A 54,526-nucleotide genomic window follows, 5' to 3' on the forward strand; every position below is an offset into this window, starting at 1 on the left:
CGGTTGATGCGGGTGACGATGTCGTTGCGTGTGGCGAGAGTGATGATCGGGGGCTCATCTGCCCCGCCCACTGGCGGGGTGCGAGCGCCGGTGTCGTTGAGAACCTGCGCGATGTCGGCGGTGACCCGCCCGTGGCGGACGGCTCCCAGCATCCGGCGAAACTCCGGGTCGGATTGCCGGTGGATCTCGGCGAGCTCGCGGATCTGCAGGGATGCGCCGTACCGGCCGAGATCCAGGAGCGAGGACCCCTCCGATCCGGGAAGCGCGGCATCCGATCCCGCCCACACGCGCGCATCGAAGAACCAGAACGATCGGTAGTGATCGCGGATGTATCGCTGCTCATCACCGTGCCGCGGCGGCACCGGCGCGAGCTGGTACGGGTCACCGAACATGACGATCTGCACCCCACCGAACGGCTCGGCGCGACGGCCGCGCGCCTGCCGCAGGGAGCGATCGATGGCATCCATCACGTCGGCGTTGACCATCGAGATCTCGTCGATCACGAGGGTGTCGATAGCGTTCAGCAGCTTGCGGGTGGCATCAGGATGGTCGAGGTCGGCATCCGCGATGAGGCCGATCGGCAGGCGCAGCAGAGAGTGGATCGTCTGGCCTTCGACGTTGAGCGCAGCGACACCGGTGGGAGCGCAGACGGCGATCTGTTTGCTCGTCCGGTAAGACAGGTGCTGCAGGAGCGTGGACTTGCCGGTTCCGGCGCGACCGGTGACGAAGACATGGTCGCGGGTGTCTTCGATGAGCCGGAACAGCGCCTCTTGTTCCGCGGAGAGTTCGGGCGCCTGCACCGGGCCATGCTACCCAGCGCGCGCCGCGGCAGGGCGTCCTCACAGCGGGTCGTTTCTAGACTGGTGCCGTGAGCACCACGGGGGAGAAGGCGTCGGGCGGTGCTGCCACCACGCCCGAGTCGCCGCGCGCGACTGACTCGTCGCCGCGCGCGTCGCGTCGCCGCCGCGGTGATGCACGTCGCTCCGTTGCCGGCGACCTCGTCATTCTCTCGGCGGTCGGCGCACTCCTGATCGCGGCCTTCATCGCAGCGGGCGCGACGCTCTACGCCCAGTTCTACGGCCCGTCGGCGTTCGTGGTCCGCTACGCCAACCTGCTCGCCGACGGCAATGCCACACAGGCGCTCGCCGTGCCCGGAGTAGCGGTCTCGTCAGCCGACCTGGAGGCTGCCGGCCTCCCCGCAGATGCCTCCGAGGACTTCCTGCGCTCGAGCGCACTCGGCGATCTCAGCGACATCCGCGTCGTCTCCGAGACGAACAACGGCAACACCTTCGCGGTGACCCTCGCCTACTCGGCGGGCGGGCACGAGGCGTCCACGACGTTCTCGGTGGTGCAGGACGGCATGGTCGGGATCTTCCCCCGGTGGGAGTTCGCGCAGAGCCCGATCGCGGTCATGGATCTCACCGTGAACGGGTCGTCGGAGTTCGCGGTGAACGGCTTCAGCGTCGACAAACGGCAGGTCTCACCGGACGGAGCCGCCGCAGACCTGTCAGCGCCGATCCCCCTGCTGGTGTTCTCGCCCGGCATCTACTCGGTGACCGTCGATACTCCCACGGCCACCTCGCCGGGCGTGGCAATGCTCTCGGACGTCCCGTTCACCAGTGTCCCGGTCACCGTCACGGCGACGGCATCCGACGAGTTCGTTGCACTCGTGCAAGACAAGGTGGATGCCTTCCTCGAGGAGTGCACGCACCAAGAGGTTCTGCAGCCCACCGCCTGCCCGTTCGGGTTCGATCTCACCGACCGCATCGTGACACTGCCGACGTGGTCGATCGTGCAGGATCCGACGGTCTCGCTCGTCGCCGAGGGCGCCGGGTGGCGTATCGCCGAGTCAGCCGCCATGGCCCACATCGAGCTTCGCTCCCGCTCCCTGTTCGACGGCACCGTGAGCGACGTGAGCGTGGATGTCCCGTTCGTCGTCACCGGAACGATCGACATCCTTCCCGACGGCACGGCATCGATCCTGCTCGGGTGAGGGAGGGCCGCGCTCAGCGGCCGACGCGTGCGTCCCGCTCGGCGAGCTGAGCCAGCCGCGCGTTGTACTCCTCGAGTTCGGCATCCGCTGTGCGATCGGCCTGTCGGTCCTCGCGCCGTTGCGCGCGCTCGTCGCTGCGGCTCCACTGGATGGCGACCGTGATCGCCAGGATGAGGGTGGGGATCTCCCCGATCGACCAAGCGATCCCCCCGCCGATGTACTGGTCCTCGAGCGGCGTCGCGCCCCACGTGCGGCCCATGGCCCCGAACCACTCGGCCACCATGAGACCGCTGTTCATCATGATCGCGATGCCGAAGAAGGCGTGCATCGCCATGACGCCGATCAGGATGAGCAGGCGGAAAGGGTACGGCAGGCGGTAGGGCACCGGATCGATACCGATCAGCGACAGCACGAACAGGTAACCCGTGATCAGGAAGTGGAAGATCATCCACTCATGCCCGAGGTGGTCGTACAGACTCCAGCGGAACAGGTCGGTGTAGTAAAAGAGCCACAGCGAGAGAACGAAGTTCGCCGCGGCGAAGAACGGGTTGGTGACGACTTTCGCGAACGGCGTGTGGATGGCCCACAGGATCCACTCTCGCCCGCCGCGCGTGCCGTCATCCCGCTTGCGAACGGCCCGCAGCGCAAGGGTCACCGGAGCACCGGCGACCAGCAGCAGGGGGATGCCCATCGTGAGCGCCATATGCCCGAACATGTGAACGCTGAAGAGGTACTCCTGGTAGACGTTGTGGGCACCGTTGGTGATCCACGCGAGCATGACGAGGCCTGACAGGAACAGCACCGTGCGGTACAGCGGCCACCGATCACCGCGCGCACGAAGGCGCCAGACGCCGGCGAGATAGAAGAACGCCGCGAAAGCGCACAACAGCGCCCACAGCAGGTCGATCTCCCACGCGGAAACCCACTGCCAGGGCGTTAGCTCCGGTGGCAATGAGGCGCCCGTGAGGAACTGCGCCGGCGTACGCAGCTCGGGCAGCGACGTGTCGACCGGGGGAGGCGTGCGGGCGAGTGCGACAGCTGCGCCGCTGGCCAGGCCCATGAAGCCGACCTCGACGAGGATCAGCCACCAGAAGAACCGGGACGCACGGCTCTCGCGCAGTCGATCGATCAGCCGAAGCCTGTACCACGCGCCGAGCAGCCCCATCGCAACGAGGGCAACGATCTTGACGGTCAGGATCGCGCCGTACGGCGAGAGCATCGCTTCCCACGTCACGACGCCGATGACACCGCGCACGTATCCGGATGCCGCGACGACGACGAAGGCGACGATCGCGATCGTCGAATAGCGGCGCAGCACCGTCGTCATCCGATCCGTCGGCAGCAACGGACGGATGACGATCAGCAGCATCAGACCGCCGAGCCAGAGCGCCGCACCCTCGATGTGGAGCACAGTCGCCATGACGGCAGCATTGTGGTTGGCTTCCTCACCGGAGTGGCCCTGCGTGCCCACCGGCACGAGGGCGGCGATCGCGAGGATGGCGACCAGGAAGGTGCCAGTCCATGAGCGGACCGCGAACGTGAGAACCGTCAGCACCGCTCCGAAGATCGTGGTGATCAGCCACGCACGGCCGAGATCGGTGTCTGTCAGGAACCTTCCGAACTGCGAACCGAACTCGGGGCCGAGCGCCACCTGGGCATTGAAGGCGTCGATGAACGTGAAGAACCCGGTGACACCGGCAGCAACGGTGAAAACTGCCGCCGAGACGGATGCCACATCCACGGCGGTATTGAAGGCTTTGTCGCCGGCCTTGAGGGCGAACAGAGCCAGGATGAGCGACCCCAGCATCCCGGCTGCGGCGAGGTTGAAGACCAGCGTCGCTGCCGGCAAACCCCAACGCACGACAGGACCCGCATCGGCGATCACCAGCGGAGCGGCGCCGCCGCCGTACGCAAGGGCGGCGACCATCACGACGACGGCGACCGTCACGAGCGTCGCCGGGCCGATCGCCCGCAGCAGGCGGGAATCCATCCCCTCAGCCTACGCGCGCGAAAGGGGAGCATCCGCGGACGGACGCTCCCCTTTCGAGGTGAAGACGAAGGGTCTTACTTGGCGGCAGCCTTGAGCTTGGCGCCAGCCGAAACCTTGACGCGCTTGCCGGCGGGGATCTTGATCTCTTCACCGGTCTGCGGGTTGCGGCCCGTGCGAGCGGAGGTGGCGACCTGCTCGAACGAGACCCAGCCCGGGATCGACACCTTGCTGCCCTTGGCGACGGCCTCGGCGACAGTGGTGAACAGCGCGTCGACGACGCCCGAAACGGTGGCCTGGCTCTGACCGGTCGCGCTTGCGATGCTCGCGACGAGCTCGGTCTTGGTGATGGACTTTTCAGCCATTGTGGTTGTCCTCCAAGGCGGTGAAGTCCCCGCCCTCGTGCATGGACCGAAAGCTGGTGGCTCTCGGCTGGTCTCTTGCCGACCGACCTCGAATATACCCACGAACCCCGGAATTCCGCGGATTTCCCCGCCATAGACATCCGATTCGCGGCGTGTCGCGTCACGGGAGTGACGCGTGTGACTGCCGTGACTTCTACCACCTCTCCCCCAGACTGCAACGTGCCCGCGAGACGGGTGCGCCGCGGCATGGTCTCGCGGGCACGTTGCAGTCTCGCGAAGGAGCGCAGGATGCGAAAGGCCCGGCATCCGTGAGGATGCCGGGCCTTGGCGTTCGCGGCTGGCTTACCAGCTCGACAGTGCTTTCTCGCGGGCTGGCTTACCAGCTCGACTTGGTCACACCGGGCAGCTCGCCACGGTGAGCCATGTCGCGGAAGCGCACACGCGAGATGCCGAACTTCGTCAGCACACCGCGGGGGCGACCGTCGATCGCGTCACGGCTGCGCAGACGCACGGGCGACGCGTTGCGGGGAAGCTTCTGCAGGCCGACGCGGGCGGCTTCACGCTGCTCGTCGGTCGCGTTCGGGTCCACGAGCTGCTTCTTGAGCTCGAGACGCTTGGCGGCGTAGCGGTCCACGACCGCCTGGCGCTGCTGGTTGCGCGCGATCTTGCTCTTCTTAGCCATGGATCAGCGCTCCTCTCGGAATTCGACGTGCTTGCGGATGACCGGGTCGTACTTCTTCAGCACGATGCGGTCAGGGTTGTTGCGGCGGTTCTTGCGGGTCACGTAGGTGTACCCCGTGCCGGCGGTCGAGCGCAGCTTGATGATCGGACGGACGTCCTGAGCCTTCTTCGCCATTAGAGCTTCACACCCTTCGCGATCAGGTCCTTCACGACCGACTCGATGCCGCGCGCGTCGATCACCTTGATGCCCTTGGCGGACACGTTCAGGGTGACCTTACGACCGAGCGAGGGCACGTAGTAGGTCTTCTTCTGCACGTTCGGGTCGAAGCGGCGCTTCGTCCGGCGGTGCGAGTGCGAGATGTTGTGACCGAAGCCGGGAACCGCTCCAGTCACCTGGCACACTGCAGCCATGGTGATGTCTCCTTCTGTACCGTGAGGCCGGACGGCCTCACCCAAGATCCCTTGTCTGCACCCCGCACTCGACAGACCATTTCTGGCCGGATGATGAGGGAAGGGCACGAACTGCGTGCTGGAGTGCGCGCAGACAAAGAGTCAGTCTAGCACGGCGGCCGCGCGCGCCCCTTCTGCACCCCGGCCCCAGCGGAACGCCGAGACCGTGGGGTCTCCCGGGATCCAGAACCGCCAGGGGTAGGCATCCGTGCCGGCGATACCCGCCACTCCGACCCGAGGTCCGGTTGCCACGTGGTCCAGCGGCTCCTCGCGCATGAGCAGCCGCGCGACGGCCCCGGCACGACCCGAGCCTGCGACGGCATCGATGCCGTCGTGGTCCGCATGACGCAGGCCGACAGCCTGACCGAGACGGCCGGGTCCGCGTGCAAGGTCCCGCGCGGGCCCCGGTCCCCGCGCCCCGAACCGGCGCCGCGTCGCGATCTCAGCGCCCTCGACGATCTCGCCGGCCCGCAGCAGCACCCCACCGGCGACGCCCGCCGGCGCGCACACGACGTTGACGCACGAATGGATGCCGTGACTGAGGTAGACGTAGAGGTGACCCGGTTCGCCCCACATCGTGGCATTACGCGGGCTTCGGCCCGACCGCGCGTGAGAGCCGGGGTCGGGAACATCGCCAGTCCCGGCACCGTGGTAGGCCTCGACCTCGGTGAGTCGGGCGACGACGCGCTCACCGCCGGCCTCGACGACCAGATGGGCTCCGAGGAGTGTCGGTGCGACTTCCACCGGTAAGGCGGAAAGGTCCGCGCGCGTCGCGAGACGCAGACCGTCGGGATTCCTCACCGCCACGACACCGACTGACGACACCACGAAATCGACGAGCCAGCCAGTGCGACAAGCTCGCGGGCTTCAGAACCATCGCCCCGCGGGAGCTCGACGATGTGGGTCTCTACCGTGGCGGGCAGGGGCAGCTGGTAGGTGTCGTACGGGTTCGATGCCAGGTCGGGCGCCACGAGCATCGCCGCGTACTGTCCGCTCGGCGACACGCACGTCTGCAGAACCGCGTCAGTCTCGGGTGCCGAGAACACCTCCGTGGACGTCCCTGCGTCATCGACGAGGACGACGGATGTCGCGCCAGTCGGCAGGCCGGTCTCGGCGATCGGGAACGTCGTGCGCAGCGTCCCACCGCGCGGGAGGGGCATGACGCTGCCGATCACCGCCGGGTCGGTGCCGACATCCAGCGGCGTCTCCTCGCCGGTCAGGAGGTCGAGTACAACGAGCCCATCGATGCGCTCGGCGATCGCCTGAGCGGTTCCCGGAGCTATGCCATCGATCGCGAGCGCCGTACCGAGAGCGGTCGGAGCCTCGCCCTCGGGGTCGGTCAGCAACAGGTTTCCGTCGAAGGCGACCAGCAACACACTGTCGGTGTCGGGCACGAACGACCATTGCGCGACGCGCTCGTCGGCGCCCGCGACGACGACCTTCGCGGGCTCGGCGGTCGGGGTGTCGAGCGATGCCGTGTACAGCGCCGATTCGTCACCCGAACCCGTCCCGACCGTCGACGAGGTGAACAGGTATCCAATCCGATCCCCCCGGTCAGCGATCTGCAGATCAGCGATATATCCGCTGCCCGGCAGTGTCAGTTCGACCGGGTTCTGCCCGTCGAGGTCGGTCATGATCAGCGCGCTTTCGCCGTCTTCATCGACGAGCACGACAAGGTGATCGCGGGTCGCACGGTAGTCCTCGATGTGCGGGTGGGCGAACACGGCGACGGCGGCTTCACCGGTGAGGTCGGTGCGGAAGATCGTGTCGCCATCGACAGTGCCGCGCTGCAGCAGGAACACCTCGCTCGGCGGGGTGGTGAACGTCTCGGTGATCGTGGATGACGGACCCCCCGACACTCCGGTCACCCCGTCGATCGTGACGGTGTACTCGGTGTCGGCATCGAGCGGAACCGTGAAGCGCACCCCGATGCTGCGACCCGAGGTGTCGATGTCGAACGGTGTTGCGGGGGTCACCGTGACAGAGGTGGGGTCGACGTCGGCGAGCGACTGCGAGGTCGTCACGATGAGCCGGGACCCGGATGCCGCGATGGCAGCTGACGGGTCGACCTGCACCGCGGTCACTCGCGGCCCCATGAGAACGGTGGCCGCGGCTCCGAGCGCGCCGACGAGCCCGATGGCCGCAGCGACCCCGACGAAGCCGAGGACGAATCCCCGCAGTCGTCGACGGGCAGCTCGCTGTCGGCGCGACGGCGCAGCCGAGTCGCGCCGACGGCCCGCGTCAGTACTCATACGGGTCCTCGGGCTCGGGTACGGTCTCGACCGAGTCGGCGGCGATGTGCAGCCGCCCGTCGGAGTCCGATCGCACCGTGCCCGTCACGGTAGCCCACTCGCCCTCGGGCGCTGCCGTGCCGCCCCACGCGATCGGCACCGCGGCCAGTTGCGCGTCGATGACGCAGTGGGTGATGACGAACCGCGACAGCAGGAAGCCGGCCCCGGCATCGCCCGGGGAGACGAAACCGGTCAGAGTGACGGCGTCGCCGTCGAAGGATGCCGGGTCTGTCGCCGTCGCGAACACCGTCGCCCACTCGCCCACCCCGAAGGTCGCCGTATCGCCCGTGGAAGCCAGGGTGACGACATCCCGGCCGCCGAACAGCACCGGCGTGGTCGAGGCGCTCGTCGAGGCGAACTGCGGCGACAGCGACGAGGGTGGCAGGGCGAGCGCGCCGACCACGACGGCACTGGCTATCACTCCTGCGACGACCGTGCCGGCGAGGGCAACCGGATGCCGGGTGTGGCCGCGCGCAGGGGCGGCGTCGTGGTCATGATCATCGGCCGCGCCGTGGCCGCTCTCGGCATCCGTGTGCCGCGCGGGAGCGGCGTCGCCATGGTCGTGTCCGTGGTCGTCTTCGGCGCCCAGCGGAAGCGCGAAGGACGCGATGGCGCCAATCAGAACGATGACCGACATACCCACCGCGAACCACGCCGACTCAGGGTTGATGTAGAGCGACAGTCGCCCCGTCACCGCAAGCCCGATGGTGAGGACGGCGAGGGCTGAGGCGAGCCCGACACCGAGCCAGCGTGTTCCGAGGGAGCTGAGCCTAGGCAAGAAGGTTCACCACCGTCCCCATCGCGAAGGCAGACAGCACGACGACCACGACGATCCCGACGAGGGTGCGGGTCGTGAAGGTCGTGCGCAGCAGGGCGAGCATCTTCACATCCACCAGCGGGCCGACAAGAAGGAACGCCACGATCGAGCCGGGGGTGAAGGTCGAGGCGAACGACAGCGCGAAGAACGAGTCGACGTTGGAGCAGATCGAGACGACCATTGCGAGCGCGATCATGGCGACGATCGACAGTGCCGGATTCGATCCGATCGCCAACAGCACGTCCCGCGGGATCAGCACTTGAACGGCTCCGGCGATGGCGGATCCGATGATAAGCGCGGGCATGACGGCGCGCAGCTCGACGACCAATTGGGCAAGGCTCCGGCGCCCCTTGCCGCCGGGCTCATGAGTCACGAGCCCGCACGTGTCGCGGAACCGGTCGGTCAGCAGCGCGTCGGGGCTCGGATGCCGGCTGTACAGCCAGCCGAGGAGGTTTGCGATCAGGAAACCGCCCACCAGGCGCGCCACCAGGATGCCGTCGCTGAACCCGAACGCCTGGTGCGTCGTGATGATCACGATGGGGTTCACGATGGGTGCCGCGATGAGGAAGGTGAGGGTCTCGGGCACCGTGAACCCGCGCATCAGCAGGCCACGGGCGAACGGGACGTTGCCGCACTCGCACACGGGAATGAACATTCCGAGCAGGGACAGCACGCCGCGTCGCAGCCACGGGGTGCGTGGCATCCATCGCTCGAGCACTCCTGGCGGGATCCACACCTGCACGACAATCGACAGCACCACCCCGAGCACCACGAACGGGAGCGACTCGATGAGAACGCTGATCGCGAGGGTCAGCCCATCCTGGGCGCGAGTCGATAGCGGTGAGGCGAACAGTGAGGGCGCGAGGGCATCAATCGCGACAAGAAGCGCGATGAAGAGGATGCCGATTCCGACGCCGACTCCCGCCCGTACTCCCGGGCTCGCACCCTCGGAGCGGACGCGTTCGGTCGCCGGAGCGTCAGCGCGCACGGTTCCCGTCGCCGGATGCCGCGCGGGCGCGCGCCGTGCACTCGGGGCAGCGTCCGAAGATGTCGACGACATGCTCGGCATCCGTGTAGCCGTGCTGCTGCGCAACCGACCGGGCCCACTGCTCGACGGGGGTCGCTGCGATCTCCACGGTCGCGCCGCAGGACCGACAGATCAGGTGATGGTGGTGCCCCGAGGTCTCGCACGCACGGTAGAGGCTTTCGCCGTCGGGTCCGTGCAGCGTGTCGGCCGCGCCCTCATCGGCGAGACTTGCCAGGGCGCGGTAGACCGTCGCGAGGCCGATCCCCGTGTCTTCATCACGAAGAACGGCGTGAAGTGACTGGGCACTGATGAAGCCGGGGGCGTCGCCCAGCGCCGTGCGCACGCGTTCGCGCTGCCAGGTATTGCGTTGCGCCATGGCCGGGAGTCTATCGACCTACCTTCGGCGCCGGCTGGGAGCGCGTGCGAGCCCTCACGCGAACCGCGCCCGAGTCACCCGACCGCGCCGACCGCCGACGAGGCGGCAGACGAGATAGATCAAGAACGAGATCGTCGTGATGTAGGGACTCACCGGGAGGGTTCCGGCGATCGCCAGCAGGATGCCACCCACTGCCGACACGAAGCCGAAGCCGGCCGCCAGCAGCGGAACGCTCCAGGGCCCGGATGCGATGCGCATGGCAGCAGCAGCGGGGGTCACGAGCAGGGCCATGACCAGGAGCGCGCCGATGATGTGGATCGCCACGGCGACGATCAGCCCGAGCAGCAGCATGAATCCGAGCGAGACCGCCGTGACCGGTACGCCGCGCGCTGCAGCGGATTGCGGGTCAAGCGAGTCGAAGCGCAACGGCCGCCAGATGAAGAGCAGTCCGAGCAGAACCAGGATGCTGATCGCGATCAACCACCCGAGCTGCGCGTTCTGCACCGAGACGATCTGACCCGTCAGCAGGCTGAACCGGTTGGCGCTGCGACCGCTGTAGAGAGAGAGGAACAGGATGCCGAGGCCGAGGCCGAACGGCATCAGCACGCCGATGAACGAGTTACGGTCCCGCGCCCGCGCACCGAGCCATCCGATGAGCCCGGCGGCGATGAGCGAGCCCACGATCGACCCCGTCACGACATCCCAGCCGATGAGGAGCGCGAATGCGGCTCCCGCGAAGGAGAGTTCGCTGATGCCGTGGACGGCGAAAGCCATGTCGCGCTGCATCACGAAGACGCCGACGAGGCCGCCGACCAGGCCCAGCACTGCCCCCGCGATGACCGAGTTCGAGACCAGCGCGAGGATCGCGCCGTAGTCGGCCATCCCCCCGAACATCGCGTCGCCGATGTCAGACCAGTTCATGCGTGCACCCCACCGGGTTCGTCGCCGTCGTCGTGGTGATGGTGCGAGACCTCGGCATCCGGCGCCCCGACGACGACGAGCCTGTCGCCGGCCCGCAGCACGGCGACGGGAGCGCCGTAGAGGTCGCTAAGAACGCTCGTCTGCAAGACCTCATCGGGCTTTCCGAGCGTGAAGCGCCCCCCGGCGATGTAGAGGATGCGGTCAACGACGTCGAGGACAGGGTTGATGTCGTGCGTGACGAAGAGAACCCCGGTGCCGCGCTGGCGGCGATGCCGGTCGATGAGCGCCACGATCGCCTGCTGGTTGGCCAGGTCGAGACTCGTGAGCGGCTCGTCGCACAACAGCAGGCCGGGGTCGTCGGCGATCGCCTGCCCGATGCGCAGCCGCTGCTGCTCGCCGCCGGAGAGTTCGCCCACGGGCCGGTCGGCGAACCCCTCGGCGCCGACGTCTGCCACCAGCACATCGACGCGTTCGCGATCGCGCCGGTTTGGAAGGCTGAAGCCGAACTTGTGGCCGGTGACACCGAGGGTCACGAGGTCGCGACCGCGCAATGCGGTTTCGGGCGGAAGGGGGCGCTGCTGGGGTACGTAGCCGATGTGCCGGTTGCCCCGGCGCTCGACCCGGCGACCGCTCGTCTCGATCGCCCCAGCGCTCAGGTGCTCGAGGCCGAGGATGGCGCGCAGCAGCGTCGTCTTGCCGGAGCCGCTGGGTCCGAGAACCGCGATGAACTCGCCGGGTTCGACGTCGAGGTTGAGCCCGGCCCACAGTTCCCGCTCGCCACGGCGCAGCGCCGCTCCGCGGATGCGGAGCGGCGGCTGGGCGTCCGAGGTCGCGCTGGAGCTCACGCGTCGAACGCGTCCGCGAGCTCCGCGATGTTCTGCTGCATCCACGAGATGTAAGTCTGGCCCTCCGGGAGGGTCTCCGTGAACTCCAGCACCGGGATTGACTGCGCGGTCGCGGCATCGATGACCTGCGTGGTCTCGGCGCCGCCGGTCTGTGCGTTGGCGATGACGACCTTGACGGAGCCGTCTTCGACGATGCCCAGCGCCTCGAGCAGAGTTGCGGGGGGCACGTCCTGCCCCTCCTCGACTGCCTCGCTGAACGCTTCGGGCGTCAGGTTCTCGAGCCCGGCTGCCACGATCAGGTAGACGGGCACGGGCTCGGTGACGAAGACTCCGGTGCCGGCGTGAGCTGCCGAGATCTCGTCGAGGGATGCCTCCAGCCCGGCGATCTGGTCGATGAAGGCTGCAGCGTTGGTCTCGAAGAGGTCGGCGTTGTCGGGGTCGAGCGTCGAGAGCTCCTCAGCGATGGCTTCGGCGAGGTGCTCCATGGTGTGTGGGTCGTACCAGACGTGCTCGTTGAATCCCTCGATGTGCGCGTGGTCGTGACCGTCCTCATCGGCGTGGTCGTGACCTTCCTCCCCAACTTCGCCCTCAGCGGGGTAGTCGTGGTTGAAGGTGGCAGCGGTGATGACGGGCGCCGTCGTGCCGCTGGCCTCGATCATGGCATCCATGAAACCGTCGTATCCGCCGCCGTTCTCGATAATGAGATCGGCTTCCGAAACCGTGAGCTGGTCCTGGGCCGTCGGCTCGAACTCGTGCGGGTCCTGAGCCGACGACGTGATGATCGAGGTGACGGTGACGGCATCACCCCCGATCTCTTCGACGATCTGACCGTAGACGTTGGTCGACGCGACGACGCCGATGGTTGCTTCGGCCGGGGAGGATGTCGCCGGCGTTCCACCCGTGCCGGCGCAGGCCGTGAGCGTGAGGGCGGATGCCGCGCCGAGCGCGAGCAGGGTGGAAAGTCGTCGGGTTGTCATGTCGACAATGATAACGGCGGTGAGAATCATTATCAAAACGGGCGGCCGGTACATTCCGGCATTCCCGAGCGCGACGGGTCAGTCGAGCAGCAGCGCGGGTTCCTCGAGGATCGACGCGACGTCGGCGATGAAGCGACTCATCCCGTCGCCGTCGATGACGCGGTGATCGAACGAGCCCGAGACCGTGGTGACATAGCGAGGACGCACCTCACCGTCCACGACCCAGGGCTTTTGCCGGATGGTGCCCATCGCGACGATGCCCGACTCCCCGGGGTTGATGATCGGGGTTCCGGCATCCATTCCGAACACCCCGATGTTGGTGATCGTGATCGTGCCGCCCTGCTGGTCGGCAGGCGTGGTCTTGCCCTCGCGCGCCGTGAGGGTGAGCTTCTCGAGGGCCCGCGCAAGCTCACGCATGTTGAGGTCCTGGGCGTCCTTGACGTTCGGAACCAGAAGCCCGCGGGGGGTAGCTGCGGCGATGCCCAGGTTGACGTAGTGCCGCACGCTGATCTGGGCGCCGCCGTCACCGTCGACCCACGCCGCGTTCACCATCGGCGTGCGGCGTACCGCCCAGATGACGGCGCGCGCCATGATCAGCAGCGGCGAGACCTTGACGTCGGCGAAGTCGGGGGATGCCTTGAGTCGCTTGACGAGCTCCATGGTGCGGGTCGCGTCGACATCCGTCCACACCGACACGTGCGGTGCCGAGTACGCCGACTGCACCATCGCGGTCGAGGTGGCCTTGCGCACACCCTTGACCGGGATCGACTCGACCCGGCCCGCCGCCTGCGCGAACGGCGAGGCGACGCCGTTGGGGGCGGGAGGCGCTGGTGCCGCTGCCGGTGTCACGGTGATGGTCTCTTCGCGCACTTCGGGCCAGTCGGGAGTCTCGATATTGCGGAAGACGCTTGCCTGCGACGCGTGCTTCACGACGTCCTCGCGGGTGACTTCGCCGGCCTCACCCGAGGGGGTCACGGCGGCAAGGTCCACGCCGAGATCGCGCGCGAGCTTGCGGATCGGCGGCTTCGCGATGACCCCGACGGATGCCGTCACCGGCCGCTCAGCGGGCTTGCGGCGACGCGAGGTGACAGCTCCACCCGTCCCGTATCCGACCAGCACCGCGCCGCCGCCCTCAGCACCACCTTCCGCTGTCTCAGATTGCGCGTCGCCGCCCCCGGGAGCGTCGGTCTGTGACAGCGGAGCGGATGCGGCGGGAGCGGTCTCGATCGTCACGATCGGGGTTCCGACGGCGATGGTCACGCCCTCCTCGACGAGCGTCTCGCCGACCGTGCCGGTGAACGGCGAGGGCAGTTCGACCAGGGACTTGGCGGTCTCGATCTCGACGAGCACGTCGTTGACCTGCACGGCGTCGCCGGGCGCGACCTTCCAGGTGACGATCTCGGCCTCGGTCAGGCCCTCCCCCACATCGGGGAGAACAAAGGTCTGCGTGCTCATGTCGGTCCTTTCGCGGTGCACGAACTCCTGCACCTCGGTGGTCTGTGCCTCAGTATCGCCGTGTCCGTGCCGACATTGCAGGAGTTAGCGCCATCGGGTGTCAGTAGGCGAGGGCGCGGTCGACGGCTTCGAGGATGCGGTCGGCATCCGGGAGGTAGGTGCCCTCGAGCTTGGCGGGCGGGAACGGCGTGTCGAACGCCGACACCCGCAGCACCGGCGCCTCGAGCGAGAAGAACGCGCGCTCGGTCACGGTAGCGGCGATCTCGCTGCCCAGGCTCGTGAAGCCCGGGGCCTCCTGTGCATAGACCATGCGGCCGGTGCGGCGCACGGAGTCGAGGATCGGACCGTAGTCGACCGGTGAGAGCGAACGCAGGTCGACGACCTCACAGCTCGTGCCCTCGGACTCGGCGAGAGCCGCTGCCTGCAGCAGTGTACCGACCATCGCTCCGTGGCCGACAAGGGTGACATCGGTGCCGCGGCGAACGATGCGAGAGGCGTGCAGCGGCAGCGCCGGGGCAGTGGTGTCCACCTCACCCTTGTGCCAGTAGGCGCTCTTGGGTTCGAGGAAGATCACCGGATCGTTCGAGGCGATTGCCTCCTGGATCATCCAGTACGCATCTCCTGCGGTGGCCGGGCTCACGACCCGCAGTCCCGGAGTGTGCGTGAAGTAGGCCTCGGGGCTCTCCTGGTGGTGCTCGATCGCGCCAATGTGCCCGCCGTACGGGATACGAATGACAACGGGCATCGACGCCGCGCCCTCGAGGCGGTTGGTCATCTTCGCCAGCTGCGAGGTGATCTGATCGAACGCGGGGAACACGAAGCCGTCGAACTGGATCTCGCACACGGGACGGAATCCGGCAAGCGCCAGCCCGATGGCGGTGCCGACGATGCCGGACTCCGCGAGCGGCGTATCGAGCACGCGGCGTTCGCCGAACTCTGCCTGCAGACCCTCGGTCACCCGGAACACACCGCCGAGACGGCCGATGTCTTCACCCATGAGCAGGACGCGGTCGTTCGTGGCCAGAGCCTGTCGCATGCCGGCATTCAGCGCTCGCCCGAGCGGCATGGGTCCGGATGCCGGGGTCGGCGGCGCAGCCGTCGCCGTGTCAGTGGAGGTCGAGACGGTGGTCATCGGGCGCCTCCCTCGAAGGATGCCTCGTACTCGGCGAGCCAGCGGCGCTGCTCGTCCATCAGCGGATGTGGGTCGGTGTAGACGTGAGCGAACATCCCGTCGCGTTCCAGTCCGCCGAGCTCATTCGTGCGCACGCGCAGATCGTCGGCGGCGGCAGCGGCCTCGGCATCCACCTCGTCGAAGAGGGTGAACGGGGCACCCCGATTCTCGAGGAAGGCCCGCATTCGCGCGATCGGGTCCCGCTGTGCCCACGACTGCTCCTCCTCTGAGGTGCGGTACTTGGTGGGGTCGTCGCTTGTGGTGTGGGCCCCGACACGGTAGGTCATCGCCTCGATCGCTCGGGGTCCCTCGCCGCTGCGCGCCTCATCGAGTGCGCGCCGCGTGACGGCGTAGCTGGCGAGCACATCGTTGCCGTCGATGCGGATGCTCGGCATCCCGTAGCCCTCGCCGCGCCGCACGAGCGGCGTCCGCGACTGGGTTGCCACCGGCACGGAGATCGCCCACTGGTTGTTCTGCAGGAAGAAGACTTCGGGCGTGCGGTAGCTCGCGGCGAAGACCATGGCCTCGTGCACGTCGCCCTGGCTGGAGGCGCCGTCACCGTAGTAGACGATGACGGCTTCGTCGCGCTCGAGGTCTCCGGTGCCGCAGCGCCCATCGAAGACCAGGCCCATGCCGTACCCCGTCGCGTGCAGTGTCTGGGCGCCGAGAACGAGCGTATAGATGTGGGTGTTGCCGTTGGCGGGGTCTGTCGGGTCCCATCCGCCGTGCGAGAGTCCGCGCATCAGCTTGATGATGCCGATCGGATCGACGCCGCGGATGCGGGCGACGACGTGTTCGCGGTAGGAGGGGAAGAGGTGGTCCTGCGAACGGGCAGCGCGAGCCGAGCCGACCTGCGCCGCCTCCTGCCCGAGGCTCGGTGGCCACAGGGCAAGCTGCCCCTGGCGCTGGAGGTTCGTCGCCTGCCGGTCGATCGCGCGGATCACGACCATGTCGCGGTACAGCGTCTCGAGGTCGGAATCGGCGAGCCCGGTCACGAGATCGAGGTAGGGCTCCGCTGCCGGATTGGGCGCGAGGGAGCCGTCAGCGGCGAGGATGCGGACAAGCTCAGGTTCTTCTGGCTGGGTCACGGTCCCTACGCTACCCGCGTGCGGGGTGCCCTTCCGGGAGGTCCTCTACAACGGAACCCGCGATCCGTAGCACTCTGTCCACAGACTCATGCTCTCCGACGGATATGCGCACCCCCTCGCCCGCGAACGGCCGGACGACGATTCCGCCGTCGTGGAAGGCGTCAGCCACCGCCAGCGTGTCGGGTCCCGTGGCGAGCCACACGAAGTTTCCTTGGGCTTCAGGGACCCGCCAACCCTGCTCACGCAGGCCCGCCGCGAGCGCGTCGCGGCGTTCGGTGATGTCGGCGACGCGCTCGAGCAACTCGGCGCGCGCGTCAAGGCTCGCGAGGGCAGCCTCTTCGGCATGGGCGGTAACAGAGAGCGGGATGGCGGTGCTGCGCGCGGCATCCAGCACCCGCGGATGACCGATCCCGTAGCCCACGCGAAGTCCCGCGAGGCCGTACGCCTTGGAGAAGGTGCGAAGCACGACGACATTCGGATGCCCGGCCTGCAGCACCTGGACTCCATCGACGGCATCCGGGGCGGTTACGAACTCCGCGTACGCCCCGTCGAGCACGATGAGCACGTCGCCCGGCACTCGCGTGACGAAGTCGTCGAAGGCGGACTGCGTGACCACCGGACCGGTGGGGTTATTGGGGCTGCACACCAGGATCATGCGGGTGCGGTCGGTGACGGCATCCGCCATCGCTGCCAGATCGTGGCCCGCGTCCGGGGTGAGCGGAATGCGCACGGATGTCGCGCCCGCCACCTCCACGAGGGAGGGGTACGCCTCGAACGATCGCCACGCGTAGACCACCTCATCGCCGGGCCCGGCGGTCGCCGAGATGAGTTGCGCGATGAGCGAGACGCTGCCGGCACCGATGTGCACGGCGTCGGGGCTCACGCCGTAGTCGGCGGCGAGTCGGTCGCGCAGCCGCGCCGCGCTCGCGTCGGGGTAGCGGTTGACCCCGGTGACCGCACGCATCGCGTCGATGACGCCCGGAAGCGGATCGTAGGGATTCTCATTGCTCGAGAGCTTGAATGCGTCGGGGGCCGCCTGCCGACCCTGTTTGTAGGGCGGCAGGGCCGCGATCGCGGGGCGTACGCGAACGGGGATCGGGTCGGGGTCGGTCATTCTGCGATTTTAGGACCGGAAGGAGTGCACGACCGGTCTGTCACCTGTCTGCACCCACGTGAAAGACTGCCGCCATGAGCTTCCTCGTCCGCATCGTCGTGAACGCCTTCTCGATCTGGATCGTGACCCTGATTCCCACGCTCGGGGTTACCGTGATTCCATTCGCCCCGGGTGAGACGCTGCAGCTCGTGCTGACGCTGCTGCTTGTGGCGCTCATCTTCGCGCTCGTGAACACGATCATCGGCACGGTGATCAAGGTGCTCGCATTCCCCATCTACATCCTGACCCTGGGACTCATCTCGCTCGTGATCAACGGCTTCCTGCTGTGGCTGACCGCCTGGTTCACCCAGTGGTGGAACTGGGGCCTGCGGGTAGAGGACTTCTGGTGGGGTGTGGTCGCTGCCCTTCTGATCTCGATCATCAACTGGTTCATCGGGATCCTGCTTCGGCCCCGCCGCAACAACGACTGACGGCTGACGATTAGCCGCTGCCGCGATCGGCGGCATACTCGGTGACCTCGACGCGCTCGGCGGAACCGAGCGTGCCCCAGAGATCTCGCAGTGCCACCGCGCGCGGGTCGCTGGAGGCATCCACCATCGCGGCTGTCTCGGCATAGCGCTCGATGCCGTGCGCTGCCAGGGTGATGTCCTGCACGCCCGCGCCCGGGTCGGCGACCCGCTCGGCGACGAAACTCCCCGGCGCCCCCACCGTCTCGGCATGACCGCCGCCGGCCAGCGCCGCGACAGGATCGTCGGTGTGACGGATGCTGATACTGAGCACACTGTCGGGAACCGCCGCCTCGACCGGCGAGCCGTACGTGACCAGAGTCTGCACGTCGTAGGTGCCCTCGAGCGCAAGAGCCGAAGCGAGCATCGCTCCCTGCGAGTGCCCGAAGACGTGCACCGGCTCGCCCGGATCGACTCCCGCCTCACGGAGGGCGAGTTCGACGGACTCGAGGGATGCCGAACGCTCACCCCGGTACAGCTCGAGGTTCGAGCGCATGTCGAACGGATCGCCCGAACCTCCCGAGAGCGTCTGCGTACCGGCGACGTAGACCGCTGCCTGCGATCCGCCGCCGGGCATCGCGTAGCGCTCGACCCGCACCCGAGCCTCGGCGGCGCCGGGCACGCGCCGCGCGGCATCCGCCAATCCCGTCACCGGCCCGGATGTCGGCGCCGGGGTGACCTGCCGCACGGCTAGCGGCGCAGGAGACAGGGAGGTCGCCGGGGCACCAGCCAGAGGATGTCGCGTCCCACTGCGCTGCCCCGCGCCGAGGGTCGGTGTGGCGTTGGGCGCCGCATCCGCCACCGGAGCACCCGGAGATACGGGTGCCTGCGACATCCGGCCAAGCCCCGCGAGCGCGACCCCGCTCCAGAGCACGCCGGTTCCCAGCGCAAGCGGGATTGCCATGCCGGGAATCCACCACGTGGCAGCCGCCACCTGACGAGCCATCTCGATCGGCCCGCCGCCCCGCCAGGCGTTCACCGCGGTATCGGCGGCGCGCGCAGCATCCGGGTACTCCTGCTGCAGCACCGCCATCCGAGCCTCGATAGCTCTCGTCGCGTCGGCATCACCGGCCGCTATCGCAACTGCCTGCTGCACGCGCAGCTCGATGAGCTCGTACGCCGCAGCAAGTGCGTCGAGCGCCCCGGCGAGCGCGGCCGGCTGCTCGGCGACCCGCTCCGCACCGCTTGCCAGCCACCGTGCCTCGAGATCAACGCCGAACCCGGTCGCGGTAGCCGCGGCATCCGTCGCCACCCAGCCAGCCCGGTCGGCGAATTCGCCCAGACTGACGCCGAACTCACGCAGCCGCCAGGCCACCGCTCGCAGTTCCTCCGTGTCGACAGCGATCGCGCCTCCGCTGCGGATCTCGAGGTCGCTCACGACCCACCTCCGGCAAGACCGAATCCCGGGTACCCGCCGAGGGCAGGCCACGGATGCGGCGCCCCGACGTCAGCACGAAGATCGAGAGCGCGCCCCCGCAAACCGCGCAGCGCCGCCACAAGCTCCGCCATCTCGGACTGGAACGCGGCGACCGCCGGCGTCTCCCACCCGCCGACCCGCGCGATCGCCTCGGCCTCCATCGCGAGGTCGTCAGCCCACGATGCGAGAGCTGCGAGCTGCGCACGGACAGTACCAGCCGACGGCGATGCGCGGAGCTCATCCATTCGTCCACCGTTGCTGACCCGCGGAGCGCGGGAGGCGGCATACGTGACGTATTGTCGACGGTTCGGCTTCCCGGGAAACAGGGGAGGAGGCGACGAATTGATGCGCTCGCCGGGCAGGAGGGGTATGAATGAACGCATGACCGCGAACGCCGTCGAGCCGTTTCGCGTCGTCTTCGTCTGCACCGGCAATATCTGCCGGTCCCCGATGGCCGAGGTCGTGTTCCGCGCCCTCGCCGACAGCGCGGGCGTCGGCGACCGTGTGCTCTCCACCAGCGCCGGCACCGGAGACTGGCATGTCGGCGAGCGCGCCGACGAACGCACCATCGAGGCACTCGCGCGGCGCGGGTACGACGGCGCCCGCCATCGAGCCCGCCAGTTCGGCAGAGCCGACTTCGACCGCAGCGACCTCGTGCTTGCCCTCGATCGCAGCCACGAGCGGATCCTGCGGGGCTGGTCGCACTCTGACACGGATGCCGACAAGATCGCCCTGCTGATGTCGTTCGATGCCTCAGCCCAGACACTGGACGTGCCCGACCCGTACTACGCCGACGAGGCGATGTTCGACGAGGTGCTCGGTATGATCGAGAGCGCCAGCCGCGCACTCTTCCGCCAGCTGGAGCCGGCGCTTCGCCCCGCGCCCTGAGGCGATCATCGCCCGGCGTAACGGGAGCCCGGACCGCAGATCCGACAGGAGTACCGTGACCTCCCTGCCCCGTGAGCACGACGCCATCTCATTCGGCGAGCAGCCGCTGAGTCCGTTGGACGGCCGGTACCGCGTCGCGGTAGCGCCCCTAAGCGAGTACCTCTCGGAGGCTGGCCTCAACCGTGCCCGCGTCGAGGTCGAGGTCGAGTGGCTGATCGCCCTCACCGACCGGTCGCTCTTCGGGACGGCACCACTCGAGGAGGCCCAGAAGGAGCGCCTCCGCGCGCTGTACGGCGGCTTCGGCGCCGATGAAATCGCCTGGCTCGCCGAGAAAGAGGCAGTGACCCGCCACGACGTGAAGGCCGTCGAGTACCTGGTGCGCGACCGCCTTGCCGAACTCGGGCTCGAGCACATCGCTGAACTCACGCACTTCGCCTGCACGAGCGAAGACATCAACTCGGCCTCCTACGCCCTCACGGTGCAGCGCGCCGTCACCCAGGTCTGGCTGCCCCGGCTCCGCGTCGTGATCGACCGGCTCGCGGGCCTCGCCCACGACCACCGGGAGGCCCCGATGCTCTCCCGCACCCACGGGCAGCCGGCAACCCCCACCACGATGGGCAAGGAACTTGCCGTCTTCGTGTGGCGGCTCGAGCGCGTCGAGCGGCAGATCGCGGCATCCGAGTTCCTTGCGAAGTTCTCGGGCGCCACCGGAACCTGGTCAGCTCACCTCGCCGCAGAGCCCGACAGGGACTGGCCCGCGCTTTCGCGCGAGTTCATCGAGTCGCTCGGGATCGGATTCAACGTCCTGACGACCCAGATCGAGTCGCACGACTGGCAGGTCGAGCTCTACGACCGGCTCCGGCACGCGGGCGGCATCCTGCACAACCTCGCAACCGACGTGTGGACCTACATCTCGCTCGGCTACTTCTCGCAGATCCCGGTAGCCGGCGCGACCGGCTCGTCGACGATGCCGCACAAGATCAACCCGATCCGCTTCGAGAACGCCGAAGCAAACCTCGAGATCTCGGGCGGCCTTCTGGCCACGCTGGCGCAGACCCTCGTAACGTCACGCCTGCAGAGGGATCTCACCGACTCGACGACGCAGCGCAACATCGGGGTCGCGCTGGGTCACTCCCTTCTCGCGCTCGACAACCTCGCCCGCGGGCTCACCGAGATCTCGCTCGCGCAAGCCGCCCTGGACGCAGATCTCGAAGCCAACTGGGAGGTGCTGGCCGAAGCGATCCAGACTGTCGTGCGCGCCGAGATCGTTGCTGGTCGCTCGCAGATCAACGATCCCTACGCGCTACTGAAGGACCTCACCCGCGGGCGGCGGGTCGGACCTGCCGAGCTCGCGGAGTTCGTACGGGGTCTCGACATCGGCGATGCCGCGAAGGAGCGCCTGCTCGCGCTCACGCCGGCGTCATACACGGGTCTCGCATCGGACCTCGTCTCCGAGATCGACGGAGCCTCGGCCGCGCTTTAGGCGGTTGGTGCTGACGAGCCGCCGGTCTCGCGGTCTTCGGGCGTGGTCGCCGACGCGGCGTCGCCGTCGGGCTCGTCGTCCAGCAGCACGGGCCGATCAATGGTCTTGGTCACCTGCGCGGGGTCGATCGCCAGCAGCAGGAGTGCGAGCGCGACGAGGGTGACCACAAAGGTCACTCCCGCGACGATGAGCGCAACGATCAGGGCGTTCTGCACGTCCTCGGCGGGGATCTGCTGGAAGAACCCCATCGATACGAGGGTCACGATCCCGGCAAACAGGGCAGCCACGAAGGCGAGGCCGAGGAGCTGGACGGGGCGCATGATCTCCCGGCGCGTGGGCTTGTCGGTCATGGCTTCCTCTCGGCCGTCGCTTCGGTGACCGGCGCCGCGGCCTCGGCATCCGTCTGGCGCGGCGAGAACGCGGCGATACCGAGGTAGACGGCGACGATCGCCGCGTAGCCCCCGAAAATGCCGACGGCGATCGTTATACCGGTCAGCGTGAAGGTCTGTCCCGCCTCTTCGATCGTGTAGGTCAGGGCATACTGCACCGGAACGGCCAGAAGGCCGATACCGAGCAGGATGCCGAGGGCGCCGATCGTGATGGCATCGCGGCTCTGCGAGCGCGGCAGGTGCGTCATCCGTCGGGCTCGGACTCCCGCGACCAGCTCGACGATGCCGCTGAGCACCGCCCACGCGATCACGACGACGAAGAACATGGTGTCGGTGCGAAGCCCCGGCATCCCGGTCGCCATTCCCGCGAGGAGGGCGAGGATGCCGAGCAGTACCGCTGCCCACCGGTTGCCCTTCGGGAAGATCAGCCACACTGCTGCGAACCACACCAGACCCGTCGCGATCGCGAAGCCGCTGAACACGGCGAGACCGACCGCCGCGGAGTGATCGGGCGAGAACGTGATCATGACCGCTGCCAGCGCGGCGAAGAAGGCTCGCGCCAGCTGAAGATGCCTCACCTCAAGGGTGCGGAGGGGTGCAGCGCTGGTCACAACACTCAAGTCTATTCGTCGATGCGGGCCTTCTCGGCGGGCCCGGGTTTCCCGGTCACCTCCTCGGACCACGCCCACAGCAGCGCAGGATCACCAGAGGGGGTGGATCGCCTCGCGCAGGTGACGGTCATAGACGGCGTGAACTGCCGCGTCGAAGGCGTCGAGGTCGAAGGCTCCGGGCTCGAGCAGCGCACCCGCGCCAGCGTTCGCCTCGGCCTGCTGGGGAGTTCGTGCGCCCGGGATCACGGAGGTGACACCGGGTTGCGCGGCGATCCAGGCCAGGCTCGCGGCCGGCAGCGAGACGCCGTCGGGCAGCGCTGCAGCCAGCTCGGATGCCGCGGCGATCCCGACCTCGAAGTCGACGCCCGAGAAGGTCTCGCCACGGTCGAAGGCCTCACCGTGACGGTTGTAGGAGCGGTGGTCGTCGCTGGCGAACGTCGTGGCTCTCGTGTACTTGCCCGAGAGCAGGCCGGATGCGAGCGGCACCCGCGCGAAGATCGCGACCTGGGCCGCGGCCGCCGCCGGAAGCACCTCGTCGAGGGGCTTCAGGCGGAAGGGATTGAAGATGATCTGCACGTTGGTCACCCCCGGGCGCGCTATCGCCGAGAGCGCCTGCTCGCACGTCTCGACAGAGACGCCGTAGGCACCGATGAGACCGTCTTCGACGAGCCGGTCGAGCGCATCGAAAAGTTCGTCGGCCGCGATGACATCGCTCGGTGGGCAGTGCAGCTGAACGAGATCGAGGGTGTCGACGCCGAGGTTCTCACGGGAGCGCTCGGTCCAGCCCCGGAACGCTTCTTCGGTGTAGTTCTCGCGCAGCTGGTCGACGCGCCGGCCCATCTTCGTCGCCACGGTGATGCCATGATCGGGCCGCTCGGCGAGGAAGCCTCCGATGAGCTTCTCCGAGCGGCCGTCCCCGTACACATCTGCGGTGTCGAAGAGCGTCACGCCGGCGTCGGCGGATGCCGCGAGCACCGACAGCGCGTCATCCTCGTCGACCGCTCCCCAGTCGGCGCCGAGTTGCCACGTACCGAGGCCGATTGCTGAGACGAGACGGCCGGTTCTTCCGAGGGGGCGCTGCTGCATGCATCCACTCTGCCACCCGCCGCCGACACCCAGGCCGGGAACCGCCCGCGAAGGCCCTAGGGTATGGCCATGCCCGTCACCTACCACCGCGCCACGGCGGCGGACATCGCGCCCGAGACGCTCTACCGCATGCTGTGGCTTCGGCTTCGCGTATTCGTTGTCGAGCAGCGCGCGGCCTACCCGGAACTCGACGGCCGCGATATCGAATCTGGCGCCGAGCTCATGTGGGCGAGCGACGGCGATGAGGTGCTGTCGACGCTGCGCATCCTGCGAGACCCGGCGCAGATGCGCATCGGTCGTGTGGCAACTGACGCCGCAGCCCGCGGGCGCGGCATCGCGGCAGAGCTCATGCGTCTCGCCGTCGCTCGATGCGAGGAGCGGGAACCCGGGTTGCCGATCGTGCTCGACGCACAATCCCAGCTCGCAGACTGGTACGCGCGTTTCGGGTTCGAGGTGTCGGGCCCGGCGTTCTCGGAGGACGACATCCCGCACGTCCCGATGCGCCGCCCGGCGCTCGGCGACTGATCCCCCGCGCCACTCCACACCCCCGCGACAGGTGCCGAGGCTACAATCCGGCGCGTGAGGCATCCGATCCGATCGACGGCGCGGCGGCGGAGTGTGCTCGTGGGTACCGCGGCGGCTGTCACGCTCGCGCTCGGTGGATGCAGCGGCGGGCAGGTCTGGTCGCAAGCATGCTCCGCGGTCGGCTGGATCAACCACGTGACCGTGACCGTGCACGGTGATTCCGCGTCGGTAACCTCTCTCGAGATCTGCGACGGTGAGACCTGTGTCAGGGGCCCCGGCGACACCGCGGCTGACCTGGCTGACCTCTGGTACTACGTCGACCGCGACGGCAGCACCTGGAACTTCGATCTCGGCATGTCGACCCCAGACCCCGTCACCGTTCGCGCCTTCGGCGTCGACGATGCGCTCCTGACAGAGGTCGTGATCTCGCCGGAGTGGGTGCGCGTCGGCGGATCCGAGCAGTGCGGCGGTCCCCACGAGGGAACCATCGATCTCACGATCTGACGGTTCGACGCCTCAACCGGCCAGGCGCTCGCGCAGGAAATCGACCAGCAGCTCGTTGGCGCGATGAGTCGGGTGGCCGGGGACCTCGGCCGAGGCATCCGTCAGCACGGAGTGCGCGTTCGCCGGGATGCCGTCGGGATTGCCCGGCGACGAATCGATCTCGAACGCGCGCCATCCGTCTCCGAGCAGACGCTCGAAGGCGGCGAAGCGCTCCGGCGGCACGCTGCGGTCCTGTGTGAACCGGAGCCCGAGGGCGCACAGGCCGTCGGCGGCGCGACGGCTTACTGCCGCCTCTTCGATGATGCTCAGACCGGTGGCTGCGCGGCCCGCCCCGATGGGAGGCGGCATTGCCGGCTGCGAGAGCACGGGGGCGAGGACGCTGTCGTCGGCGGCTGCAGCGAGCGCGAATCCGCCCGAGAAACACATCCCGATCACGCCAACACCGGGTCCACCGCATTCGGCGTGGAGGTGACGGGCGAGCGCCCGCAGATAATGGGCGATCGGTCGGTCAGCGCGGCGAGCGAAGGCTGCGAACTCCCGTGAGACACACATGCGAAGGGCCGACGCGGCGATGTACCCGCCGCTCATGGGACGCTCCGGCGTGCCGATGACCGAGGGCATTGCGACGCGGAAGCCCGCCGCAACCAGGCGCTCGCCGAGTGCTATCACCTCGGGGGTCGCGCCGGGCAGCTCGGGAACCAGGATGACTCCGGGCCCGCCTCCCCGGTAATAGACGTCGTGACGCACCCCCTCGTGCTCGAAGGGGATCATCTGCCACTGCGCGAGAAGCTCGCTCACGCGCTTAGTCAACCACCCGGCGGCACCGGACGGTGCCAACGGCGCATCATCCGGTGCGTCCGGGGCGTCGCAACGGCGCACCCTTTCGCCAACACGCCGCGCCCTGGCATCCATCACCCGGCGCGTCGCATCACCCATGCGCCGTTGCGACCGGTGGCGAGACGGATGACGGATGCCGGATGCCGCGCGGGTCGGATGCCTAATCGCTTCAGCTCACAGCGGCATGAACTCCAGGCCAGACGGCACCGGGCGCTCGCAATGGCGCCTTATCCGGAACGACCCGGCCGTCGCAACGGCGCACCCTTTCGCCGACACGCCGCGCCCTGGCATCCATCACCCGGCGCGTCGCATCACCCATGCGCCGTTGCGACCGGTGACGAGACGGATGACGGATGCCGGATGCCGAGCAGGTCGGATGCCGGCGGGAGGGATGACGGATGCGGTCAGTCGGCGGCGGCGAAGAACTCCAGGCCGGCGGCGCGGAAGTCGCGGGAACCAGGCGTGTTGAAGTGGTGGCGGCCCGGGATCTCGACGAACGTGCCGTTCGGGGTCGCGTCAGCGAGGCGGCGGGATCGCGGCAGGATCGCGTCCTCGCTGCCGGTGGCGAACAGCACCGGCTGCTGGGGTGGCCGGGCAGGATCGGGGTCGCCCGCCTCGCCGAACCGCATCCCCTCGGCGAGCGCCACGAGTGCCGACAGATCGTTGCCCGGCACCCGCTCGGCCAGCGTCACGTAGTTGTTGGTCACCTTGTCGGTGACCGGCGTGCCGTCGGCGACATACGCCTTCGCCTGGTCGAGCTGGAGGCGGGCCAGCGGCGTACCGTCGGGGATGCCGCCGAGGACAGCACGGGTCACCAGCTGGGGGCGGTCGACGGCAAGCTGCCATCCGACTCGCGCACCGAGGGAGTAACCGAGGTACCGCGCGGAGTCGATCAGGTACGTGTCAAGCACTGTCGCGAGATCGTCGATGAACGCCCGCATCTCGTAGGCGCGACGGTCGTGCGGCTTGTCGCTCGCCCCGTGACCCCGCTGGTCGACACCAAGAACGCGGAAGCCAGCGCGGGTGAGGTCGCGCACCCAGCCCGTGTTCACCCAGTTGTCGCGGCAGCTCGACGAAAACCCATGGACAGCGAGGACAGTCTCGGCGTGAGGGTCTCCCCACGAGTAGGTGGCGATGCGGTACCCCTCGCCCACCATCACGTACTGCGGGTCGGGCATCTCGGTCAGGGGGCGCGGTGCGGCATCCATGCGCCCATTCTTCCGCCGTCCGTGCACGGTGCGGGGCGGATGCCGAAAGTCAGTGCGCGTCGAGTGCCTGTGCTGCCCGCTGAATCGCGGCGAGCGCTGCTCCGACTGACGGCACTGACCGGGCACTGCGCCGGGTGATCGCCGAGACCCGGCGCGGGGCGTGGTCGGCGAGGGGATGGACAGTCACGTCGGGGTTCCGGCTCGCACGCAGCGCGAGGGAGGGCAGCACGGCAACTGCCATGCGCGTCGCAACCAGCGCCTGCACGACGACGTAGTCATCGGTGCTGTGACGGATGTCGGGAGTGAACCCTGCGGCTGAGGTGGAGGTCAGCAGGTGTCGACGGCAGCTGATGCATCCGGTGACCCACTGCTCGTCGGCAAGGTCGTCGAGGCGGATCTCTGCTCGTGCCGTCAACGGATGCCCGGGGGGAAGGACGATCTGCAGCGGATCGACGGCCAGCGGCGTGCGGTCAGCGTCAGCCGGCACTGACACGTGCCCATCGTCGTACTCGAACACGATCGCGATGTCGCACGCCCCCTCTTCGAGCGCGCGAAGAGCCTCGGGTGGTTCGAGTTGCTCCAGCCGCAGGTCGATCCCCGGGAATCTCTCGGCCAGGTCGCTGACGGCACGCGCCGCGATCGTCGCGCTGGCCGACGGGAAGGATGCGATCCGCACGCGGCCTGCGCGCAGGTGCGCGTGGTCGGCAAGCTCGTGCTCGGCATCGTGCAGAGCTGCAGCGAGCGCGTCGGCATGGCGCAACAGGGCGCGCCCGGCATCCGTCACCACGACCCCGCGCCCCTCGCGCGCCAAGAGTGGAACGCCGGCCGCAGCCTCGAGGCGCCTCACGTGTTGGCTCACCGCGGGCTGGGTCCAGCCGAGCACCTGCGCAGCGCCGGTGAGCGATCCGGTGCGTCCGACCTCGCGGAAGATCAGGATGCTGCGGGGGTCGAGGGCCGGCAGTGCCCGCGGCGCGTCGAGGTCTGCGTGCGGCTCGTGCGGCTCCATCGATCCCCATTCATTAGCGGTGCTTTGGTTTCTCCATACAAGTATGTCGTTGTGCTGAGGTATCACGCAGTGGTCTCGTTGGAACATGAGAACGATCGGGCTGCTGGGCGGCATGAGCTGGGAATCCACGGCGGAGTATTACCGCATCGCGAACCAGACTGTGCGCGACCGGATGGGCGGGCTGCACTCGGCGAAGATCCTGCTGGACTCCGTCGACTTCGCCGAGATCGGGCTCATGCAGCGCGAGGATCGGTGGGGCGACGCCGCCGATCTTCTCGCGACCCACGCGCGTGGGTTGCAGGATGCCGGTGCCGACATGGTGCTCATCTGCACCAACACGATGCACAAGGTCGCGCCTGAGGTCTCGGCGGCGATCGATGTTCCGCTGCTGCACATCGCGGATGCCGCTGCCGCGGCCGTCAAAGCGGCTGGGTTGACCCGCGTCGGGCTCCTCGGGACGGCGTTCACCATGGAGCAGCCCTTCTACCGGGAGCGCCTCGCCGAACACGGCCTGGACGTCGTGGTCCCCGGCGACGAAGACCGCGAGCTCGTGCACCGCGTGATCTTCGACGAGCTCGCGATGGGCATCGTCAGCGATGAGTCCCGCGCCGCGTACCGCCGGATCATCGAAGACCTGGTCGCCGAGGGCGCGGAGGGAATCATCCTGGGCTGCACCGAGATCGAACTGCTCGTGACAGGGGAGGACTGCCCCGTACCGGTCTTCCCGACAGCCCGCCTGCACATCGAGGCAGCCGTTGAGGCAGCCTTCGCGTGAGCCGCGCGGGATCCGGACGCGTCAGTCGGTGAGCTGCTGAATGCGGATGAGGTTGCCGGCGGGATCACGCACTGCGCAGTCCCGCACGCCGTAGGCCTGGTCGATCGGCTCCTGCACGATCTCGGCGCCGGCAGCCTCGAGTGCCGCGAAGGTCTCGTCGAGGTCGCGGGTTGCGAGGTTGATCCCGAAATACGAGCCCTTCGTGATCAGTTCGAGTAGCGTCGTGCGCTCCTGGTCGGTCAGTCCCGGGGTAGCGGCCGGCGGATGCAGCACGATCGCGGTGTCGGGCTGGCCGGCCGGGCCCACCGTGATCCAGCGCATGTCCTCGTACCCGACATCCAGCCGCACCTCATATCCGAGGACGTCACGGTAGAAGGCGAGCGACTCCTCGGGGTCGAGGTGGGGAAGAAAGCTCGAGTGGATCGTGGTCTGCATACCGGTCACGGTAGTCGCCGCATGCTGTCTGCGCTTCTCGATTCGTGACCGATCGGGCTCCTCACGACCCCCTGTTGCGTGTCGGCGACCTGCCCTAACCTTCGGGCATGAACCGTGACGAACTCGAGCAGTGGCTGCTGGATTCGGATCCGACACTGCGGTGGCAGGTGCAGCGCGATCTGATCGGAGCGCCCGAAGATGTGTGGCAGGCGACGCGGGCGAGCATGGCACACGAGGGCGATGCTGCTCGGCTGCTCGCGGTGCAGGATGCCGATGGCCAGTGGGCGGGAGGAGCTTACTTTCCGGCGGGGTATCGGGGGGAGGGACCCGGTCAGCCGTGGACCGCGACGACCTGGACCCTCACGACGCTTCGCGAGTGGGGACTGGATGCCGCAGCCCTGGCCGGCACTGCCGAGAAGCTGCGCGAGAACGCCCGGTGGGAGTACGACGATCTGCCGTACTGGGATGGTGAGACCGATGTCTGCATCAACGCAATGACCCTCGCCAACGGTGCCTGGCTCGGGACCGATGTGTCACCGATCGTGGAGTTCTTCGCGACGAAGGCGCTCCCCGACGGTGGATGGAACTGCGAGTGGGTCGAGGGGTCGACGCGGTCGTCGTTTCACTCCACGATCAACGCGGTGCGCGGCATCCTGGCGTATGAGCAGCTCACGGGCGATGACGCCCTGACGGCGGTCCGTCATCGGGGCGAGGAGTATCTGCTCAAGCGGCGCCTGCGCTATCGGCTGTCGACCGGCGAGCCGGTGGGACCGTGGGCGGATCTGCTGATGTACCCGTACCGCCACCCGCATACGGCGCTGAAGGCCGTCGACTACTTCACCGAGGCGGCGGCGCACGACGACATTCGCCCTGACCCCCGCGTCGCCGAGACCATTGACCGGATCCGCGGCGCACGCCAGCCCGACGGTAGATGGCTCCAGGGCGAGAAGCTCGACGGTGCGGTGTGGTTCCCGCTGGATGTCGAACCGGGCGAACCGTCGAAGTGGGTGACATTTCTCGCGCTGCGTGCGCTGCAGCGCTGGGATGCCGCGGTCAGCGGCGAATCGGCCGCGTGACCTGCTTCGCGACACAGGGGATGAGGCCCGCGGCGTCGTGTTCGGCGCGCGCCCGGTAGACGCTCGGCGGCATGCCGACGAGCTCAGTGAACCGGGTGCTGAAGGTGCCGAGCGACGCGCACCCCACGGCGAGGGACACCTCGGTGACGCTCAGGTCACCCCGTCGCAGCAGTGTCATGGCGCGCTCGATCCGGCGGGTCATGAGGTAGGAGTACGGACTCTCGCCGAAGGCCGCCTTGAACTTTCGGCTCAGGTGCCCCGCTGACATGTGGGCGCCGCGTGCGAGTTCCTCGACGTCCAGGGGCGCGGCGTACTCGCGGTCGATGCGGTCCCGGACGCGGCGCAGGAGCACGAGATCGCGAAGCTCGTCGGGAGTCGGAGGCATGGTGCTCAGAGTTTCACACGACGCAGCGCCCAGTGTCGACGCGGGTGCGGCAGGATCGAGGGCATGACTACGGCTCTCACCGCCGACGGGCTGCGTTTCGTCACGGAACATCACCTGGCGACGCTGTCGACCCTCGCACCCTCGGGCCTGCTTCACGTGGTCGCTGTCGGCTTCACGTTCGCGGATGGCCTGGCGCGGATCATCACGATGGACGGCAGCCAGAAGGTGCGCAACATCGAACGGGATGGCCGCGCGACGGTCGCACAGATCGCGGGCCCCCAGTGGTTGAGCATCGCGGGGCATGCGACGGTATCGCGCGATCCGGATGCCGTCGCGCGCGCCGTGGAACTCTATGCGGCGCGGTACCGGCAACCGCAGCCCAATCCGCGCCGGGTGGCTATCGAGCTGCGACCCGAGAAGATCATGGGTTCCGCAGGACTCGTCGCACCGTAGCGTCGTCGTACTGAGTCAGGAGGACAGTCATGGCAAACGCTCGCCGCCACGATGTGGTCGTGATCGGTGCCGGGCTGGCAGGACTTCGCGCGGCGATCACGCTCGGGCACGCGGGACGCGACGTCGTGGTGCTCGAAGCCGCGGCGGCCGTCGGTGGACGGCAGCGCACTGACGCCGTCGACGGTTTTCTTCTCGACCGCGGGTTTCAGGTGCTCAATCCGGCCTACCCGGCAGTGCGTCGGTGGATCGATGTTCAGGCCCTGCGCCTGAAGCCTTTCCCCGTCGGCGTGCAGGTGCGACGCGAGAACGGTGTCGAGGCGTTGGCCGACCCGCGCCGGCATCCGTCGATGCTCGCCGCGATACTTCGAAGTGGTCTTCTCCCGCCACGGGATGCCGCGGCCCTCACGCGCTGGGCGGCGCCGGCTCTCGTCGCTCCCCGAAGCGTGATCCGCCACGCCGCTGCCGGTGGCGATCTGCCGGTGCGTGAGGGCTGGGATCGCGCCGGGCTGACCGGGCCGCTGCGGCGTGAGGTGCTCGAGCCATTCCTTTCCGGTGTCATCGCCGACGGGAGCTTCGAGACCTCAGTCGCCTTCGTCCGGCTGCTGATTCGCATGTTCGCACGGGGGGCGACCGGGGTTGCCCGAGCGCGGCATCCAGGCTCTTCCCGAGCAGCTTGCCGCCCACGCTCGCACGCTCGGGGTGCGCATCGAGGTGGGCCATCGCGTAACCGGTCTCCGAGAGAGCCGCTCGGGTGTCGAACGTCGCGCCCTCGTACGCACCGAAGGGCATGCACCTCGTTCAGGCAACATGTCTGCTGCCGCCCGCGACACCCGGTGGTCCCAGCGAGGTGCCGACCGAGGCGCAGGTGCGGCGGCACGTCACTCAGATCTGGGGCGCGGATGCCACCGACTGGAGCCTGCTGCGACGCGATGACATCCCGCACGCGCTGCCCGCGCAGTCAGCACCGCTGCGCACCGTCACGCCGGCGCGACTCTCGGAACGCGTTTACATCGCAGGCGATCACCGCGACACAGCCTCGATTCAAGGCGCTTTGGTCTCCGGCGACCGCGTTGCCCACGCTCTTCTCGCCGGGATGCCCTGCTGAAAGACGCCGCCAGCGCGCTACGGCGCGGGCGGCGGAGCGAAGTGGTGCGAGCGCGCGATGTCCTGGGCAGCGCCGGTGCGCAGAAAGGCGAGGATTGCAGCAGCGTCCTCCGGGTCCGACGACGTCGTGGCGACCGCGCCCGAGAACACGGTGTCGATTGCGCAGTCCTGTGGCAGAACTCCCAGCACCGTGACACCCGGGCTGCCCACAAGCTCACTCAGCTGCTGAAAGCCGAGGTCGACCTCGCCATCGGCAAGAAGACGCGCGACGGGGATGCCGGGCCTCGCCTGTACCAGGCGGTCGCCGACCTCCGCGCTCAGGCCCCAGTCCTCAATCATCGACACCAGCGCGGTGCCACTCGGGCCGGTCGAGTATCCGATCCTGGTCGCTGCTCGGATGGCCTCGCGGACACCCTCAGCGTCCGGGAACGCGGCATCGGAGACCGCGGCCGCCGGGGCGCCAGAATGCGACGGAATGCCGACTGCCACTTGCGACAGCACGAGGGGAGAGACGGTGCCCGGCACGACGTGTCCGCCGACGGCGAGCTTCGCGAGCGCGCCGTCGGCGAGAAAGACAAGGTCAAACTCTTCGCCGGCCGCGACCCGGTCTGCAGCATCCACTCCACCGACCGACTCGATCTCGACGTGTCCGAGCCCAGCGTCGTCAGCCGCCGCCATCAGGTCGGCGAGCAGCAGCCGGGTAGCCATCGACGAGATGGCCTTCACGCGGCATCCTCGAAGGTCTCGGTGTCAACCTCGGCAGCGTTGCTCGCCGAGTACCGAGGACCCGAGATCGTTGCCGTGTCGATGAGGCGCCCCGCGTGCTCCAGGATGTCGGCCGCGACCTCGAGCTGGGCAGCGGCGATGATCTCGCGCAGGTGCTCGATGTTCGTCGTTCCGGGAATCGGCACGACGTGCTCGCCTCGCGACGACAGCCACGCGAGGGCGAGCTGGGCAGGGCTCACCCCTGCCTCGGCAGCGAGAGCGCGCCATGCCGGCAGCAACGCGGCGTTGGCCTCCCAGTGCGGCGACTGGAACCGCGGCATCCCGCGACGGATGTCTTTCGCCACGAGCTCGTCGGGATCATGGATCGCGTCGGCAAGGAACCCTCGCGCGACCGGCGAGAACGCGACGAGCGCGACGCCGTCGGCCTTCGTCGCCTCGAGCATGCCGAGCTCCGCGTTGCGGCTCCACAGGGAGTATTCGTTTTGAACCGCGGCGATAGGCGCTACCTGCTGCGCTTCCCGAAGTCTGGCCACCGAGACCTCTGACAGTCCGATCGCTCCGATCTTGCCGGCATCCCTGGCTTCCGCGAGCGCCGCGACGCTATCGGCAATCGGTACCGACTTGTCCCAGCGGTGCAGGTAGTAGAGATCGATGTGGTCGACGCCGAGTCGGCGAAGCGAGGCATCCACCTGCGCCCGGAGCGTCTCCGGGCGTCCGTCGATCACCCGCGCACCGTCGACAATCGCCATCCCGCCCTTACTGGCAAGGATGATCTCATCCCGTCGACCCGCAATGGCCTTGCCGACCAACTCCTCGTTGCGGCCGCCTCCGTACAGGGTCGCGGTGTCGAAGAGCGTGACGCCTTCGTCGAGCGCGGTCTGCAACAACCGCAGCCCCTCTTCAGGCGACGGCGCCACCCCGTACGCGTGGCTGAGCGACATGCACCCGAGCCCGTAGCGGGGCAGGTTCATGCGAGCTGCTCCTCCAGCATCCCGAGCACGCGGTAGCAGTCGAAGACCTGCCGCACTGACGAGTTGGGTTCGCGGCCCTCACGGATCGCAGCCACGAACTCGCGGTCTTGCAGTTCGATGCCGTTCATGCTGACCGCGACCTGCGACACGTCGATCGGCTCTTCCTTGCCGTTGACGAGGTCGTCGTAGCGGGCGATGTAGGTGCCGGTGTCGCCGATGTAGCGGAAGAACGTGCCGAAGGGTCCCTCGTTGTTGAACGAGAGCGAAAGGGTGCAGATCGCACCGGTCTCAGCCTTGAGCTGAATCGACATGTCCATCGCGATCCCGAGTTCCGGGTGGATCGGGCCCTGGATGGCATTGGCCTGCACGATGCGTCCCGCCTGGTAGGCGAACAGGTCGACGGTGTGGGCGGCGTGGTGCCACAGCAAGTGGTCGGTCCACGAGCGCGGCTCGCCCTTCGCGTTCGTGTTGGTGCGACGGAAGAAGTAGGTCTGCACATCCATCTGCTGGATGTGGAACTGGTCGCTCTGGATGCGCTGGTGGATCCACTGGTGCGACGGGTTGAAACGGCGCGTGTGCCCCACCATGGTGACGCGATCGGATGCCTCGGCGGCGGCGAGGGTGGCTTCAGCATCCGCAAGCGAGTCGGCCAGCGGGATCTCGACCTGCACGTGCTTGCCTGCGGCGAGCGCGGCCTGCGTCTGCGACGCGTGCAGGCCGGTGGGGGTGGCGAGAATGATGGCGTCCACGTCGTCGCGCTCGAGGACGGCGTCGTAACCGACGACGGCATTCGTAACCCCGTACTTTTCGGCGACGGCCTGCGTGGCCTCGGGCTTGGTGCCGCTGACGACCGTCACCTCTGCGTCGGGGATATTAGCCAGGCCGTCGAGGTGCTTCATGCCGAAGGCGCCTGCCGCGCCGACGACGGCGATTCGGACCTTGTCACTGCTCATTCGGTGTCCTCCTTCGAACGTGGTGCGCTCCGTGGGGATCGCGCGATCGATCCCCACGGAGCGGGTCTATGGTCAGCCTGTCAGGCCGTTGCGCCGACGGGAACCTTCTCTTCCTCGACATCGGCGGCCGCGGTGGAGGCTGCGACGGGATTGGTGATGACCAGGTGACCGACCGCGGTGTTGGAGGCGGGCACGTGGTAGAACCGGTGGTTCACCTCGGGAGCGCCGCCACCGAACTGGTCGTCCATCGCGCCGCGGGCGATGAGCCACATGACCAGCTCAATACCTTCCGATCCGGCCTCGTCGACATAGTCAATGTGCGGCCATTCGGTCAGGCCCAGCGGGTCGGAGATCAGCATGTCGAGGAACGCGTTATCCCACTCCTGGTTGATGAGGCCGGCGCGGGGGCCCTGCAGCTGGTGGCTCATGCCGCCCGTTCCCCAGATCTGCACGTTCAGCTCGGGGCCGTCCCACTTGTCGATGGCGCGGCGCAGCGCCTTGCCGAGCTCGTAGCAGCGGCGCCCCGAGGGCACCGGGTACTGCACGACGTTGACCGCGAGCGGGATCACCTTGACCGGCCACTCCTCGACCTGGCCGTACACGAGCGAGAGCGGCACCGTGAGCCCGTGGTCAACCACCATCTCGTTCACGAGGGTCAGGTCGAAGTCATCCTGGATGACCGACTGTGCCAGGTGAGCAGCGAACTCGGGGTATCCCTTGACATCCGGCACCGGGCGCGGGCCGTAGCCCTCGTCGGCAACCGCGTACTCAGCGCCGGTACCGAGCACGAAGGTCGGAATCAGGGATGAGTCGAAAGCCGTCGCGTGGTCGTTGTAGACCAGGATGACGACATCCGGGGTGTTCTCCTTGGCCCACTTCCGCGTCCAGGTGTAGCCGTCGAAGACCTTCTTCCAGTACGGCTCTTCGGTCTTGCCGAGGTCCATCGCCGCGCCGATTGCCGGCACGTGCGAGGTGTACAGCGCCGAGGTCAGCTTGGCGGGAGCATCCGGCCGCATCGTCTCGGCCTTCTCGCCGGGCTGCGGCGGCGTCCAGCCGTCGAGGTCCTTCATGCGGTTGCCCTCGGGGCGGCGGCCACCCGAGATCATCATGTCGCGGTATGCGGCCTCGCTCATGCCGGTCATCGAACCGGCCATCTGCTGGAAGCTCAGACCGTGGGTGGCTCCGAGCTTGGCGAGGAAGTAGATGTTGCCACCCTCTTCCATGGCGGAGTTCAGGTCGAGGTCGAGGATCGCCTGCCGCGCCTTGGGGGTCAGCTGCCATTCGTCGAGGTAGGCCTCACGGTCGGCGAGGTACCGCTCGCGGTTCTCCGGCTTCATGAACGACATGCAGAGCTGGTTGATCTGGTAGCCCTTACGGGCTTGCTCGGCGTCGAAAATGATCGTGCCGGGGACGTTCTTGTACGGCTTGTCCAGTGCCATGGTCAGTCTCCTTCTGGCCAGTAGAGTCGCCGCGGGTTCTCGACCAGCAGCTTGTGCTGCAGCTCGGGGGTCGTGGCGATCTGAGGGATGTAGTCGACCAGCAAGCCATCATCGGGCATGTGGTCCTTGAGGTTGGGGTGGGGCCAATCGGTTCCCCACAGCACGCGGTCGGGGAATTCCTCGACCACGCGTCGGGCAAACGGCACGACATCGGTGTAGGCGTGCTGTTCACCGTCGAGAGCCCGAGGCCCGGTGATGCTCAGGCGCTCGGGGCATGACACCTTCGTCCACACATTCGGGTTCTCGCGCATGAAGCGCAGGAACAGTCCGAACTCGGGACCGTCCGGATCCTTGCTGACGTCGGGGCGGCCCATGTGGTCCACGACGACATCGGTGGGGATGGCGGAGAAGAAGTCGTAGAGGCCAGGAAGGTCCTCGGCCTCGAAGTAGATCACCACGTGCCAGCCCAGGGGGGCGATCTTCGCGACGATCTCGTCCAGCGAATCGGTCGGTACACGATCGACCAGTCGCTTGACGAAGTTGAAGCGCACCCCGCGGACCCCCGCCTCGTGCAGCTCGGCGAGCTGCTCGGCGGTGACATCGCGGCGCACGGTGGCCACGCCCCGAGCGCGTCCCGCACTGCGCTCAAGCGCATCGACGAGGGCTCGGTTGTCGGCTCCGTGGCAGGTGGCTTGCACGATGACGTTCCGGTCGAAGCCGAGCTGGTCGCGCAGGGCGAAGAGCTGGTCGGCTGAGGCGTCGCACGGCGTGTACTTGCGCTCGGGGGCGTACGGGAACTGCTCTCCGGGACCGAACACGTGGCAGTGCGCGTCGACCGCACCGGCCGGTACCTGGAATCTGGGCGTGGAAGGACCGTCGTACCAGTCCAGCCAGCCGCGGGTCTTCTCGAACCCGCCGCTCGTGTCGCCGTGAGCCATCGTCAGTCCTCCACGTACTCGAGGCCGGCGGCGGCAAGCGGCTCGCGCATGCCGTAGATGTCGAGGCCCAGCACGCCCTCGCGGAACTTCTGGCGCTTGGCCTCTTCGTTGTCTTCGCGCTTCTGGCTTGCGTCAGCCACCGCGCCGACGAGCTCGCGCGGTACGACCACGACACCGTCGACATCCGCGACGACGACATCGCCGGGGTGAACCAGCGCGTTCGCGACGACGACATCGACGTTGACGGAGCCGAGGGTCGCCTTGACCGTTCCCTTCGAGTTGATCGCGCGGGAGAAGACGGGGAAGTTCATCTTCTCGAGGTCGGCGACATCGCGCACGCCCCCGTCGATGACCAGGCCCTTGCATCCGCGGGCCGTCAGCGAAGTGGCGAGCAGTTCGCCGAAGAAGCCGTCTTCGGACTCGGTGGTGCACCCGGCGACGATCACGTCACCCTCCTGCACCTGCTCGGCAGCAACGTGGAACATCCAGTTGTCGCCCGGCTGCAGCAGCACGGTCACCGCCGGCCCGCAGAGCTTCGCGCCGGTGTAGGCGGGACGGATGTAGGGACGCAGCAGTCCGACGCGACCCATCGCCTCGTGGATCGTCGCGACGCCGAACTGCGAGAGGCGCGCAACATCGGCGGGGTCAGGGCGCTCGATCTTCGTGCGGACGATGCCCAAATTGTTCAGTCGCATGATGGTCCTCTCACTTCCCCTGCTTTGCGAGCGCCCGGTGCAGTCGCGGGTAGACCCGGCGAGCGTTGCCCTCGAAGACGAGCTCGCGTTCGGCATCCGTCAGATTCGGGGTGGCGTCGACGTAGCGCTTGGTGTCGTCGAAGTAGTGGCCGGTGCGCGGGTCGATGTCGCGCACCGCGCCGATCATTTCGCTGGCGAAGAGGATGTTCTCGGTCGGAATGACTTCGGTCAGCAGGTTGATGCCGGGCTGGTGGTAGACGCAGGTATCGAAGAAGACGTTGTTCAGCAGGTGCTCTTCGAGTTCGGGCTTACCGAGAGCCATCGCCAGGCCCCGGAAGCGACCCCAGTGATATGGGACAGCTCCGCCGCCGTGGGGGATGACGAACTTCAGGTCAGGGAAGTCGCGGAACAGATCGCCCTTGAGCAGCTGCATGAAGGCAGTCGTATCGGCGCCGAGGTAGTGATCGCCGGTCGTGTGGAACTGCGGCTTACACGAGGTGCTCACGTGGATCATCGCGGGGATCTCATACTCGACGAGCTTCTCGTAGATCGGGTACCACGAACGGTCGGTGAGCGCCGGGGCTGTCCACAGCCCGCCGGAGGGGTCGGGGTTGAGGTTGATCTCGACGGCGCCGAGCTCCTCGACCGCACGGACGAGCTCGGGCACCGACGTCGCCGGATCTTCGCCTGGCGACTGGGGGAGCATCGCGCCCATGATGAAGCGGTCGGGGAAGAGCTCACTGACCCGCGCGACGAGGTCGTTGCAGATGCGCGCCCAGGTCTGGCTGACCGCGAGGTCGCCGATGTGGTGGGCCATGAAGGACGCCCGCGGGCTGAAGACCGTGAGGTCGGAGCCACGCTCATTCATGAGCTTCAGCTGGTTGGCTTCGATGGTCTCGCGGATGTCGTCGTCGCTGATGTGCAGCGTCGCGGGGTCGGGGGCCTCGCCCTGGCCGTTCGCGAAGGCGATCTGCAGGTCACGCCATGCGCCGAGCTGGGCCGGTGCGGTGGTGTAGTGGCCGTGGATGTCGATGATCACCGAGTGTCGTCCTTGTCACTGGATTGGCGCTGTCACTGGGGGTAGTCCCTGGGGCAACGCGGGGAGGGAGCCTGTCTCGAGGGTAAGTCGGGGCTCCGGTGTGGTCCAATAGATTCCGGAGTCCCTCTCCATAGATGGAGTCAATGCGTGGCCATTCCGGATCTCAACCAACTGCGCACGTTCGTCGTGCTCTACGAACTGCGCAGCCTCACAGCCACAGCCGAGTTCCTCCATGTCACCCAACCCACCGTGAGCTACACGCTCGCGCGTCTGAGAGAGCGCTTCGGCGACGATCTGTTCCGGCGCGAGGGGCACGTCATGGTGCCGACGACCCGCGCGACTCAGCTGTTTGGACCGTTGCACGAAGCACTCGCGCAGATCGAGTCGACGGTGAGCGAAACGGCATCCTTCGATCCGTCAGCCTTCACCGGCGAGCTCTCCCTCGGGCTGACCTCGATCGGCGAGCAGACGTTCTTGCCCCCGATCATGGCGGCGCTTGCCCGCGAGCGATCGACCGCGCGCCTCGCGGTGAAGCGGCTGGATGCCGACGAGGTGGAGGAAGAGCTCGTGCGCGGGCACCTCGACCTCGCCATCACCGTCGCCCTGATGGATGCCGCGCGCCTCTGGCGCACGCCGGTGCGCGCTGTGGAGTACGTGGCGCTCACGTCGCGGCGGCATCCGTTGCCCCCGCCGGGGCCGGACATGTTCGCCGGGCGGGGGTTCGTGCGGGTGTCATCGCGAGGCGGGCACACCTACCCGCTGCAGCTGTTGCTCGAACACGGACTCATGCCGCAGGTCGCGTTGACGGTCGAGGAGTACGGCACGCTCCCGGCGGTGCTGCAAGACACCGACCTCGTCACGTTCCTCCCGCGTCATGTTGCCGAGGTCTTCTGCGGCTGGTTCCCGGCGCTCCGCATTGCGGACCTGCCCTGGCCGGGCCAGAGCACCCCGGTGGCGATCTTCACCCGACGGGAGTCGAGCCTCACGCCGGCACAGCGCTGGTTCCGCCGGCTTGTCCACGGCGCGGTGGTCGAGCCCGGCACCGAGATCTAGCCCAGCACGAAGATTTAGCCGCGTCGGGTGCGGTTCCAGCTCGCCTTGGCGGGAGCGAACGGGCTGCGGACGTGGATTGACCACGTCGAGTGTGGATGGATCGACAGGATCGCCTTTTCCCACCAGGTCCGTGCTTCCTCGGGAAGCGCGGGAAGGATGACGTCCTTGTCGGCTTCGTCATCGGGGTAGGGACGCAGCGCTTTCCAGACCAGCTGCACTTCAGGTGCACCGGTCGGAATGTCATCGATGTCGAGGACCGCCTTCTCCCACGGGAGCTGCAGTCGAGGATCGCGCCGGTAGACCCAGCGGTCCGCGGTGCCGTCTTCGAGGTTGATCTGCAGCACCCAGGCATCCATCGCCTCGTCGAAGATCCAGGCCGACGGAATATCTGCGCCGTCGGGCAGGTCGGACCACCGAACGAGGTCGTCACCGATCCGCGCCCAGCAGCTCATCCCGTCGGGGAGCGATCCGACGAGATCGTCGAGCTGGGTGTAGACGGTGCTGATCGTGGTGCGGTCACGCTCGCGTAGGGCCTCGCCGCGCCACTGGTCGTAGGCGCTCCCGCCCGAGAGCCACCAGCGCGCCTCGGTGTCGGCGAGCAGGTCAGCGACGGATGCCGCGTCGAGCCGCGTCCATGGAGTGTCGAGGCTCGGCAGTGAGTCGGTCATGGTCCTATTGTGCTCCGCCGTCGGGGATGCCGCTCAGGAGCGCAAGGACTCGGCGAAGCCGCGCACGTGAGCGATAAGTTCGGTCGGCGTCGTGACCATCGGGAAGTGACCCGTCGCGATCTCGACGACCTGCCATCCCGGCTCCTCGCGCACGAGGCGCCGCACCGGCTCGATCGTCGGGTAGGCAGGATCCGTGCAGTCGACGAACAGGCGTGGGACCTCCTCGAGCAGGGCTGCGTCGTAGTCCAGCGGCTGCCGGTACATCCCGAACGGATGCGGCACGTGCCGGCGGTTCAGCCACGCAGCATCTTCGGGACTGAGGTCGAAACCTGCTTCGGCGTTCGGCGCCGGCAGGGCGTTGTCGTTCTCGGCAGCGGCCGCCAGGCGCGCGGCAGCAACCTCGGGCGAATGCGAGACACCCCATCCGTCACCCGGCTTCGGGAACATCGCGTCGACGTAGACCAGGCCCGAGAGCACCCCAGGATGCCGCTGCTGAAGTTCGACGGCGGCGCCCGTGATGACCATGCCGCCGTAGCTGTGCCCGACCAGCACGACGTTCTCGAGTTCTTCCATCTCGACGAGGCCGATGACGTCCGCGATGTGCGTGTGCAGATCGATGTCGGGTCGGCGCAGGTGTGCCCGTTCACCGTCTCCGGTCAGGGTCACGGTGTGGACCTCGAACCCGGCCTCACGCAGCGGCGCCAGCACTCGACGCCAGACCCAGCCGCCTCCCCAGGCGCCGTGGACTAGAACGAGGGTGGGGGCGGATGACGACATGGACGAACCTCTCAAGACAGTGCCGACGCGACGACGCGGACGACGGGAGTCAGGGTATCGGGAACAGCACTGCCTTGCCGCCCGGAACGGCGGCCGTCACGAGGCGGGCATCGAAGGTGGCCAGCAGCGCGTCGTGGGACGCAGCCAGGTGCAGCAGGTAGGTATCCGTGACCTGCGAGCTCGCGAGCAGTCGCTCCGTGTGGATGGAGGAGTCGAGAAGACTGACGGAGTCGGCGAGGAAGACGTGATCGTCTCGTGCGGTGAGACTGGCCAGGCTCGCGAGCACGACCGGCACCGGCTGGGTGTTCGGGTATTTCGGGTGACTGACCACCCGCACGACGCCGTTTTGCACGATGGGGCACGTGTGCCACGTGCTGTCGTCCTGCGACTCGGGCCGCGCGGCGAACCAGGCGTGCGCGCGTTCGTGATGGACGTGCAACGGATCGATCAGAGCGATGATCGCGTTGACATCCAGCAGATGACGGCTCACTGGTTATCGTCTCGCAACGCGTTGACATCGTCGAGGGTCGCGCGTCCCGCCGCAGGCGTGGTCGGCAGCAGAACGATCCCATTGCGCTTGTCGAAGCGCCTGCGCTCAGTCAGAGTGGCGCGAGCCAGCTGCGAGACCGCCTCACCGAGGGTGATGCCCCGAGCGTCGGCGAACTGCTTCGCCGCGGCGAGAACGTCGTCGTCGATCGTGAGGGTCGTGCGCATGCATCAAGCATCACGCATCACGCATCCGCGGTCAATGGCGTCGTGATCGTTACCGCGAACGGCCCCATAGAGCCGATCGACTATCAGCGCGATGTTCCACCACAGGTCGCCCATCAGCGGTTCTCGACGGATGCGTCACTGTCGGCATCCGTCTCGGCGGTCTCGCCGGCAATGGCGGCTCTGGCATCCTTGCGGGTCTTCGCGAGACTCGCGATCGTGGCGACCGCGATCGTGCCCGCGATGAACAGGAGCGAGAGCCAGATCGGGATCTCCGGGATCACCGTGATCGGCTCACCGCCGTTGAGGAACGGCAACTCGTTCTTGTGCAGCGCGTGAATGAGGAGCTTGACGCCGATGAAGGCGAGGATGACAGCGAGCCCCTGCGCGAGGTAGACCAGGCGCTCGAGCAGGCCGCCGATGAGGAAGTAGAGCTGGCGCAGACCCATCAGCGCAAACGCGTTGGCGGTGAAGACGATGTAGGCCTCTTGCGTGAGCCCATAGATCGCGGGAATCGAGTCGACGGCGAAGATGAGGTCGACGAACCCGATGGCGATGATGACGAGCAGCATCGGGGAGACGAAGCGTCGTCCGTCTTTCTTCACCGTCAGCTTGTCGCCGTTGTACTCGTTGCTGACGGGCAGGATGCGTCGCATGAAGCGCATGAACCGGCCGTTGGCTGGGTCGGACTCACCGTGAGTGAACGCTTGGCGATAGGCCAGGTACAGGAGCAGTGCGCCGAAGACCCAGAAGATCCACGAGAAGTTCTCGATGAGCGCGGCGCCCACCGCGATGAAGATCCCGCGCATGATGAGGGCGATGACGATACCGATCATCAGCACTTTCTGCTGGTAGATCTTCGGCACCGCGAAGCCGGTCATGACGATGAGGAAGACGAATAGGTTGTCGACAGAGAGGGCCTTCTCGGTGAGGTAGCCGGCGAAGTACTCGCCGCCGAAGTCCCAACCCGAGACGAGCCCGACTCCGACGCCGAACAACAGCGCAAGTCCGATGTAGAAGGCCGACCACCGGGCCGATTCGCCCAGGGTCGGCTCGTGGGGCTTGCGCACGTGCGCATAGAACTCGTACACGAAGAACGCGATAGTGACCGCGATCGTGATGAGCCAGACCGTCAGGGTGACGTTCACAAGGGACTCCTGCCTTGGCGTGATGATCAGATCTACGCCAAGGTCTTCTCCATCCCCGTCGCCGAGGACCGGTGACCCGGGACGCAAGAGCGTCCGTAATGACGAGCCGACCGTGGCGGAGTACTCCCCTTGGTTACGCGCGACGATACCGGAATCGCAGTTCCTGTTTCTGGGAAGGCGCTGGGAGCTGCCGCTACCAGCGCATCTCCACTACTGGCCGGCGCTTTCTCCGTCACCCCGGCAGCTGGGGTCGAGGCGCTCACCGAGGAGGCGGGTGATTCGGGCGAGATCGGCGAGATCCTCGTCTGAAAGCACGTCGATCACCAGTCGACGCACCGTCTCGATGTGACCCGGCGTTGCCCGCACGAGCTCGCGACGGCCCGCCGATGTGAGGGTCACCTCGGTCACGCGCGCATCCGACGCTGACGCGCTCTTCTCAACGAGACCGCGCTTTTGCAGACGCGTGCACACGTGCGAGAGACGCGAGAGCGTGGAGTTCGTGGCCTCCGCGATCGCCGTCATCGAGGCTCTTGACTCCGGCGCCCATCGCACGAAGGTCAGGACGGCGAACTCGAAGTGCGTCATCGAGGAATCGCGTTGGAGCTGCGAATCGAGCTCGGCAGGAAGAAGCATGCAGACGCGGATCAGGCCGGTCCACGCTTCGGCCTCGCTCGGGCTCATCCGCGGAACAGGGAAGGTCATGGTCCACCTATCCTCGCTCCCGACGCCGGGCGTCAGCGCATCTCACGCGTCCGGCGCCTCCGGTGCGACAGTCAGCAGCGTTCCCCAGGGGTCGCGCAGGCTGACGACATGCCCGTCATCCTCCACCGCGACGCCAGCATGGCGGGCCCTGTCGGCCAAGGAGAGGATGTCGTCGCGCGCGGGCATCCGCAGGCGTACATCTCCGAGCCCCAGGGATGCTGCACGCGGCCCGGCACCCGCGCTGTGCCAGGTGTTCAGCCCGATGTGGTGGTGGTAGCCGCCGGCGGAGACGAACAGCGCGCTCCCGAGATCGAACGTGATGTCGAGCCCGAGGGTATCGACGTAGAAGCGGCGCGCCGTGGGGATGTCCCCCACCTGCAGGTGGACGTGCCCGACCGTGGCGTCTTCCGGTTCCGGGCGCTCGGTGTCGAAATGTGTGCGCAGGAACGCGTTCGGATCGATCGCGGTGTTGCGCGGCATCCACCCCGCGGGCATGTTCTGCCACTGCTCTGCGGGCCGGTCCCAATAGAGCTCGATACCGTTGCCCTCCGGGTCTTGGAAGTAGAACGCGTTGCTGAACGTGTGGTCGGTGGCGCCCTGGTAAATGTGAGACGGATGCTGCGCCATCTTCATGACAGCCGCCGACAGGCTGACCCGATCGGGGAACGCGATAGCTGTGTGGTAGAGCCCTGCACCTGATCGGTCGAACGGCGGCAGGTCCGGCGTGTGCGTCATAGTCACGACGGGAGTACCGGAGCGGCCGAGGGTCGCGGACGCGCCGGACTGTTCCATCACGTCGAGGCCGATGGCGTCGCGATAGAACGCTGTCTGCGCGTCGAGGTCGCCGACGAGAAGCTCGACGGTGTCCATGCGCGTCTCGTCGGCTGCCGCTCCCGCGGTGTGGAGCGCCTTCGGGCGCCAGCCGAGCAGGGTGCCGGTCATGACCACACCAGGAATCCGAGGATCGCCGCGGCTGCCGCTAGGGCCGCCAAGACGAGGTTCGCCGGGATCATCTTGGCCTCGCGTCGACGCCCGTGGACGATCATCGCGCCGAGTTGGACCAGCACAAGCCCGATGGCGGCGATCGGCGCCAAGATCGGCGCGATTCCGGTGATGGGCGGGAGGATCAGTCCGACAGCACCGAGCACCTCGACAGCGCCGATGAGCTTGACGACGCCAGCGGGGAAGTCTGCGGCCCAGCCCATGCCCGATGACGCAAGTGCTTCCCGCGGACGAACGAGCTTCGTCCCGCCGGCGAAGAGGTAGATGAGCGCTAGCAGTCCGGCGATGATCCAGTAGGCGATGAGCATGATGGTCCTTTCGTCAAGCCAGCGCGGGACTGCGCATCGGCTATTAGTTGACGCAACAACCTTCAGAGCGCGCCTATTCCGCAGTCTGGTGACGCTGCTGCGCACCGTGCGGACAGGCGAGCTGTTTGAGTGCTGGCGGCGCAAGAACGCCGGCCGCGCTCAGCACCTGAGGCTGGCTCCGCGCGTCTGTCAGCGACGCATCCGCCGGCGACGTGGGCGTATCGAGGGGAGCCGCCCGAACACCCGCCCACGCTGTTCGGGGACAACCACCGGCACGGGGGCAGTCACGATCGCATCCACCGCCAGCGATCCGTTCGTGGGTCCCACGATCGGGATGGGCGTCGTCGGGGTCGGCGCGAGCGGCGAGACCGGCATCCGCAGAAGTGCGCGCCGAGCGTGCAGGTACGCCGGCACGAGCACGAGGGTGGCGCCGATCCAGGCGAGCGGGTTGCTCCAGACGACCCCGATGAATCCGAACATCGCGCCCAGCACGATCGCTGCCCCCACGCGCATGACGAGCTCGACGATCCCCGTGATGGTGGGTATCAGGGCGTGCCCCAGCCCCTGGAGGGCGCCGCGCAGCACGAACAGGATGCCGAGTGCCGTGTAGCTGAAGGCGTTGATGACGAGCATCGTGGCCGCCATCGAGACGACATCCTCGACCCCGCGACCGACGAACAGCTCGACGATCTGCGTGCCGAAGGCGACGAGAATGACTCCGAGCACGACAGCGGCGACCGTCGCAATCACGAGGGATTGCGTAACGCCGCGCAGGATGCGATCTGGTCGCCGAGCGCCGAAGTTCTGGGCGACGTACATCGATACCGCGAGACCCAGCGACTGGAGAAGAGCCACCGCGAGGCCATCGACCCGCGAGGCTGCGGTGTAGGCGGCGACTTCGGCGGTACCCAGCTCGTTCAGGCGCACCTGCACCGTCAGAGTGCCGATCGCGATGATCGACGCCTGGAAGCCCATCGGCAAACCGAGCCGCAGGTGGTCGAGGACCTCCGCACGGCGTAGTCGCCAGTCGGCGCGGTGCACATGCAGAGCAGGAGCCCGCCGACGCACGTAGTCCAGACACCAGATCACCGAGAGAGCCTGGGCGATGACGGTGGATGCCGCGGCTCCCGCGACACCCCACTGGAGGGGTCCGACCGTGACGATGACGAAGGCGACGTTGAGGGCGCACGCGATGCTGAGGAACACCAGGGGAGTGCGCGAGTCGCCGATCGCCCGGATGATCGCCGACAAGTAGTTGAAGAACATGATCGCGCCCGACCCGAGGAAGCTCACCTGCGCGAACACCGTGGCTTGCGGAATCAGAGCGGCGGGCGTCTGCATCAAGACGAGGAGCGGCTCGGCGACCAGCGGTGCGACAACGGTCAGAACCACGGATGCCGCCGCCGTGAGCACTGTCCCGACAGCGACCGACCGGCGCACCGCGGCGGCGTCGTGCGCGCCGAAAGCCTGCGCCGTCGGGATCGCGAACCCCGTCGTCATGCCCCACGCAAATCCGAGCAAGAGGAACAGCAGGCTACCCGTCGCGCCGACCGCCGCTAGCGCGTCCACGCCGAGCTGACGCCCGACAACGATCGCATCCACGAACTGGTAGAGCTGCTGCACCACGTTGCCGATGAGGAGCGGCACCGAGAAGAGAAGGATCACCCGCCAGGGGTGTCCGGTGATCAGGCTGCGCGCCATTCGTGCCCTCGAGCCGTGCGTCGGAGATGGGATGACGGTGTCGTTGAGGGCACCGTTGCTCAGTTTATCGAATCGATTCGACACACTGGAAGGGAGGTCCGGCGGTTCGCACGGCGGCGAACTCCTGCAACCGGAGGCCAGGCCTTCCTAGGTCTCAGTCACGTCCCTGACGCTCTCTCATCCTCAATCGCCTCGTCTGGAACCCTGACACGGCACCGAGAACGAGACACACCGCGGCAAGCGGAACTGCGACCTGCCACCAGGAGTTTCCTGCGAGCAGGTTCGAGAACAAGATCAGCAGACAAAGGCCGTTCAATCCCAAGGCCACGTAGGCGTATTCAGCAGATGTCCACTTCCGCCGGTCGGATCGACGTGAACCGCTCGCGCTCACCGGGTTCCTTTCCATGTCGTGCCACTGATAGCCAATCCGGCCGTTGCCTATGCACGGATTCTGAACCCGCCCCGCTAACCCCGTTTGGATTCGGAGGCGAGGTGAGACAAATGGCCCACGGCCTCATCCAGAAGTTCTGCAACATGCTCGTCGTACAACACGTAGTGCACGTGGCGTCCGTCCCGGCTTCCCTCCACGAGGCTGAGGTGTCGCAGCAGCCGCAGGTGGTTGGATACGGTGGTCTGTCCCGACCCCAGTTCTTCGCTGAGCTCGGTGACTGTGCTCGGCCGGGCGCGCAGCACGCTCAGGATACGCAATCGCACGGGTGAGGCGAGAGCCTGCATGATCTCCGAAAGTCGCTCGGCGTCCGCAACTGATAGCACGCCATCCGCTTCGTGCAGGATCTCATCAGTCATGGACACCATTCTGCCCCCGCCGAATACGATAATCATACACATTTACAACATATCATGATGTTGTGATGTATGGTGAACGCATGACAGGCACCTCTCGAACTGCAGCACCTTCCACAGACGCACATGAGCATGCGCATGGCTCGACACGGTGGGAGCTGTGGTTTGCGATCGCGTCCGGCGTGACGTACACGGCCGGGATGATCACGGAGTTCGCGTTGGGGATGCCCTTGCTCGGGATGCCGCTGGCGTTCTTCCTCGCCACCTACTTCTTCGGCGGGTTCTTCACCTTCCGGTCGGCGATCACCTCGACGTTGCGAGGCAAGTTCGAGGTCGATTTCCTCATGCTCGTGGCCGCGATCGGCGCCGCACTGATCGGAAAATGGGCCGAGGGAGCGGTGCTGCTGTTCCTGTTCAGCCTGGGACACGCCCTGGAAGAGTACGCCCTGAGCCGGGCGAGCAAGTCCATCGAGGCCCTCGCGGAGCTCGCTCCTCGCACGGCGCTGGTCCGCCGCGACGGCGGGGAGCCGGTGGAGGTGCCGGTCGAGCAGATCGCGGTCGCGGACATCATCGTGATTCGCCCGAACTCACGAATCCCCTCGGACGGCTTCGTGATCTCGGGCGTCTCTGCCGTCGACCAGTCGGCGGTCACCGGCGAGTCCATCCCCGTGGAGAAGGAACCCGTCACCGATCCCGAGCGTGCGATGCGCACCATAGACACCCTGCCGGCCGCAAACCGAGTCTTCGCAGGAACCGTCAACGGATCAGGAGTGCTCGAGGTCGAGGTCACCGCCACGGCGGCCGACTCGACCCTGAGCAAAGTCGTCGAGCTCGTCCGGACCGCCGACCAGGCCACATCCCCGACCCAGCAGTTCATCGACCGGTTCCAGCGCTGGTACGTGCCCGCCGTGATCATCGGCGTCGCGGCCACCTTGCTGGTGGCGATGTTCGGGTTCGGGCAGCAGTTCAGCGACGCGTTCTATCTCTCGATGACCGTGCTCGTCGCCGCAAGTCCCTGCGCTCTCGCGATCGCCACCCCCGCAGCCGTACTCGCGGGGGTTGCCCGCGCCGCTCGCGCGGGCGTGCTCGTCAAGGGAGGCGCGCCCCTGGAGACCCTCGGCCGGGTCAAGGCGATGGCATTCGACAAGACCGGCACGCTCACCTGGGGCCTTCCCCGCGTCACCTCCGTCATCCCGGTCGACGGCGACGACGGAGCGCTGCTGATCCCGACACTGGTCGCGGTCGAAGCCCTCAGCGATCACCCTCTTGCCACAGCGATCGTCCGCGATCTCGCCGACCGCGTCTCCGAGTCCGAGCGGGTCGACGCCACAGATCTGAACGCGGTGATCGGCCGCGGTGTGCGCGCCACAATCGACGGTGAGACGGTGGAGGTCGGCAACCTCCGCATGTTCGACGAGCAGCAGATCACCCTCCCTCCTGCGCTCGACGCGGCGTACGGACATGCCCGCGACTCCGGGCAGACGCTGATGATCGTGCGGCGCGGCGACCGGTTCCTCGGTCTCGTCGGCGTCATGGACGCCTCCCGCGCGGAGTCGGCCCAGGTGCTCGCCGCGCTGCGCGGCACGAACGTCGGGCGGCTCGTGATGATCTCGGGCGACAATCAGCGGGTCGCTGACGCCGTCGGGCGTGAAGTCGGAGTCGACACGGCCATCGGAGAGCTGCTGCCCGAGGACAAGGTCGCCGAGATCACCCGCCTCGCCCAGTCCCACCGCCCGATCGCCATGGTCGGCGACGGGGTGAACGACGCCCCAGCGATGGCGCGCGCCGATATCGGCATCGCGATGGGCGCCGCCGGCTCCACCGTCGCGCTCGAGACCTGCGACATCGCCCTGATGAGCGACGACCTCGGGCGCGTGCCGTTCGCCGTGCGGCTCAGCCGTGCCACCAGCCGGATCATCCGCCAGAACCTGATCGCCAGCCTCGCCGTCGTCGTCTTCCTCATCATCGCCACCTTCGTCGGCCTGAACATCGGCGCCGTCGTCCTCATCCACGAGGGATCCACCCTGATCGTGGTCGGCAACGCCCTCCGGCTCCTCGCCTTCGAGCGCGGTAAGGAACACCACGGCATCGACCACGAGGACAAGCCCGCCCTGTGACCTGCGGGTCGAGCGCTCGACCCGTGCGGTGCGCCTGGGGTCAGCTCAGGCCGGAGTAGGCGTGAAGTCCTTTGAAGAACATGTTGACGACCGTGAAGTTGAAGAGCACCGCGAGGAAACCGACGATGCACAGCCACGCGGAGCGGGCACCTCGCCACCCCCGTGTGGCGCGGGCATGGATGTAGCCGGCATAGAGCACCCAGATCACGAAGGTCCAGACCTCCTTGGTGTCGAACCCCCAGTACCTTCCCCAGGAGTCATTGGCCCAGATCGCGCCGGCAACCAGTGTGAAAGTCCAGAACACGAAACCGACGATCACGAACCGGTACGCGAGAGACTCGAGCGCTCCCGAGGGCGGCAGCGTGGCCAGGACCCGCGGTCCGCTGTGTGGCGCGCCATCCGCAGGGGCGGCTGCCGTGAGGCGTTCGCGGCGGGCTTGCGGGAGCTGGGTGACCGACAGGCCGCAGGCGATCGCGAACAGTGCGGTGGCAAGGGATGCGACGAAGACGTGGATGACCAGCCACACACTTTTGAGCGGGTCCATGAGTGGGACGACGTCGACGTAGAAGGTGATGGTGGCGCCACCCAGCAGCAGCACCACCATCCCGATGAGGAACGCGCCGAGGAAGCGGAGGTCGTAGCGGCGCAACACAAGCAGGTACACCGCGACGATCAGGACGGTTCCGGTGAGCGCGAACTCGTACATGTTGGCCCACGGCACCCGTCCGGCCGCGATCCCTCGCAGGACTGTGCCGGCCAGGTGGAACAGGAAACCGAGCATTGTCAGCGCCGTTCCGAGCCGTGCCCACAGCGGCCTCGGTTGAGAACGTGCCGGCTCCGGGCTCACCGGGCGCCGTTCCTGCCAGGCATCTGTGACCGCGGGTGCCGTCGCTGCTCCGACCAGCGCCGAGTCCCTCAGCGGCACGGCAAAGTCCCTCAGCGGCACGGCAACGGGAACGGAGCGACGAGCGAGGTCGATGGTGTACGCGATGAACGCGAGGACGTAGGTGGCGATCGCGGTCCAGACCAGCAACAGTGAGATGCCATCGAGCGTGAGCGCAGATGATCCGGTCATGATGTGGGGGCCTTCTTTGTCAGGGGTTTGGGCCTCAGCCGGCGTTCGCTTGCAGCCAGATCAGTGAGTCGACGGCGGTTTCGTCGATGTACACCTCGAAGTGCAGATGGTTGCCGGTGGAGCGTCCCGTGGTTCCGACCAGTCCGACCGTCTGACCGGCAGTGACGGTCTGGCCGACAGAGACCAGTCGGCTCCCGGTCTGCATATGTGGGTAGACGGTGCGGACGCGCTGACCGTTCAGGACGGACTCGATCATGACGGTGACGCCGTAGGCGCCATAGCCATCCTGCGAGACGCTGACGACACCGCCTAGGGACGCGTAGACCGGGGTGCCACCGGCGGCGGCCATGTCGGTGCCCATATGCGCACCGCCGCGGTCGCCGAACCGGTCGGTCACGGTGAACGGGCCGCCTACCGGCCACCGCACGATGCCGCTGCCGGGGGTGACCATGCTGTAGTCGAACGGCACCAACGCCACGCGCTCCGAAGCGCGAGCACGAGACGCGGCGGCCTCCGCCGCCTCCCTCCGGTCGATCTCCTCCGGGGTCGTAGCCGAGTAGCTGTCGCGCGTGAGCTGTGTCTGCGTCGCGTCGGACGCCACGATGAGAGACTGCGCGTCTTCCGAGGCGACCCGCTGCATTGTCGGTGGCAGGGGGTCTGTAGACCGCCAGGCGCCGTATGCGGGCAACGCCACGGTCGTGATCAGTCCGCTGACAATAGCGAGCGCAGTCAGTCTCCGCACCGGATGGATCGTCCGGGGACCGCGCGATGGCGCTGCCGCGACGGCCGGCCGCGGGGTGGGGTCCACGATCGTGCGCGACGGGGAGCCTTCTTGCCGGAGACTGCGACGTGTGGGGAACGCGCGAGGCTGGTCGCTCGACGGTTCTCCACCTGGCGGGCTGGACCAGGCCTCCGCGACGGGTCTTGGTGCTCTCATAGCGGTGTCGACCTCCGTGGTTCGGCGTGCTTACGCGGGATGAGGGGCCGGACGCGGTCCTGGATCCCGAGCCCGATGAGGGTGATGGCCGCGAGGACGGGGACCAACCCGGTCAGCCACGGCCCGATGAACACGGCTGCGGTGAGCCCGGTGCGCAATGGAATCGTGCTGATCTCCGCGGCCGTGGTGTCGACGCCGACGCTGTCGGTCGTGCCGCCGCCGGGCGCGATGACTTCGCTGGTGCCCACGGTGGAGACGTTGACCACAGTCCGGCCGGTTTCGATGGCGCGCATTCTCGCGAAGGCGAGCTGTTGCAGGTTCTCGTCGGTCCCTCGGAAGTCGGCGTTGTTGGTCTGGAACACGTAGAGTTCCGCGCCGGCGCGGGCACCGTCCCAGATCACCTGGTCGTAGATGACGTCAAAGCAGATCGCCAGCCCGACGCCGACGTCGTTCACGGTGACGATCGGCGGGTTGCTGCCGGGGGTGTACTCCCGCTGGATCAGCCCGACGAGGTCCGGGGCGATGCGTTCATACAGCCAACGGTCGGGTACGTATTCGCCGAACGGAACCGGGTTCACCTTGTCGTGCCACTGGCGGGCATCGACATCGGCTGTCCACAGCAGCGACGTGTTGAACACGTCCGCACCGCGGGTGGTGGCCGCGTTCATCAGCAGTGGCGCCCCCGCCTCGGCCACGACACGGTCCAGCCGAGTCGCGACCGTGGGTGTCCGCAGGGGGTCAGCATCCACGCTGCCTTCCGGCCACACCAGCAGGTCCATCTGCTGTCCGAGCAGCGGTCGGGAGGCGGCTGCCTGCACGTCGAGCATTTCGCCGGGCGCCTTGGTGTCGAAGTAGCCGGCGGGGCCATTGCCCTGAACCCACCCGACCCGAAGCGTCCCAGCGTCAGTGGTGGGAAATTGCGGGGTTCCGACGAGGACGAGTGTAAGGATCGCGGCGGGGATGATCCCGCGCAAGAACCGAATGCCGCCCGCGCGAACCCATTGCAGAATGCCCGCGCACAGGGCCACGATCAGCAGACTCAGTCCCGTCACTCCGGTCCATGAGACGGCCTGAACCAGGGGGCCATCGACCTGTGTCATACCAATCCGCAGCCAGGGGAATCCACCGTAGGGCCACGACCCCATCACGACTTCACGCGTGGCCCAGAGCCCGCCGATCAGCAGCGGCACGGCGATCAGCTGCACAGCCCCACGCGATCGATACCGCTCCGTCCACCGGTAGGCGAGGGTGATCGGGATGGCCCCGGCACCGAACAGCACGGCCTGCAGGCTGGCGAGAGCCACCCAGGGCACCGGGCCAAGGAACTGCCCGACCCAGACCAGATGGGTGAAGAAGAACACGACGCCGAAAACCGTGCCGACGAGGAATGCGGTGAGGGCGCTGCGGCCGATCAGGCTAACCAGCGACATCGTGACTGCCACCAGCGCCAACGGCCACCACCCGATCGCCGGAGTGGCCAGATCCAGCACGAACCCGCCAGCGCCAGCCACCGCAATCGCTGCCCACAATGGCAGCCGTGCCGTGCGACCCAGAGGGGGCGCGGTGGTCGTTTCCGGCGGAAACGCGGTGGCGAGAGTGGTCGTGGCCATCAGCTGCTGTCCTTTTGACGAAGCGTGTCGAGGTAGGCGTTGTAGGCGTCGAGTTCGGGGTCGCCATGGGTGTCGGCGTAGCGGGCGGCAGCGGCATCCCGGGCGGTGTCATCGCGGAACCAGCGGTGCATGACGAAGATCAGCATCAGCAGGGTCGGCGCTTCTCCGTATGACCAGGCCAGGCCGCCGGCGAGACGCTGGTCCTCGATCGGATCGATGCCCAGCGCCAGCGTGGGCGCGGCGAACGCGTCGACGAGCAGAGTGGTCGCCACCATCAGGAACACCCCGAAGAACGCATGCAGGGCGGCCTCGGCGAACACGTCCAGCGCGCGACCGCCATGGCTGAGTCGCACCGGCAGTGGGTCGGCGGAGAGCACCGGGATGGTGAACAGGATCCCGGCCACCAGGAACCCGACCTCGAGGCCCACGTGTCCCCCGGGTGCTTGGAGGATGCGGTCGGCGGCATCGGCGAGGTACAGCCCGTAGAACGCGAACAGGTACAGCGGAAGCGCCACCCAGGGGCTCAGTGCCCACCGCGCGACGCGGCTGCGCAGTCCCGCGTGTGCTATGCGGAGCATGAGCCGGCCGAGCCCGTGGTGGGGTGTGGCTCGAAGCAGGAGTGTGCCCGGGGATCCGAGCACCAGCAGCGGGGGGATGGCCATCATGAGGGTCAGCTGCTGAAACATGAACACCGAGAACAGTGCGTACCCATATGCCTCCACACCCAGACCGGTGACCGCAGCCAGAGCAACGCAACCGAGCAAGAAGCTGACCGTGCGCCACACCGGCCACCGCCGCCGGCCGATCCACAGTCGGATCGCGCCGGCGAGGTAGGCGGCAGCAAGCACGGCGGCGACCAGCGGCAGCAGCGGGAACGGCAACGGCGCGGGGCTGAGCAAGCTGAGC

General features: G+C 67.7%; 61 protein-coding genes and 1 pseudogene (2 of these 62 cut by a window edge). 13 read left to right on the plus strand and 49 right to left on the minus strand.

The features are described from left to right. Window positions 1-800 carry the 5' portion of an ATP-dependent DNA helicase gene (locus AADH62_RS02615; RefSeq protein ID WP_341578166.1) on the minus strand. The gene continues 577 nt to the left of window position 1, outside the view, so only the first 800 of its 1,377 coding nucleotides appear in the window; the start codon lies at window positions 798-800; its stop codon lies off the left edge, out of view. Between the two features lie 68 nt (window positions 801-868). Between AADH62_RS02615 and AADH62_RS02620 the strand changes: the two genes are divergently transcribed. Further along, complete coding sequence (locus AADH62_RS02620; RefSeq protein ID WP_341578167.1) at window positions 869-1,993, plus strand: hypothetical protein; 1,125 nt, start codon at window positions 869-871, stop codon at window positions 1,991-1,993. Window positions 1,994-2,006: 13 nt separating this feature from the next. On the opposite strand, the gene AADH62_RS02625 is transcribed toward AADH62_RS02620, so the two are convergent. The 17 genes from AADH62_RS02625 to AADH62_RS02705 all read right to left on the minus strand — a co-directional run bounded on the left by AADH62_RS02625 (window position 2,007) and on the right by AADH62_RS02705 (window position 17,558). Then, window positions 2,007-3,983 carry a cytochrome c oxidase assembly protein gene (locus AADH62_RS02625; protein WP_341578168.1) on the minus strand — a complete coding sequence of 659 codons (1,977 nt, stop codon included), beginning with the start codon at window positions 3,981-3,983 and terminating at the stop codon, window positions 2,007-2,009. 74 nt (window positions 3,984-4,057) lie between these two features. Further along, window positions 4,058-4,345 (minus strand): HU family DNA-binding protein, encoded by a 288-nt coding sequence (locus tag AADH62_RS02630; protein WP_195692545.1) that lies wholly within the window; start codon window positions 4,343-4,345, stop codon window positions 4,058-4,060. Window positions 4,346-4,721: 376 nt separating this feature from the next. Further along, complete coding sequence (gene rpsN / locus AADH62_RS02635) at window positions 4,722-5,027, minus strand: 30S ribosomal protein S14 (RefSeq protein ID WP_292707051.1); 306 nt, start codon at window positions 5,025-5,027, stop codon at window positions 4,722-4,724. 3 nt (window positions 5,028-5,030) lie between these two features. Continuing rightward, window positions 5,031-5,201 (minus strand): 50S ribosomal protein L33, encoded by a 171-nt coding sequence (gene rpmG, locus AADH62_RS02640; protein ID WP_005051772.1) that lies wholly within the window; start codon window positions 5,199-5,201, stop codon window positions 5,031-5,033. Further along, entirely contained in the window at window positions 5,201-5,437 is a 237-nt protein-coding gene (gene rpmB / locus AADH62_RS02645; RefSeq protein ID WP_228179498.1) for a 50S ribosomal protein L28, read from the minus strand. The genes rpmG and rpmB overlap by 1 nt, the downstream gene beginning before the upstream one ends. A 141-nt stretch (window positions 5,438-5,578) precedes the next feature. Then, window positions 5,579-6,301 carry a DNA-3-methyladenine glycosylase gene (locus AADH62_RS02650; protein WP_341578169.1) on the minus strand — a complete coding sequence of 241 codons (723 nt, stop codon included), beginning with the start codon at window positions 6,299-6,301 and terminating at the stop codon, window positions 5,579-5,581. Continuing rightward, window positions 6,274-7,728 (minus strand): Ig-like domain-containing protein, encoded by a 1,455-nt coding sequence (locus AADH62_RS02655; protein WP_341578170.1) that lies wholly within the window; start codon window positions 7,726-7,728, stop codon window positions 6,274-6,276. The genes AADH62_RS02650 and AADH62_RS02655 overlap by 28 nt, the downstream gene beginning before the upstream one ends. Further along, the gene (locus AADH62_RS02660; RefSeq protein ID WP_341578171.1) at window positions 7,718-8,545 is read right to left on the minus strand and encodes a TIGR03943 family putative permease subunit; all 828 of its coding nucleotides are present in this window, start codon (window positions 8,543-8,545) and stop codon (window positions 7,718-7,720) included. The genes AADH62_RS02655 and AADH62_RS02660 overlap by 11 nt, the downstream gene beginning before the upstream one ends. After that, on the minus strand, window positions 8,538-9,644 hold the full coding sequence (locus AADH62_RS02665) for a permease (RefSeq protein WP_341578172.1): 1,107 nt from the start codon (window positions 9,642-9,644) through the stop codon (window positions 8,538-8,540). Before AADH62_RS02665 ends, AADH62_RS02660 begins: the two co-directional genes overlap by 8 nt. Further along, window positions 9,562-9,987: a Fur family transcriptional regulator gene (locus AADH62_RS02670; RefSeq protein WP_228179494.1), complete on the minus strand. Its 426-nt coding sequence runs from the start codon at window positions 9,985-9,987 to the stop codon at window positions 9,562-9,564. Before AADH62_RS02670 ends, AADH62_RS02665 begins: the two co-directional genes overlap by 83 nt. Window positions 9,988-10,041: 54 nt before the next feature. Continuing rightward, window positions 10,042-10,908: a metal ABC transporter permease gene (locus AADH62_RS02675; RefSeq protein ID WP_292732265.1), complete on the minus strand. Its 867-nt coding sequence runs from the start codon at window positions 10,906-10,908 to the stop codon at window positions 10,042-10,044. Next, window positions 10,905-11,753: a metal ABC transporter ATP-binding protein gene (locus AADH62_RS02680; RefSeq protein WP_341578173.1), complete on the minus strand. Its 849-nt coding sequence runs from the start codon at window positions 11,751-11,753 to the stop codon at window positions 10,905-10,907. Before AADH62_RS02680 ends, AADH62_RS02675 begins: the two co-directional genes overlap by 4 nt. Continuing rightward, window positions 11,750-12,730, minus strand: a complete 981-nt coding sequence (locus AADH62_RS02685) for a metal ABC transporter solute-binding protein, Zn/Mn family (protein ID WP_341578174.1) — start codon at window positions 12,728-12,730, stop codon at window positions 11,750-11,752. Before AADH62_RS02685 ends, AADH62_RS02680 begins: the two co-directional genes overlap by 4 nt. A gap of 78 nt (window positions 12,731-12,808) precedes the next feature. Then, on the minus strand, window positions 12,809-14,185 hold the full coding sequence (locus AADH62_RS02690; RefSeq protein WP_341578175.1) for a dihydrolipoamide acetyltransferase family protein: 1,377 nt from the start codon (window positions 14,183-14,185) through the stop codon (window positions 12,809-12,811). Between the two features lie 100 nt (window positions 14,186-14,285). Further along, the gene (locus AADH62_RS02695) at window positions 14,286-15,251 is read right to left on the minus strand and encodes an alpha-ketoacid dehydrogenase subunit beta (protein ID WP_341578281.1); all 966 of its coding nucleotides are present in this window, start codon (window positions 15,249-15,251) and stop codon (window positions 14,286-14,288) included. Between the two features lie 62 nt (window positions 15,252-15,313). Next, complete coding sequence (locus AADH62_RS02700; RefSeq protein ID WP_341578176.1) at window positions 15,314-16,444, minus strand: thiamine pyrophosphate-dependent enzyme; 1,131 nt, start codon at window positions 16,442-16,444, stop codon at window positions 15,314-15,316. A 10-nt stretch (window positions 16,445-16,454) separates the two neighbouring features. Continuing rightward, window positions 16,455-17,558, minus strand: a complete 1,104-nt coding sequence (locus AADH62_RS02705; RefSeq protein WP_341578177.1) for a histidinol-phosphate transaminase — start codon at window positions 17,556-17,558, stop codon at window positions 16,455-16,457. A gap of 74 nt (window positions 17,559-17,632) precedes the next feature. Here AADH62_RS02705 and AADH62_RS02710 point away from each other — a divergent pair, with 74 nt between their 5' ends. Continuing rightward, a complete protein-coding gene (locus tag AADH62_RS02710; protein WP_341578178.1) occupies window positions 17,633-18,028 on the plus strand; it encodes a phage holin family protein in 396 nt (131 codons plus the stop codon). A gap of 10 nt (window positions 18,029-18,038) precedes the next feature. On the opposite strand, the gene AADH62_RS02715 is transcribed toward AADH62_RS02710, so the two are convergent. Both AADH62_RS02715 and AADH62_RS02720 read right to left on the minus strand, forming a co-directional pair. Continuing rightward, entirely contained in the window at window positions 18,039-19,442 is a 1,404-nt protein-coding gene (locus AADH62_RS02715) for an alpha/beta hydrolase (protein ID WP_341578179.1), read from the minus strand. Further along, window positions 19,439-19,726, minus strand: coding sequence for a hypothetical protein (locus tag AADH62_RS02720; protein WP_341578180.1), 288 nt, complete (start codon window positions 19,724-19,726; stop codon window positions 19,439-19,441). The genes AADH62_RS02715 and AADH62_RS02720 overlap by 4 nt, the downstream gene beginning before the upstream one ends. Before the next feature lie 136 nt (window positions 19,727-19,862). Here AADH62_RS02720 and AADH62_RS02725 point away from each other — a divergent pair, with 136 nt between their 5' ends. Further along, a complete protein-coding gene (locus AADH62_RS02725) occupies window positions 19,863-20,369 on the plus strand; it encodes a low molecular weight protein-tyrosine-phosphatase (protein ID WP_292706976.1) in 507 nt (168 codons plus the stop codon). A 55-nt stretch (window positions 20,370-20,424) separates the two neighbouring features. After that, window positions 20,425-21,852 (plus strand): adenylosuccinate lyase, encoded by a 1,428-nt coding sequence (purB, locus tag AADH62_RS02730; protein ID WP_341578181.1) that lies wholly within the window; start codon window positions 20,425-20,427, stop codon window positions 21,850-21,852. Here purB and AADH62_RS02735 read toward each other — a convergent pair. The 3 genes from AADH62_RS02735 to AADH62_RS02745 all read right to left on the minus strand — a co-directional run bounded on the left by AADH62_RS02735 (window position 21,849) and on the right by AADH62_RS02745 (window position 23,938). After that, window positions 21,849-22,202, minus strand: coding sequence for an amino acid transporter (locus tag AADH62_RS02735; protein WP_341578182.1), 354 nt, complete (start codon window positions 22,200-22,202; stop codon window positions 21,849-21,851). The two genes, purB and AADH62_RS02735, sit on opposite strands and share 4 nt — an antisense overlap. After that, complete coding sequence (locus tag AADH62_RS02740; protein WP_300590475.1) at window positions 22,199-22,852, minus strand: acyl-CoA synthetase; 654 nt, start codon at window positions 22,850-22,852, stop codon at window positions 22,199-22,201. The genes AADH62_RS02735 and AADH62_RS02740 overlap by 4 nt, the downstream gene beginning before the upstream one ends. A 90-nt stretch (window positions 22,853-22,942) precedes the next feature. Then, a complete protein-coding gene (locus AADH62_RS02745) occupies window positions 22,943-23,938 on the minus strand; it encodes an aldo/keto reductase (RefSeq protein WP_341578183.1) in 996 nt (331 codons plus the stop codon). Window positions 23,939-24,007: 69 nt separating this feature from the next. On the opposite strand from AADH62_RS02745, the gene AADH62_RS02750 reads away from it, so the two are divergent. Then, window positions 24,008-24,463: a GNAT family N-acetyltransferase gene (locus AADH62_RS02750; protein WP_341578184.1), complete on the plus strand. Its 456-nt coding sequence runs from the start codon at window positions 24,008-24,010 to the stop codon at window positions 24,461-24,463. 54 nt (window positions 24,464-24,517) lie between these two features. Beyond that, window positions 24,518-24,967, plus strand: a complete 450-nt coding sequence (locus tag AADH62_RS02755; protein WP_341578185.1) for a hypothetical protein — start codon at window positions 24,518-24,520, stop codon at window positions 24,965-24,967. A 12-nt stretch (window positions 24,968-24,979) separates the two neighbouring features. Here the strand turns inward: AADH62_RS02755 and AADH62_RS02760 are convergent, their stop codons facing one another. From AADH62_RS02760 to AADH62_RS02770, 3 genes are all read right to left on the minus strand, one after another. Beyond that, entirely contained in the window at window positions 24,980-25,765 is a 786-nt protein-coding gene (locus tag AADH62_RS02760; RefSeq protein WP_341578186.1) for a dienelactone hydrolase family protein, read from the minus strand. Between the two features lie 443 nt (window positions 25,766-26,208). Continuing rightward, complete coding sequence (locus AADH62_RS02765; RefSeq protein ID WP_341578187.1) at window positions 26,209-27,012, minus strand: alpha/beta fold hydrolase; 804 nt, start codon at window positions 27,010-27,012, stop codon at window positions 26,209-26,211. 49 nt (window positions 27,013-27,061) lie between these two features. Further along, on the minus strand, window positions 27,062-28,018 hold the full coding sequence (locus AADH62_RS02770; protein ID WP_341578188.1) for a LysR family transcriptional regulator: 957 nt from the start codon (window positions 28,016-28,018) through the stop codon (window positions 27,062-27,064). 85 nt (window positions 28,019-28,103) lie between these two features. On the opposite strand from AADH62_RS02770, the gene AADH62_RS02775 reads away from it, so the two are divergent. Continuing rightward, the gene (locus AADH62_RS02775; protein WP_341578189.1) at window positions 28,104-28,793 is read left to right on the plus strand and encodes an aspartate/glutamate racemase family protein; all 690 of its coding nucleotides are present in this window, start codon (window positions 28,104-28,106) and stop codon (window positions 28,791-28,793) included. Between the two features lie 21 nt (window positions 28,794-28,814). Here AADH62_RS02775 and AADH62_RS02780 read toward each other — a convergent pair whose 3' ends face one another. Continuing rightward, window positions 28,815-29,228, minus strand: a complete 414-nt coding sequence (locus AADH62_RS02780) for a VOC family protein (RefSeq protein ID WP_341578190.1) — start codon at window positions 29,226-29,228, stop codon at window positions 28,815-28,817. A gap of 107 nt (window positions 29,229-29,335) precedes the next feature. On the opposite strand from AADH62_RS02780, the gene AADH62_RS02785 reads away from it, so the two are divergent. Further along, entirely contained in the window at window positions 29,336-30,304 is a 969-nt protein-coding gene (locus AADH62_RS02785; RefSeq protein ID WP_341578191.1) for a squalene cyclase, read from the plus strand. On the opposite strand, the gene AADH62_RS02790 is transcribed toward AADH62_RS02785, so the two are convergent. Then, window positions 30,282-30,689 (minus strand): helix-turn-helix transcriptional regulator, encoded by a 408-nt coding sequence (locus tag AADH62_RS02790; RefSeq protein ID WP_341578192.1) that lies wholly within the window; start codon window positions 30,687-30,689, stop codon window positions 30,282-30,284. The genes AADH62_RS02785 and AADH62_RS02790 overlap by 23 nt on opposite strands. Window positions 30,690-30,752: 63 nt before the next feature. Between AADH62_RS02790 and AADH62_RS02795 the strand changes: the two genes are divergently transcribed. The 3 genes and pseudogenes from AADH62_RS02795 (at window position 30,753) to AADH62_RS02805 (ending at window position 32,247) form a co-directional block, all read left to right on the plus strand. Next, entirely contained in the window at window positions 30,753-31,142 is a 390-nt protein-coding gene (locus AADH62_RS02795; protein WP_341578193.1) for a TIGR03618 family F420-dependent PPOX class oxidoreductase, read from the plus strand. Between the two features lie 29 nt (window positions 31,143-31,171). After that, a pseudogene (locus AADH62_RS02800) lies at window positions 31,172-31,486 on the plus strand (FAD-dependent oxidoreductase); the annotation flags it as partial. A gap of 407 nt (window positions 31,487-31,893) precedes the next feature. After that, the gene (locus AADH62_RS02805; protein WP_341578194.1) at window positions 31,894-32,247 is read left to right on the plus strand and encodes an FAD-dependent oxidoreductase; all 354 of its coding nucleotides are present in this window, start codon (window positions 31,894-31,896) and stop codon (window positions 32,245-32,247) included. A 17-nt stretch (window positions 32,248-32,264) separates the two neighbouring features. On the opposite strand, the gene AADH62_RS02810 is transcribed toward AADH62_RS02805, so the two are convergent. The 7 genes from AADH62_RS02810 to AADH62_RS02840 form a co-directional block, all read right to left on the minus strand. Further along, window positions 32,265-32,972, minus strand: coding sequence for a substrate-binding domain-containing protein (locus AADH62_RS02810; protein WP_292708728.1), 708 nt, complete (start codon window positions 32,970-32,972; stop codon window positions 32,265-32,267). After that, the gene (locus tag AADH62_RS02815; protein WP_341578195.1) at window positions 32,969-33,943 is read right to left on the minus strand and encodes an aldo/keto reductase; all 975 of its coding nucleotides are present in this window, start codon (window positions 33,941-33,943) and stop codon (window positions 32,969-32,971) included. Before AADH62_RS02815 ends, AADH62_RS02810 begins: the two co-directional genes overlap by 4 nt. Continuing rightward, complete coding sequence (locus tag AADH62_RS02820; protein ID WP_300591182.1) at window positions 33,940-34,896, minus strand: Gfo/Idh/MocA family oxidoreductase; 957 nt, start codon at window positions 34,894-34,896, stop codon at window positions 33,940-33,942. Before AADH62_RS02820 ends, AADH62_RS02815 begins: the two co-directional genes overlap by 4 nt. Before the next feature lie 80 nt (window positions 34,897-34,976). After that, a complete protein-coding gene (locus tag AADH62_RS02825) occupies window positions 34,977-36,335 on the minus strand; it encodes a protocatechuate 4,5-dioxygenase subunit alpha/beta (RefSeq protein WP_341578196.1) in 1,359 nt (452 codons plus the stop codon). Window positions 36,336-36,337: 2 nt separating this feature from the next. Then, window positions 36,338-37,273 carry an amidohydrolase family protein gene (locus AADH62_RS02830; RefSeq protein ID WP_341578197.1) on the minus strand — a complete coding sequence of 312 codons (936 nt, stop codon included), beginning with the start codon at window positions 37,271-37,273 and terminating at the stop codon, window positions 36,338-36,340. A 2-nt stretch (window positions 37,274-37,275) separates the two neighbouring features. Further along, window positions 37,276-37,968, minus strand: coding sequence for a 4-carboxy-4-hydroxy-2-oxoadipate aldolase/oxaloacetate decarboxylase (gene ligK, locus AADH62_RS02835; RefSeq protein WP_341578198.1), 693 nt, complete (start codon window positions 37,966-37,968; stop codon window positions 37,276-37,278). Window positions 37,969-37,978: 10 nt separating this feature from the next. Continuing rightward, entirely contained in the window at window positions 37,979-39,007 is a 1,029-nt protein-coding gene (locus tag AADH62_RS02840) for an amidohydrolase family protein (RefSeq protein ID WP_341578199.1), read from the minus strand. A gap of 147 nt (window positions 39,008-39,154) precedes the next feature. Here AADH62_RS02840 and AADH62_RS02845 point away from each other — a divergent pair, with 147 nt between their 5' ends. After that, a complete protein-coding gene (locus AADH62_RS02845; protein WP_341578200.1) occupies window positions 39,155-40,060 on the plus strand; it encodes a LysR family transcriptional regulator in 906 nt (301 codons plus the stop codon). A gap of 14 nt (window positions 40,061-40,074) precedes the next feature. On the opposite strand, the gene AADH62_RS02850 is transcribed toward AADH62_RS02845, so the two are convergent. The 10 genes from AADH62_RS02850 to AADH62_RS02895 all read right to left on the minus strand — a co-directional run bounded on the left by AADH62_RS02850 (window position 40,075) and on the right by AADH62_RS02895 (window position 47,884). Then, window positions 40,075-40,728, minus strand: a complete 654-nt coding sequence (locus AADH62_RS02850) for a hypothetical protein (protein WP_341578201.1) — start codon at window positions 40,726-40,728, stop codon at window positions 40,075-40,077. A 33-nt stretch (window positions 40,729-40,761) separates the two neighbouring features. After that, window positions 40,762-41,505 carry an alpha/beta hydrolase gene (locus tag AADH62_RS02855; protein WP_341578202.1) on the minus strand — a complete coding sequence of 248 codons (744 nt, stop codon included), beginning with the start codon at window positions 41,503-41,505 and terminating at the stop codon, window positions 40,762-40,764. Between the two features lie 49 nt (window positions 41,506-41,554). Next, complete coding sequence (locus tag AADH62_RS02860; protein ID WP_341578203.1) at window positions 41,555-41,995, minus strand: TA system VapC family ribonuclease toxin; 441 nt, start codon at window positions 41,993-41,995, stop codon at window positions 41,555-41,557. Continuing rightward, entirely contained in the window at window positions 41,992-42,219 is a 228-nt protein-coding gene (locus tag AADH62_RS02865) for a hypothetical protein (protein ID WP_228179416.1), read from the minus strand. Before AADH62_RS02865 ends, AADH62_RS02860 begins: the two co-directional genes overlap by 4 nt. Window positions 42,220-42,332: 113 nt before the next feature. Continuing rightward, complete coding sequence (locus AADH62_RS02870; RefSeq protein ID WP_341578204.1) at window positions 42,333-43,364, minus strand: TerC family protein; 1,032 nt, start codon at window positions 43,362-43,364, stop codon at window positions 42,333-42,335. A 210-nt stretch (window positions 43,365-43,574) separates the two neighbouring features. After that, the gene (locus tag AADH62_RS02875) at window positions 43,575-44,066 is read right to left on the minus strand and encodes a MarR family winged helix-turn-helix transcriptional regulator (RefSeq protein ID WP_341578205.1); all 492 of its coding nucleotides are present in this window, start codon (window positions 44,064-44,066) and stop codon (window positions 43,575-43,577) included. A gap of 42 nt (window positions 44,067-44,108) precedes the next feature. Further along, window positions 44,109-45,008, minus strand: coding sequence for a VOC family protein (locus tag AADH62_RS02880; RefSeq protein ID WP_341578206.1), 900 nt, complete (start codon window positions 45,006-45,008; stop codon window positions 44,109-44,111). Continuing rightward, window positions 45,005-45,376 (minus strand): DoxX family protein, encoded by a 372-nt coding sequence (locus tag AADH62_RS02885; RefSeq protein ID WP_341578207.1) that lies wholly within the window; start codon window positions 45,374-45,376, stop codon window positions 45,005-45,007. Before AADH62_RS02885 ends, AADH62_RS02880 begins: the two co-directional genes overlap by 4 nt. A gap of 189 nt (window positions 45,377-45,565) precedes the next feature. Then, window positions 45,566-47,077, minus strand: coding sequence for an MATE family efflux transporter (locus tag AADH62_RS02890; protein ID WP_341578208.1), 1,512 nt, complete (start codon window positions 47,075-47,077; stop codon window positions 45,566-45,568). A gap of 465 nt (window positions 47,078-47,542) precedes the next feature. Beyond that, window positions 47,543-47,884 carry an ArsR/SmtB family transcription factor gene (locus AADH62_RS02895; protein WP_228179421.1) on the minus strand — a complete coding sequence of 114 codons (342 nt, stop codon included), beginning with the start codon at window positions 47,882-47,884 and terminating at the stop codon, window positions 47,543-47,545. Between the two features lie 80 nt (window positions 47,885-47,964). On the opposite strand from AADH62_RS02895, the gene AADH62_RS02900 reads away from it, so the two are divergent. Further along, window positions 47,965-49,998, plus strand: coding sequence for a heavy metal translocating P-type ATPase (locus AADH62_RS02900; RefSeq protein WP_228179422.1), 2,034 nt, complete (start codon window positions 47,965-47,967; stop codon window positions 49,996-49,998). Window positions 49,999-50,038: 40 nt separating this feature from the next. On the opposite strand, the gene ccsB is transcribed toward AADH62_RS02900, so the two are convergent. From ccsB to AADH62_RS02920, 4 genes are all read right to left on the minus strand, one after another. Next, on the minus strand, window positions 50,039-51,073 hold the full coding sequence (gene ccsB, locus AADH62_RS02905) for a c-type cytochrome biogenesis protein CcsB (RefSeq protein ID WP_341578209.1): 1,035 nt from the start codon (window positions 51,071-51,073) through the stop codon (window positions 50,039-50,041). A 34-nt stretch (window positions 51,074-51,107) separates the two neighbouring features. Continuing rightward, on the minus strand, window positions 51,108-51,815 hold the full coding sequence (locus AADH62_RS02910; RefSeq protein WP_228179424.1) for a M23 family metallopeptidase: 708 nt from the start codon (window positions 51,813-51,815) through the stop codon (window positions 51,108-51,110). A 191-nt stretch (window positions 51,816-52,006) separates the two neighbouring features. Next, entirely contained in the window at window positions 52,007-53,620 is a 1,614-nt protein-coding gene (gene lnt / locus AADH62_RS02915; RefSeq protein ID WP_228179425.1) for an apolipoprotein N-acyltransferase, read from the minus strand. Continuing rightward, window positions 53,620-54,526, minus strand: partial view of a cytochrome c oxidase assembly protein gene (locus tag AADH62_RS02920; protein WP_374198037.1) — the 3' portion only. 38 nt of this gene lie beyond the right edge of the window; 907 of the gene's 945 nt are visible here — the last part of the coding sequence; its start codon lies beyond the right edge, outside the window; its stop codon occupies window positions 53,620-53,622. The genes lnt and AADH62_RS02920 overlap by 1 nt, the downstream gene beginning before the upstream one ends.

The sequence above is a fragment of the Microbacterium schleiferi genome (assembly GCF_038150145.1).
Lineage (GTDB): Bacteria > Actinomycetota > Actinomycetes > Actinomycetales > Microbacteriaceae > Microbacterium > Microbacterium schleiferi_B.

Coding starts and splice junctions, on each gene's coding strand:
- AADH62_RS02780 (WP_341578190.1), bottom strand. CDS start 29,228: ATGCAGACCACGATCCACTCGAGCTTTCTTCCCCACCTCGACCCCGAG.
- AADH62_RS02825 (WP_341578196.1), bottom strand. CDS start 36,335: ATGGCACTGGACAAGCCGTACAAGAACGTCCCCGGCACGATCATTTTC.
- AADH62_RS02625 (WP_341578168.1), bottom strand. CDS start 3,983: ATGGATTCCCGCCTGCTGCGGGCGATCGGCCCGGCGACGCTCGTGACG.
- AADH62_RS02830 (WP_341578197.1), bottom strand. CDS start 37,273: ATGGCTCACGGCGACACGAGCGGCGGGTTCGAGAAGACCCGCGGCTGG.
- AADH62_RS02630 (WP_195692545.1), bottom strand. CDS start 4,345: ATGGCTGAAAAGTCCATCACCAAGACCGAGCTCGTCGCGAGCATCGCA.
- AADH62_RS02900 (WP_228179422.1), top strand. CDS start 47,965: ATGACAGGCACCTCTCGAACTGCAGCACCTTCCACAGACGCACATGAG.
- AADH62_RS02895 (WP_228179421.1), bottom strand. CDS start 47,884: ATGACTGATGAGATCCTGCACGAAGCGGATGGCGTGCTATCAGTTGCG.
- AADH62_RS02675 (WP_292732265.1), bottom strand. CDS start 10,908: ATGAACTGGTCTGACATCGGCGACGCGATGTTCGGGGGGATGGCCGAC.
- ccsB (WP_341578209.1), bottom strand. CDS start 51,073: ATGACCGGATCATCTGCGCTCACGCTCGATGGCATCTCACTGTTGCTG.
- rpsN (WP_292707051.1), bottom strand. CDS start 5,027: ATGGCTAAGAAGAGCAAGATCGCGCGCAACCAGCAGCGCCAGGCGGTC.
- AADH62_RS02850 (WP_341578201.1), bottom strand. CDS start 40,728: ATGACCGACTCACTGCCGAGCCTCGACACTCCATGGACGCGGCTCGAC.
- AADH62_RS02790 (WP_341578192.1), bottom strand. CDS start 30,689: ATGCCTCCGACTCCCGACGAGCTTCGCGATCTCGTGCTCCTGCGCCGC.
- AADH62_RS02705 (WP_341578177.1), bottom strand. CDS start 17,558: ATGACCGACCCCGACCCGATCCCCGTTCGCGTACGCCCCGCGATCGCG.
- AADH62_RS02885 (WP_341578207.1), bottom strand. CDS start 45,376: ATGCTCATCGCCTACTGGATCATCGCCGGACTGCTAGCGCTCATCTAC.
- AADH62_RS02670 (WP_228179494.1), bottom strand. CDS start 9,987: ATGGCGCAACGCAATACCTGGCAGCGCGAACGCGTGCGCACGGCGCTG.
- AADH62_RS02775 (WP_341578189.1), top strand. CDS start 28,104: ATGAGAACGATCGGGCTGCTGGGCGGCATGAGCTGGGAATCCACGGCG.
- ligK (WP_341578198.1), bottom strand. CDS start 37,968: ATGCGACTGAACAATTTGGGCATCGTCCGCACGAAGATCGAGCGCCCT.
- AADH62_RS02765 (WP_341578187.1), bottom strand. CDS start 27,012: ATGGATGCCGCACCGCGCCCCCTGACCGAGATGCCCGACCCGCAGTAC.
- AADH62_RS02710 (WP_341578178.1), top strand. CDS start 17,633: ATGAGCTTCCTCGTCCGCATCGTCGTGAACGCCTTCTCGATCTGGATC.
- AADH62_RS02695 (WP_341578281.1), bottom strand. CDS start 15,251: ATGCCGCTCGGGCGAGCGCTGAATGCCGGCATGCGACAGGCTCTGGCC.
- AADH62_RS02685 (WP_341578174.1), bottom strand. CDS start 12,730: ATGACAACCCGACGACTTTCCACCCTGCTCGCGCTCGGCGCGGCATCC.
- AADH62_RS02720 (WP_341578180.1), bottom strand. CDS start 19,726: ATGGATGAGCTCCGCGCATCGCCGTCGGCTGGTACTGTCCGTGCGCAG.
- AADH62_RS02690 (WP_341578175.1), bottom strand. CDS start 14,185: ATGAGCACGCAGACCTTTGTTCTCCCCGATGTGGGGGAGGGCCTGACC.
- AADH62_RS02665 (WP_341578172.1), bottom strand. CDS start 9,644: ATGTCGTCGACATCTTCGGACGCTGCCCCGAGTGCACGGCGCGCGCCC.
- AADH62_RS02865 (WP_228179416.1), bottom strand. CDS start 42,219: ATGCGCACGACCCTCACGATCGACGACGACGTTCTCGCCGCGGCGAAG.
- AADH62_RS02880 (WP_341578206.1), bottom strand. CDS start 45,008: ATGACCGGCACCCTGCTCGGCTGGCGCCCGAAGGCGCTCCACACCGCG.
- AADH62_RS02890 (WP_341578208.1), bottom strand. CDS start 47,077: ATGGCGCGCAGCCTGATCACCGGACACCCCTGGCGGGTGATCCTTCTC.
- AADH62_RS02750 (WP_341578184.1), top strand. CDS start 24,008: ATGCCCGTCACCTACCACCGCGCCACGGCGGCGGACATCGCGCCCGAG.
- AADH62_RS02725 (WP_292706976.1), top strand. CDS start 19,863: ATGACCGCGAACGCCGTCGAGCCGTTTCGCGTCGTCTTCGTCTGCACC.
- rpmB (WP_228179498.1), bottom strand. CDS start 5,437: ATGGCTGCAGTGTGCCAGGTGACTGGAGCGGTTCCCGGCTTCGGTCAC.
- lnt (WP_228179425.1), bottom strand. CDS start 53,620: ATGGCCACGACCACTCTCGCCACCGCGTTTCCGCCGGAAACGACCACC.
- rpmG (WP_005051772.1), bottom strand. CDS start 5,201: ATGGCGAAGAAGGCTCAGGACGTCCGTCCGATCATCAAGCTGCGCTCG.
- AADH62_RS02820 (WP_300591182.1), bottom strand. CDS start 34,896: ATGAGCAGTGACAAGGTCCGAATCGCCGTCGTCGGCGCGGCAGGCGCC.
- AADH62_RS02815 (WP_341578195.1), bottom strand. CDS start 33,943: ATGAACCTGCCCCGCTACGGGCTCGGGTGCATGTCGCTCAGCCACGCG.
- AADH62_RS02785 (WP_341578191.1), top strand. CDS start 29,336: ATGAACCGTGACGAACTCGAGCAGTGGCTGCTGGATTCGGATCCGACA.
- AADH62_RS02795 (WP_341578193.1), top strand. CDS start 30,753: ATGACTACGGCTCTCACCGCCGACGGGCTGCGTTTCGTCACGGAACAT.
- AADH62_RS02875 (WP_341578205.1), bottom strand. CDS start 44,066: ATGACCTTCCCTGTTCCGCGGATGAGCCCGAGCGAGGCCGAAGCGTGG.
- AADH62_RS02770 (WP_341578188.1), bottom strand. CDS start 28,018: ATGGAGCCGCACGAGCCGCACGCAGACCTCGACGCGCCGCGGGCACTG.
- AADH62_RS02735 (WP_341578182.1), bottom strand. CDS start 22,202: ATGACCGACAAGCCCACGCGCCGGGAGATCATGCGCCCCGTCCAGCTC.
- AADH62_RS02855 (WP_341578202.1), bottom strand. CDS start 41,505: ATGTCGTCATCCGCCCCCACCCTCGTTCTAGTCCACGGCGCCTGGGGA.
- AADH62_RS02655 (WP_341578170.1), bottom strand. CDS start 7,728: ATGAGTACTGACGCGGGCCGTCGGCGCGACTCGGCTGCGCCGTCGCGC.
- AADH62_RS02745 (WP_341578183.1), bottom strand. CDS start 23,938: ATGCAGCAGCGCCCCCTCGGAAGAACCGGCCGTCTCGTCTCAGCAATC.